The sequence below is a fragment of the Psychrobacter sp. bablab_jr014 genome (assembly GCF_016464015.1).
GTDB lineage: Bacteria > Pseudomonadota > Gammaproteobacteria > Pseudomonadales > Moraxellaceae > Psychrobacter.
Genome location: NZ_JACDXT010000017.1, coordinates 1 through 57,671, shown reverse-complemented (window position 1 = coordinate 57,671; position 57,671 = coordinate 1). Strand labels below are relative to the sequence as shown.

53 protein-coding genes (1 of these 53 running past the window's edge) are annotated in these 57,671 nt (G+C 48.9%); 25 read left to right on the top strand and 28 right to left on the bottom strand.

Annotation, left to right across the window (positions count from 1 at the left end; genetic code table 11):
• A protein-coding gene (gene uvrC / locus JIE71_RS04430) for an excinuclease ABC subunit UvrC (RefSeq protein ID WP_199507521.1) crosses the window boundary here: on the top strand, positions 1-450 show its 3' end. 1,395 nt of this gene lie to the left of the window's left edge; only the last 450 of its 1,845 coding nucleotides appear in the window; its start codon lies off the left edge, out of view; its stop codon occupies positions 448-450.
• Between the two features lie 42 nt (positions 451-492).
• On the opposite strand, the gene JIE71_RS04425 is transcribed toward uvrC, so the two are convergent.
• From JIE71_RS04425 to lgt, 3 genes are all read right to left on the bottom strand, one after another.
• Complete coding sequence (locus tag JIE71_RS04425; RefSeq protein ID WP_199507520.1) at positions 493-1,071, bottom strand: dihydrofolate reductase; 579 nt, start codon at positions 1,069-1,071, stop codon at positions 493-495.
• 75 nt (positions 1,072-1,146) lie between these two features.
• The gene (locus JIE71_RS04420; protein WP_199507519.1) at positions 1,147-2,007 is read right to left on the bottom strand and encodes a thymidylate synthase; all 861 of its coding nucleotides are present in this window, start codon (positions 2,005-2,007) and stop codon (positions 1,147-1,149) included.
• Positions 2,008-2,085: 78 nt separating this feature from the next.
• Positions 2,086-2,976, bottom strand: coding sequence for a prolipoprotein diacylglyceryl transferase (gene lgt, locus JIE71_RS04415; protein ID WP_199507518.1), 891 nt, complete (start codon positions 2,974-2,976; stop codon positions 2,086-2,088).
• 300 nt (positions 2,977-3,276) lie between these two features.
• On the opposite strand from lgt, the gene JIE71_RS04410 reads away from it, so the two are divergent.
• On the top strand, positions 3,277-4,137 hold the full coding sequence (locus JIE71_RS04410; protein ID WP_199507517.1) for an NRDE family protein: 861 nt from the start codon (positions 3,277-3,279) through the stop codon (positions 4,135-4,137).
• Positions 4,138-4,396: 259 nt separating this feature from the next.
• Here JIE71_RS04410 and JIE71_RS04405 read toward each other — a convergent pair whose 3' ends face one another.
• Positions 4,397-4,915 (bottom strand): RNA pyrophosphohydrolase, encoded by a 519-nt coding sequence (locus JIE71_RS04405; RefSeq protein WP_199507516.1) that lies wholly within the window; start codon positions 4,913-4,915, stop codon positions 4,397-4,399.
• Positions 4,916-5,316: 401 nt separating this feature from the next.
• On the opposite strand from JIE71_RS04405, the gene JIE71_RS04400 reads away from it, so the two are divergent.
• Entirely contained in the window at positions 5,317-5,730 is a 414-nt protein-coding gene (locus JIE71_RS04400; protein ID WP_199507515.1) for an OsmC family protein, read from the top strand.
• 14 nt (positions 5,731-5,744) lie between these two features.
• On the top strand, positions 5,745-6,173 hold the full coding sequence (locus JIE71_RS04395) for an MAPEG family protein (RefSeq protein WP_199507514.1): 429 nt from the start codon (positions 5,745-5,747) through the stop codon (positions 6,171-6,173).
• Here JIE71_RS04395 and JIE71_RS04390 read toward each other — a convergent pair.
• On the bottom strand, positions 6,170-7,177 hold the full coding sequence (locus JIE71_RS04390) for a tRNA dihydrouridine synthase (RefSeq protein ID WP_199507513.1): 1,008 nt from the start codon (positions 7,175-7,177) through the stop codon (positions 6,170-6,172). The genes JIE71_RS04395 and JIE71_RS04390 overlap by 4 nt on opposite strands.
• 78 nt (positions 7,178-7,255) lie before the next feature.
• On the opposite strand from JIE71_RS04390, the gene JIE71_RS04385 reads away from it, so the two are divergent.
• Entirely contained in the window at positions 7,256-7,849 is a 594-nt protein-coding gene (locus JIE71_RS04385) for a hypothetical protein (protein WP_199507512.1), read from the top strand.
• A 60-nt stretch (positions 7,850-7,909) separates the two neighbouring features.
• Here the strand turns inward: JIE71_RS04385 and JIE71_RS04380 are convergent, their stop codons facing one another.
• The 6 genes from JIE71_RS04380 to JIE71_RS04355 form a co-directional block, all read right to left on the bottom strand.
• Positions 7,910-9,406, bottom strand: coding sequence for a UvrD-helicase domain-containing protein (locus JIE71_RS04380; RefSeq protein ID WP_199507511.1), 1,497 nt, complete (start codon positions 9,404-9,406; stop codon positions 7,910-7,912).
• A 120-nt stretch (positions 9,407-9,526) separates the two neighbouring features.
• Entirely contained in the window at positions 9,527-10,267 is a 741-nt protein-coding gene (gene tatC / locus JIE71_RS04375) for a twin-arginine translocase subunit TatC (protein ID WP_323126909.1), read from the bottom strand.
• A gap of 89 nt (positions 10,268-10,356) precedes the next feature.
• Entirely contained in the window at positions 10,357-10,947 is a 591-nt protein-coding gene (tatB, locus tag JIE71_RS04370; protein ID WP_199507509.1) for a Sec-independent protein translocase protein TatB, read from the bottom strand.
• Between the two features lie 71 nt (positions 10,948-11,018).
• Positions 11,019-11,267: a Sec-independent protein translocase subunit TatA gene (tatA, locus tag JIE71_RS04365; protein WP_199507508.1), complete on the bottom strand. Its 249-nt coding sequence runs from the start codon at positions 11,265-11,267 to the stop codon at positions 11,019-11,021.
• 241 nt (positions 11,268-11,508) lie between these two features.
• Positions 11,509-12,333 (bottom strand): bifunctional phosphoribosyl-AMP cyclohydrolase/phosphoribosyl-ATP diphosphatase HisIE, encoded by an 825-nt coding sequence (gene hisIE / locus JIE71_RS04360; protein WP_199507534.1) that lies wholly within the window; start codon positions 12,331-12,333, stop codon positions 11,509-11,511.
• A gap of 92 nt (positions 12,334-12,425) precedes the next feature.
• On the bottom strand, positions 12,426-12,869 hold the full coding sequence (locus tag JIE71_RS04355; RefSeq protein ID WP_228284543.1) for an acyl-CoA thioesterase: 444 nt from the start codon (positions 12,867-12,869) through the stop codon (positions 12,426-12,428).
• A 685-nt stretch (positions 12,870-13,554) separates the two neighbouring features.
• Between JIE71_RS04355 and rpmI the strand changes: the two genes are divergently transcribed.
• The 5 genes from rpmI (at position 13,555) to JIE71_RS04330 (ending at position 18,415) form a co-directional block, all read left to right on the top strand.
• Positions 13,555-13,752, top strand: coding sequence for a 50S ribosomal protein L35 (gene rpmI / locus JIE71_RS04350; protein ID WP_199507532.1), 198 nt, complete (start codon positions 13,555-13,557; stop codon positions 13,750-13,752).
• Between the two features lie 47 nt (positions 13,753-13,799).
• Positions 13,800-14,156, top strand: a complete 357-nt coding sequence (gene rplT, locus JIE71_RS04345; RefSeq protein WP_199507507.1) for a 50S ribosomal protein L20 — start codon at positions 13,800-13,802, stop codon at positions 14,154-14,156.
• Positions 14,157-14,390: 234 nt separating this feature from the next.
• Complete coding sequence (gene pheS / locus JIE71_RS04340; RefSeq protein ID WP_199507506.1) at positions 14,391-15,446, top strand: phenylalanine--tRNA ligase subunit alpha; 1,056 nt, start codon at positions 14,391-14,393, stop codon at positions 15,444-15,446.
• Positions 15,447-15,531: 85 nt separating this feature from the next.
• Complete coding sequence (gene pheT, locus JIE71_RS04335) at positions 15,532-17,952, top strand: phenylalanine--tRNA ligase subunit beta (RefSeq protein WP_199507505.1); 2,421 nt, start codon at positions 15,532-15,534, stop codon at positions 17,950-17,952.
• 169 nt (positions 17,953-18,121) lie between these two features.
• Positions 18,122-18,415, top strand: coding sequence for an integration host factor subunit alpha (locus JIE71_RS04330; protein ID WP_199507504.1), 294 nt, complete (start codon positions 18,122-18,124; stop codon positions 18,413-18,415).
• A gap of 279 nt (positions 18,416-18,694) precedes the next feature.
• On the opposite strand, the gene JIE71_RS04325 is transcribed toward JIE71_RS04330, so the two are convergent.
• Entirely contained in the window at positions 18,695-19,072 is a 378-nt protein-coding gene (locus JIE71_RS04325; RefSeq protein WP_228284542.1) for a hypothetical protein, read from the bottom strand.
• Between the two features lie 539 nt (positions 19,073-19,611).
• Between JIE71_RS04325 and JIE71_RS04320 the strand changes: the two genes are divergently transcribed.
• On the top strand, positions 19,612-20,499 hold the full coding sequence (locus JIE71_RS04320) for a neutral zinc metallopeptidase (protein WP_199507503.1): 888 nt from the start codon (positions 19,612-19,614) through the stop codon (positions 20,497-20,499).
• A 281-nt stretch (positions 20,500-20,780) separates the two neighbouring features.
• Here JIE71_RS04320 and JIE71_RS04315 read toward each other — a convergent pair whose 3' ends face one another.
• The 3 genes from JIE71_RS04315 to trxA all read right to left on the bottom strand — a co-directional run bounded on the left by JIE71_RS04315 (position 20,781) and on the right by trxA (position 23,779).
• On the bottom strand, positions 20,781-21,023 hold the full coding sequence (locus JIE71_RS04315) for a hypothetical protein (protein ID WP_199507502.1): 243 nt from the start codon (positions 21,021-21,023) through the stop codon (positions 20,781-20,783).
• A gap of 677 nt (positions 21,024-21,700) precedes the next feature.
• Positions 21,701-22,969, bottom strand: coding sequence for a transcription termination factor Rho (gene rho / locus JIE71_RS04310; protein WP_199507501.1), 1,269 nt, complete (start codon positions 22,967-22,969; stop codon positions 21,701-21,703).
• Between the two features lie 483 nt (positions 22,970-23,452).
• The gene (trxA, locus tag JIE71_RS04305; RefSeq protein WP_199507500.1) at positions 23,453-23,779 is read right to left on the bottom strand and encodes a thioredoxin; all 327 of its coding nucleotides are present in this window, start codon (positions 23,777-23,779) and stop codon (positions 23,453-23,455) included.
• 296 nt (positions 23,780-24,075) lie between these two features.
• On the opposite strand from trxA, the gene JIE71_RS04300 reads away from it, so the two are divergent.
• Entirely contained in the window at positions 24,076-24,789 is a 714-nt protein-coding gene (locus JIE71_RS04300; protein WP_199507499.1) for an RluA family pseudouridine synthase, read from the top strand.
• 43 nt (positions 24,790-24,832) lie between these two features.
• Here JIE71_RS04300 and JIE71_RS04295 read toward each other — a convergent pair whose 3' ends face one another.
• The gene (locus JIE71_RS04295) at positions 24,833-25,774 is read right to left on the bottom strand and encodes a D-2-hydroxyacid dehydrogenase (RefSeq protein WP_199507498.1); all 942 of its coding nucleotides are present in this window, start codon (positions 25,772-25,774) and stop codon (positions 24,833-24,835) included.
• Positions 25,775-26,225: 451 nt separating this feature from the next.
• Here JIE71_RS04295 and rapA point away from each other — a divergent pair, with 451 nt between their 5' ends.
• From rapA to JIE71_RS04280, 3 genes are all read left to right on the top strand, one after another.
• Positions 26,226-29,111 carry an RNA polymerase-associated protein RapA gene (rapA, locus tag JIE71_RS04290; protein WP_199507497.1) on the top strand — a complete coding sequence of 962 codons (2,886 nt, stop codon included), beginning with the start codon at positions 26,226-26,228 and terminating at the stop codon, positions 29,109-29,111.
• 222 nt (positions 29,112-29,333) lie between these two features.
• A complete protein-coding gene (locus JIE71_RS04285) occupies positions 29,334-29,486 on the top strand; it encodes a hypothetical protein (protein ID WP_199507496.1) in 153 nt (50 codons plus the stop codon).
• Complete coding sequence (locus JIE71_RS04280; RefSeq protein ID WP_199507495.1) at positions 29,453-30,373, top strand: acyl-CoA thioesterase; 921 nt, start codon at positions 29,453-29,455, stop codon at positions 30,371-30,373. Before JIE71_RS04285 ends, JIE71_RS04280 begins: the two co-directional genes overlap by 34 nt.
• Before the next feature lie 41 nt (positions 30,374-30,414).
• On the opposite strand, the gene mutY is transcribed toward JIE71_RS04280, so the two are convergent.
• The 5 genes from mutY to JIE71_RS04255 all read right to left on the bottom strand — a co-directional run bounded on the left by mutY (position 30,415) and on the right by JIE71_RS04255 (position 38,181).
• Positions 30,415-31,629, bottom strand: coding sequence for an A/G-specific adenine glycosylase (gene mutY, locus JIE71_RS04275; protein WP_199507494.1), 1,215 nt, complete (start codon positions 31,627-31,629; stop codon positions 30,415-30,417).
• A gap of 95 nt (positions 31,630-31,724) precedes the next feature.
• A complete protein-coding gene (locus JIE71_RS04270; protein ID WP_199507493.1) occupies positions 31,725-33,137 on the bottom strand; it encodes a KAP family P-loop NTPase fold protein in 1,413 nt (470 codons plus the stop codon).
• Positions 33,138-33,179: 42 nt separating this feature from the next.
• Positions 33,180-34,142: a ribosome biogenesis GTPase YlqF gene (ylqF, locus tag JIE71_RS04265; protein WP_199507492.1), complete on the bottom strand. Its 963-nt coding sequence runs from the start codon at positions 34,140-34,142 to the stop codon at positions 33,180-33,182.
• Positions 34,143-34,235: 93 nt separating this feature from the next.
• Entirely contained in the window at positions 34,236-37,214 is a 2,979-nt protein-coding gene (locus JIE71_RS04260; RefSeq protein WP_199507491.1) for a DUF2339 domain-containing protein, read from the bottom strand.
• A 226-nt stretch (positions 37,215-37,440) separates the two neighbouring features.
• The gene (locus JIE71_RS04255) at positions 37,441-38,181 is read right to left on the bottom strand and encodes a dienelactone hydrolase family protein (protein ID WP_199507490.1); all 741 of its coding nucleotides are present in this window, start codon (positions 38,179-38,181) and stop codon (positions 37,441-37,443) included.
• A gap of 274 nt (positions 38,182-38,455) precedes the next feature.
• On the opposite strand from JIE71_RS04255, the gene JIE71_RS04250 reads away from it, so the two are divergent.
• Positions 38,456-38,935 (top strand): YcgN family cysteine cluster protein, encoded by a 480-nt coding sequence (locus JIE71_RS04250; RefSeq protein ID WP_199507531.1) that lies wholly within the window; start codon positions 38,456-38,458, stop codon positions 38,933-38,935.
• Positions 38,936-38,971: 36 nt separating this feature from the next.
• Here JIE71_RS04250 and JIE71_RS04245 read toward each other — a convergent pair whose 3' ends face one another.
• On the bottom strand, positions 38,972-40,147 hold the full coding sequence (locus JIE71_RS04245; protein ID WP_199507489.1) for a DUF4105 domain-containing protein: 1,176 nt from the start codon (positions 40,145-40,147) through the stop codon (positions 38,972-38,974).
• 287 nt (positions 40,148-40,434) lie between these two features.
• Here JIE71_RS04245 and JIE71_RS04240 point away from each other — a divergent pair, with 287 nt between their 5' ends.
• The 5 genes from JIE71_RS04240 to JIE71_RS04220 all read left to right on the top strand — a co-directional run bounded on the left by JIE71_RS04240 (position 40,435) and on the right by JIE71_RS04220 (position 47,603).
• On the top strand, positions 40,435-41,337 hold the full coding sequence (locus JIE71_RS04240; protein ID WP_199507488.1) for an HlyC/CorC family transporter: 903 nt from the start codon (positions 40,435-40,437) through the stop codon (positions 41,335-41,337).
• 312 nt (positions 41,338-41,649) lie between these two features.
• A complete protein-coding gene (lnt, locus tag JIE71_RS04235) occupies positions 41,650-43,224 on the top strand; it encodes an apolipoprotein N-acyltransferase (protein ID WP_199507487.1) in 1,575 nt (524 codons plus the stop codon).
• Positions 43,225-43,362: 138 nt separating this feature from the next.
• A complete protein-coding gene (locus tag JIE71_RS04230) occupies positions 43,363-43,830 on the top strand; it encodes a hypothetical protein (protein WP_199507486.1) in 468 nt (155 codons plus the stop codon).
• A gap of 215 nt (positions 43,831-44,045) precedes the next feature.
• Entirely contained in the window at positions 44,046-45,602 is a 1,557-nt protein-coding gene (locus JIE71_RS04225) for a peptide MFS transporter (RefSeq protein WP_199507485.1), read from the top strand.
• 177 nt (positions 45,603-45,779) lie between these two features.
• The gene (locus JIE71_RS04220) at positions 45,780-47,603 is read left to right on the top strand and encodes an aminopeptidase P family protein (protein WP_199507484.1); all 1,824 of its coding nucleotides are present in this window, start codon (positions 45,780-45,782) and stop codon (positions 47,601-47,603) included.
• A 47-nt stretch (positions 47,604-47,650) separates the two neighbouring features.
• Here the strand turns inward: JIE71_RS04220 and JIE71_RS04215 are convergent, their stop codons facing one another.
• The 3 genes from JIE71_RS04215 to JIE71_RS04205 all read right to left on the bottom strand — a co-directional run bounded on the left by JIE71_RS04215 (position 47,651) and on the right by JIE71_RS04205 (position 51,131).
• Positions 47,651-48,226 (bottom strand): hypothetical protein, encoded by a 576-nt coding sequence (locus JIE71_RS04215; protein ID WP_199507483.1) that lies wholly within the window; start codon positions 48,224-48,226, stop codon positions 47,651-47,653.
• A gap of 119 nt (positions 48,227-48,345) precedes the next feature.
• Positions 48,346-49,608, bottom strand: coding sequence for a beta-ketoacyl-ACP synthase II (fabF, locus tag JIE71_RS04210; RefSeq protein ID WP_416232006.1), 1,263 nt, complete (start codon positions 49,606-49,608; stop codon positions 48,346-48,348).
• A gap of 242 nt (positions 49,609-49,850) precedes the next feature.
• Positions 49,851-51,131: an anhydro-N-acetylmuramic acid kinase gene (locus JIE71_RS04205; RefSeq protein WP_199507481.1), complete on the bottom strand. Its 1,281-nt coding sequence runs from the start codon at positions 51,129-51,131 to the stop codon at positions 49,851-49,853.
• A 123-nt stretch (positions 51,132-51,254) separates the two neighbouring features.
• Between JIE71_RS04205 and tyrS the strand changes: the two genes are divergently transcribed.
• Together tyrS and JIE71_RS04195 are read left to right on the top strand one after the other, a co-directional pair.
• Entirely contained in the window at positions 51,255-52,466 is a 1,212-nt protein-coding gene (gene tyrS / locus JIE71_RS04200) for a tyrosine--tRNA ligase (RefSeq protein ID WP_199507480.1), read from the top strand.
• A gap of 30 nt (positions 52,467-52,496) precedes the next feature.
• Positions 52,497-52,721 carry a DUF1653 domain-containing protein gene (locus JIE71_RS04195; protein ID WP_199507479.1) on the top strand — a complete coding sequence of 75 codons (225 nt, stop codon included), beginning with the start codon at positions 52,497-52,499 and terminating at the stop codon, positions 52,719-52,721.
• Between the two features lie 95 nt (positions 52,722-52,816).
• Here JIE71_RS04195 and JIE71_RS04190 read toward each other — a convergent pair whose 3' ends face one another.
• Complete coding sequence (locus JIE71_RS04190) at positions 52,817-53,656, bottom strand: alpha/beta fold hydrolase (protein ID WP_199507478.1); 840 nt, start codon at positions 53,654-53,656, stop codon at positions 52,817-52,819.
• Between the two features lie 207 nt (positions 53,657-53,863).
• On the bottom strand, positions 53,864-54,814 hold the full coding sequence (locus JIE71_RS04185; protein ID WP_199507477.1) for an alpha/beta fold hydrolase: 951 nt from the start codon (positions 54,812-54,814) through the stop codon (positions 53,864-53,866).
• 111 nt (positions 54,815-54,925) lie between these two features.
• On the opposite strand from JIE71_RS04185, the gene JIE71_RS04180 reads away from it, so the two are divergent.
• Positions 54,926-55,645, top strand: a complete 720-nt coding sequence (locus tag JIE71_RS04180) for a hypothetical protein (RefSeq protein WP_199507476.1) — start codon at positions 54,926-54,928, stop codon at positions 55,643-55,645.
• Between the two features lie 130 nt (positions 55,646-55,775).
• Here the strand turns inward: JIE71_RS04180 and upp are convergent, their stop codons facing one another.
• On the bottom strand, positions 55,776-56,411 hold the full coding sequence (gene upp / locus JIE71_RS04175; RefSeq protein WP_199507530.1) for a uracil phosphoribosyltransferase: 636 nt from the start codon (positions 56,409-56,411) through the stop codon (positions 55,776-55,778).
• A gap of 86 nt (positions 56,412-56,497) precedes the next feature.
• Here upp and JIE71_RS04170 point away from each other — a divergent pair, with 86 nt between their 5' ends.
• Entirely contained in the window at positions 56,498-57,145 is a 648-nt protein-coding gene (locus tag JIE71_RS04170) for a DNA glycosylase (protein ID WP_199507475.1), read from the top strand.
• Positions 57,146-57,671: the final 526 nt, after the last annotated feature.

Below are 57,671 nucleotides of genomic sequence, written 5' to 3'. Positions count from 1 at the left end.
CCGTTGCCTGATTTGCTATTGATTGATGGCGGTAAAGGTCAGTTGAATATGGCAAAAGAAGTACTGATAGAGCTGGGTATCTTGGACGAGACGCTACTGATTGGTGTGGCAAAAGGCGAGGGGCGTAAGGCGGGACTGGAAGTGCTACACTTTTTGCAGCACCCGCCCATGGACTTACCGATGGACAGCAAGGCGCTGCATTTGCTGATGCATATCCGTGATGAAGCGCACCGCTTTGCCATTACCGCGCACCGTAAAAAGCGCGACAAGCGACGTTCATCCTCAGTGCTTGAGGTCATTCCAGGACTGGGGGAGAAGCGCCGCCGTGATTTGCTCAACCACTTTGGTGGTATTCAGCAGCTTTTGGGCGCGTCGGAAACCGAACTAGCAGGTGTGCCAGGTATTGGAAAAGTGCTGGCACGTACGGTGTATAAAGTCTTGCACGAGTAAAGCGCGCAAGACTTTGGCTGACATAGGGCGTGTCTTTACTGTTTAAGCAGAGGTGCGGCGCTCGTAGCGTACAAATTGATAGTCGAGGTCGCTTTTGTCATCGTGTTGGGTTTCGCCTTGTTCTGCTGCCACAAAGTCTTTAGGCAGTTCAGGATAAAACGCATCGCCGTCCTCAACTTCGGTATCGACCAGCGTCAGCTCAACGCGATCGGTATAGCGCAGCGCATCACGGAACACGCGCTCACCGCCAATCACCCAAATAGTATCTAAGTGCATACCATGCGCTAAGCTGGCGGCTGATGTGATGGCGTCATCCAAATTGTGGCGCACATGTACATTGTCATATTTGTCCAGACCGTGTGTCTTGGCGTAGTCCATATCACGCGTGATAATAAAACACACACGGTGCGGCAAGGGCTTTCTGTTCATGGATTCAAAGGTTTTGCGGCCCATAATCACAATGCCGCGCAAGCCGTTATTATTTTCAATATCACTGGTGGTCAGCTGTTTAAAATGCTGCAAATCGGCTGAGATGTGCCAAGGCAGCGCATTGTCTTTACCGATGCAGCGGTTGCGGCTGATGGCAGCGATTTGCGCGACTTGTGTACCCGCGTAGCTCATAATTCATCCTTATCGTTCGTTATTCTTTATGTGTATATCGTCACTCATGGCAGTCAGCTGCCCTTGAGCGTCCCCTTATACTGCGACGGGCGCTTTGATGGTGGGGTGCGACTCATAATTATGAACGTGGATATCGTTATAAGTAAAGGCGAAAATATCATCGACTTTTGGGTTTAACTGTAACGAAGGCAAAGGCATAAGCTCACGACCAAGCTGGGTTGCCACTTGCTCAAGGTGGTTTTGATAAATGTGACAGTCGCCGCCCGTCCAAACAAATTCGCCCACTTTAAGCCCGCAAACTTGGGCAATCATGTGCGTCAGTAGCGCGTAGCTGGCGATATTAAACGGCACACCTAAGAACAAGTCTGCCGAGCGTTGATACAGCTGGCACGACAGTTTATTGTTCGCCACAAAGAATTGAAATAGCGTATGACATGGCGGCAGCGCCACTTGGTCAGCCTCGCTGGGGTTCCAGCCTGAGACAATCAGACGGCGCGAGTTGGGGTTATTTTTTATTTGTTCAACCAGATTGGTAATTTGGTCAACGCCATCGCGGTTATAGTCGCCATCGGCGTTTTTGCTCGCCCCATAGTTGCGCCACTGATGCCCATAAATCGGACCCAAATCGCCTTCGCGGCGGTTAAAGCGCGCGGTTTGCGCGGCGGTCGCCCACTCATTCCAGATGCGCACGCCATGTTCTTGTAGATAGCCCACGTGCGTATCGCCGCTTAAAAACCACAGCAGCTCATACACGATGGATTTAAAATGCACTTTTTTGGTGGTCAATAGCGGAAAGCCATCGCTTAAATCAAAGCGTAATTGCGCGCCAAAATGACTGAGCGTGCCTGTGCCTGTGCGGTCGCCTTTGACCGTGCCATGCTCGCGCACATAATCTAGCAGCTCAAGATAAGCGCGCTCATTTTTACTGTGTATCATAACTGTCGTACCTAAAGCTTAAAAATGTAGCTTAAAAAATGCAGCTTAAAAAAATGCGTCCGTATTGATCAGCAGTCGTTATGCTGAATAAGTAGCCTGCTTGCCCCAATCATAGATGCCGCGCTTATATGCGTATGCCAGCATAAACAGCCCCAAGACAATCATGGGCGCGGTTAGGATTTGCCCTTTGGTCATCCAGCCAAAAAGGATAAAGCCTTGGTCAGCATCGGGCTGACGGAAAAATTCGATAATAAAACGGCTCAGACCATAGCCCAATAAGAACAGCGCAGAGACCGCCATGCGTGGGCGCGGTTTGCTAGAGAACCACCACAAGATGATGAATAATAGCAAACCTTCGGCAAAGGCTTCGTACAGCTGCGATGGATGGCGCGGCAAGATATATTGCCCATTAACCTCAATCGCCAAGCGCTGCAAGCTTGGGTCTTGTTGCAGCAGCTCGGCATCAAACAGCGCAGCTTGCGGAAAATAGGTCAGCCAGTTGTAGCCGCCATCAGAGATGCGTCCCCACAGCTCGCCATTGATATAGTTGCCGAGGCGTCCAAAGAGTAAGCCTGTCGGCACACACGGCGCGATAAAATCCAGCACCTGAAAGGCTGTCTTTTTATACTTACGTGCAAAGAACCACATGCCCAGCACTACGCCGATAAAGCCGCCGTGGAATGACATACCGCCTTCCCACACACGCAGCAAATAGGCGGGATTTTGTAACAGCTCACCGAATTGATAAAACAGTACATAACCGATACGCCCGCCCAAAATCACACCCAGCGCCCCATAAAACACCAAGTCCGATACCATATCCGCTGACCACGCATCACGCTTGGTACTGCGATACCATGCCAAGCCATAAGCCGCGGCAAACGCGAGCAAATACATCAGCCCATACCAATGCACTTGCACAGGTCCAAGAGAAAGGGCAACAGGGTCAAACTGAGGATGAATCATCATAATGAATACTTAGTGACGCGCGTCGGCGTGTGTAGTGAGACAGTTGAAAACCAAACCATAAGGCGACACATCGCGATGGCGCAGGTTTGTAGCGGTCGTATATCAGGGTGACAACAGCAATCAGTTGCCCAAAATTGACCAGCGTATCATAGCAAAAAACGACATAAATAATAAGTCATGTCTGAGTGAGATGCGTAACCAGACCTTGCATCATCGCAGTTATGCAAACTCATCAGCGTGATAGAGGCTGTGCTATAGTGGCGTGTAACGTCATGGTCACCATTTAGGTTAGGAGCGCTTATGTGTATTGTCGCCATTGCTTGGCAGTTGTTTGATGAGTTGCCATTGGTGCTATTGTCCAATCGCGATGAGTTTTTACAGCGTCCAACCAAGCCGCTGCATCAGTGGTCTGATCAGCCGATTTATGCAGGGCGTGACGAAAAAAGCGGCGGTACATGGCTGGGCATTCAGCAGCAGCCATTATCAGGTAAAAAGTCAGAGACAAAGCCAGAGGCGAAAGACGAGCGTAACGCCCTGTATCAACAAAACGGACGTTGGGCGGCGGTACTCAACTTTCGAGATGGGGTACAGGCGAGCAGTCAAGAGCGCTCACGCGGTGAACTGGTGACGCATTTTTTGACCAGTGCGCTCAGTCCGATGGCGTTTGCACGGCAGATTGATTTGCAAGATTATGCAGGGTTTAATCTGATTGTCGGTGATGCTCGGCAAGCGGTCATTGTCAATAATCGCGGTCATGCGCCTACGCCGCTTTATGCAGGGCTGCATGTGATTTCAAATGGTCAGCCAGAGGAGCGTTGGTTTAAGACTGAGCGCTTACGCGCGCGCCTGCGTCAAGAGGTGCTGCCGCTGATTGCTGAAGACCCTACGCCAGAGTATTGGCAGCCTGCTGCTTTTTCGGTGTTGTCCGACAGTACCTTGGCCGCTGTTACTGAGCTGCCCGACACAGGTGTTGATAAGGCGATTGAACACGCGCTGTCGTCTATTTATATTCGTACAAATAAGCTGCGCGCAGCGGATAGCAAAAATCTGCTGTCCAATTATGGTACCCGCACACAAAGTATTTTGACATTACAGCGCGTCCCCGATGCCAAGCCATCGACAGATAATATACGCGCCTGTCTTATCAGCCGTGAGACCTAGGGCATGTCATCAGTGAGTCCATTCAAGAATTCAGCGGTCTTAAACTGGCTAAATCTTGCCAAACAGCGTCAAAAATTTTGTGAATATACCGATATTCCCTGCAATTTTTTCCTTGTTTGACTGCGATTTATCTCATTTTAAGCCTTGCTATCCCAATGATGACACGCCCAAAACATTTAAATATCAATCGTTTCTTTTACCCATAAAAAAACCTGCCGCTTCACCTTATAAATGAGACAAAGCGGCAGGTATGGCAGCATCACACAATCAAGTGATTGTCTTGCTTGGGCAATATCAGCTCTGGCTTGAGTGGCAGCTCGCGCGCCAGTTCTTGCAATGCCCGACGGTAGACGCCGCGTTTAAAGTGAATGACTTGACCGAGTGGATACCAGTAGCTGACCCACTGCCAGTGGTCAAACTCAGGCTTACTCGCATCAAAGCGAATGTGCTGGGTGTTTGGCTCATCTAAGCGTAGCAAAAACCATTTTTGTTTTTGCCCAATACATAAAGGTTGCTGCCCATGACGCACATAACGTTTGGGTAGCCGATAGCGCAGCCAGTCTTGGGTGACTGCCAGCAGCTCGACATGGCGGGGATATAGCCCCACCTCTTCCCAAAGCTCGCGATACATCGCATCCATAGGCGTCTCCCCGCGGTCGATCCCGCCTTGAGGAAACTGCCAAGCGTTGTGACCAATTCGTTTTGCCCACAGAACTTGCCCTTGTGTATTTGCCAAGATGATGCCGACATTGGCTCGAAAGCCATCTGCATCTATCATGACGTAACCTTATAAAAAATTAAAATGACTCATTTTATGGCCTTTAGGCATCAACCATAGTTATTATTGGGTGGTTGATATAAATGTGTGACCATAAAACCAGTGTGATTACCGTTATTAAACCAAGAATCGAGGCAAATGTGTAACAATATTTTGCTATAAAATGTTTCACAAGATTAAATGAGTAAAATCATACATTTAAGCGAAAAGGTGCACGGGCATATTTTTGGACAAACTCAGCGACAAATAAATGCCTTTTGCCTACTTTTTAGCGCCAATTTACGCATGGGTACCAAAGTAAGCTATGACAGATAAGAATGTTGGTTTTTGCTTGTGCTACACTAATGCCCTTTGGTAACGATTTTTAAAACCACCGTAAAAGATGATTATAAGGAAAGGTTATGGCAGAACTTAAAGCAAGCGTGACGTGGCAAGAAGATAAAGCCTTTTTGGGCGTGGCACCCTCAGGGCACGAAGTACAGATCGATGCTAATAAAGAAAAAGGCGCAAGCCCGATGGAATTGGTACTGCTCGGTTTGGGCGGCTGCGCAAGCTATGATGTGGTGTCTATTTTGCAAAAATCGCGTCAAGAAGTCACCGATGTGCGCTGCGAGTTGACCGCAAAGCGTGCCGACACCGTACCTGCGGTCTATACCGACATTCACTTGCATTTTATTGTCACAGGTAAAGACGTTAAAGAAAAGCAAATCGAGCGCGCGATTCATCTGTCTGCCGATAAATATTGCTCAGCCAGCCGTATGCTGGTCGATGGCGGCGTCAACATCACGCACGATTACGCATATATCGCAGAATAAAGGCAGTAGAGATTATGAGTGCATGGCTAGAGATGCTGTCGGACAGTCGAGCAGCGAGCGCCATTTGGGCAATGGTGGTAGCGAGCCTGTTGCCCTTTATCATGGCAATGATCGCCAAGCTGGTAGGCGGGTTTCGTTTTTCGGACAATGCCAATCCGCGCGATTTTTTGGCACGTACTTCAGGCATGGCTGCTCGCGCTAATGCCGCACAGAAAAACAGTTACGAATCACTGCCGATATTTTTGGTAGCGGTCGTGGTCGCCATGCTGTTCTTTGTACCGCAAGGAGTGATTAACAAACTGGCGTGGCTGTATGTGCTGATTCGCATTGGTTACTGCGCCGCTTATATTACCAATTTGGCGCTGTTTCGCTCGATTTTGTGGCTACTGTCGCTGGCGTGCTCATTCATGCTGTTTTATTTGGCGATACGTATCAGCGGCTAAGCGGTCGTTAACGCCTCAAATTGACGCAATGTATTTTGTAAGGCAGCAATAATGGCTGCCTTATTTTTTTCGCGTTTAATATCATTCCATATCGTTTGCGCCTCAGGATAGCCTTTACTCAGCATCCCCAGCCACTGCTTATAGCGCCCGACCAGCACGGTGTCGTTCTTTGCTTCACCTTCTAAAAAAGCAATTTGATGCGGTACGAGCGCCTGCCAAGACAGCGTGCGCGTAGCGTCTGTATCAGGCGTATCAATACGCGCTACCAAATCAGGGCGCGTCACCGCCCCGCGTCCGAGCATCAAATGCTGTGTGCCCGCCTGCGCCATACACTGCGCGGCGTGACTGTGCTGCCAAATCTCACCATTGGCAATCACAGGTATCGGCAAGCTATTAAACGCCAAGATTTTGTCCCAGTACGCGGGCGGCTTGTAGCCTTGGGTTTTGGTACGCGCATGTATGGTCAACCAATCCGCGCCGCTGGCGTCAATCGCTCCGCGAATGTCGTCCATGCGCGAGGTGTCGGTATAGCCCAAGCGAATCTTTGCCGATACAGGAATGTCGTCAGGGACAGCGCGGCGCACGGCATGGATAATCTCGTACATCACTTCAGGCTCATCGAGCAGCACCGAGCCGCCGCGGTGGCTATTGACCGTTTTTGCGGGACAACCAAAATTAATATCAATGGCAGGCGCGCCAAGCTCAGAGGCGTAGGCGGCGTTTTCTGCCATCAGCTGCGCGTCACTGCCGAGCAGCTGCACATGAATCGGTGTGTTTGATGTGGTCTTAGATGCCGTGAGTAGCTCAGGCACGTATTTGTAAAACACGTGCGCGGGCAAGACGTGCTGCGTCACCCGAATAAACTCACTGACCGACCAGTCATAAGGACGCCCTAAATCGGTTGCTATCTGCGTCAAGATTTGGCGCATCAATGGGTCAGTTAATCCTTCCATGGGCGCGAGGAGGCGGACGGGGTGGGGGAAGAGTTTATTTGAAAAATTCATTAGGCTTATACAAACATAAATAAATGAGGCATATGATAACGTATCTGTATTTTAATAGTAGACCAAAAGGAAACAGTCATGGGTATAGATGTAGAAAGTGCTTGCTCGACTTGTAAAGAAATATTTTGGCTAGGATCTGCTAAAGAATATAAATGGTCGGGGTTTCAGTTTGGTAATAGGCAGGTTTTTTCTTGGTTTGCCAGACATGCGAACCCTAACTGTAAGGTGTTTATAGGTAATGACCATGGGTCATTGTATTTATGGGAGGCTGATTTAACAGAGTATCAAAGGAAGCTTTTTAAGTATATGGCTTACGATACAGAAAATAGTCAATGGTACTGTGTTTATACTGAAGAAAGTCAAGATGATGCTGACTCACTAAATTATTTCCCTAATCTATATGGTAGAGATCATGAAGTGAGTCAACCTACGACTTTAGAAGGTGAAACTGTACAGGCATTATCCTTTGCTTTCAACATGTCTGATATAAATGCAGTAGATGCGAACGAAGATGACCTTAGAGAAATTAAACGCTTTAAAAATCCTTTAATCGTACGCTATGAGGACTTGGCAATAGAAGAAGCTACTACTGAGTGGTCACATCAAATCTTTTATCTTTCATCTTATTCTGTTTTTTTGTCTGTTAGCTTAGCCAGTAATTTAAATTGCTAGTACAAAACATGATGAGTATCGAATGAGCAACAAGCTTATGTTAAGCGCTTCAAGCCAGACTTAAGACCCGTAAATCACCTTTTTCCCTGCCTGCAATCCTGAAATTAAGCCTTGGATGTTTTGAATATCGAGCGTGCCTTGAGCACGGGTGCAGGCAACGTACAACAAGCGCAGCTCTTCGGGACTGATTTTAATGCCATGCGTGGTGAGGTCGTAATAAAAATCATCATCGAGCTGTACGCGTCCCCATTCCAGACCCTTTGCCTTGTGCGCGGTCGAGATAATGTAATCGGCATTATTGACCTCAGTCAGGCTGTTGACCGCTTGGCTGAGCACCTGTGTGCCGTGGTCATCGACCAGCTTGACCAGCGTTTTTAAATCGCTGCCCTCACTGGTTTCGGCGTACTCTTGCACGTCTGACCAATTATAAAAATACGCCAGCTCAGGCACACCATACGCGGACTTGCCATGTTTTAGATTTTCAGCGGCTTGGCAAAATTTCAGCATACGCTCAGTGTCGGCTTGCAATGCCACACGGTGTCCGAGTTTCAGTCCTGTCAGCAGTTGCACCATCGCAGCAGCATTGGTACGGCACAAGATGGCGTCTTTACTGCCATGCGCAGAGATGCGCTCAGTGCTGGAGGTGCGCGCAGGATTGCCTTTTAAGGGAATATCTTCTTGCAAGGCGGTCAGTAGCGTATTGGCAACCTCAGCAATCGGCTCACCAAAGCGGAACGACTGCGTCAATAATGTTTGCGGTAAAGGCAGCTTTTTCATGGCATTGACCGCGCCGCGCCATTCATAAATCTGTTGGTGCGCGTCACCCACATAGATGACCTGCTTGGACTGCTGGGTCAAAATACCCATCATCAGCGGGTCGGCATCTTGCGCCTCATCAAACAAAATAAAATCAGCAGGAATGCTCGGTTTTGAGAGCGCCCACAGCTTAAGATAAATATCGTGCCCAATGCCTGCAGGATGGCGCGGGTCAATCGACTGCAGCCAGCGCTTTTCAACCGCAGGGTATAGCGTCTCACGCAGTTGCTCTTGGTCGGCGTCCATCATCCAGTTGGGAAACTGCAAATGACGCGGCGCAGGGTAGCTGGCATGCGTGCTACAAAAATAACTGATGGCATCACTGACAAAGCGCGCCAGCTTGGCAGGGGTGAGGTTGACGTATTTATACACGCCATCCATCTGCCGCCGCACTTGTACGGTCTGTAAGCCCAAATCATCGCCCAAGCGCTTGGGTGAAAAGCGCGGCAAGGACAGCTTGGCAGTAATATCACGCGGGACGTGCCGATAGGCGAGCGAGTGAAAGGTACGGCAGTCCACGTGCTCAGGGAACTTGCCTCGTGCTTCGGTAGCAATAGCTTTGTTAAATGCCAAGTACAGCCCGCGTCCGCGCAGCCGTTCGCCAATCAGCTTGAGCGTCGTCGTCTTACCTGCGCCTGCGTATGCCACCACCTTAAACGACTGCTTGTCCATTGCCATATTGAGCGCATTTAACTGCTCGTCGGTGGGATGGCTCATATACGTGGGCATCGATGAAGACATAGTCAGAACCTAACAGCAAAAGACCCGCAGGCGACTGTCCGCAGCACACAAATATAGGCGTATGGCCCATACTCGTACCGTCATGACAAGCGCAAGGAGGTGAGTAAGAAAAGAAGAGAATCAGCGGTCGGTCTGTGCTGGCAGGGCGTCGCTGTCAGTGCGCTTGGTAATCAAAAGCGCTGCCAATATCAGCCCCAGCTCAAACAGCAGCCACATCGGAATGGCGAGCATCAGCATCGATACGCCATCGGGTGGTGTCACCACCGCTGCGACCGCAAAGCAGCCAACGATGATATAGCGCCGCTTGTCCTTGAGACTCTCAATGGAGACGATGCCGACCAATATCAACAGCAACGTAACGACAGGGATTTCGAAGGTTAAGCCAAAGACCATAAACAGCTTCATGGCAAAGCTCAGATAGCTGTCGATATCGGTCATCGGAATCACATTTTGCGGGGCAAAGGTGATAAAAAACTTCAGCACGCCTTTTAATACCACAAAATAGGCAAACGCCACGCCTGCATAAAACAGCCCAATGGACGATATCAACACAGGGATGGCAATGCGTTTTTCTTTACGATACAGCCCTGGTGCGACAAACGACCAAATCTGATACAAAATATACGGCATCGCTATAAACGCCGCCACAAATACGGTCAAGCGAATGGGCGCCATAAAGTTGGACGTGATATCTGTCGCAATCATGGTGGCATTGGCAGGCAGCTGTGCTACCAATGGCTCGGACAAAATATCATACAGCTTGCGCGAAAAGCCCACCAGTCCCAAAAACACCACCAATATCGCCACGCAAATCTTAATCAAATGCGCACGCAGCTCAATCAAATGCTCAGTGATGGGCATGTCGCCAAGCGCTTCAGAAATAGCGTCTGTCGCCGCTGGCTGGTCTTTTTCAGTATTGAGTTTATCGTCAGGTTTACGCTTGAGTAGGCTCATGATGCCTCCTGAGGCGTGGTGCTGGCAGCAGGCTGCTGGTGGGTGTATAGCAGGGTATCGGCTTGATAGTTGGGCATGCGCGGGGCAGGAGGTAGGCGGCGCGCTTTGTCATAAGCGCCTAAATAAAACCACATATTTTCCCATGGGCGGGTCATAATCGGTACATCGACAACAGTATTGTCTTTTGCTAAGTCATCTGCTGAAGTGTCATCATCGATAGCGGTATTTATATCGGCAGCCGCGGCAGCGGTGTTTGCTTGTGATGTGCTTTGGTTAGCAGTCGTTGCGCCCGTGGTGGTATGAGCCGACTGTTTTAATTCTTGCATATTACTGCGCATGGCGGCGATTTCTTGCTGCATTTGTGCTTCGGTTTGGCGAATCTTTGCCAGCTCGTCTTGCATTTGCTTGCGCGTCTCTGCCAAGTCCAGCTCGGCTTCAATCTCAGATTGCAGCGTGGTGACCGTACGGCGAATCTTGGCGTACCACTGACCTGCGGTGCGCGCTGCTTGTGGCAGCTTTTCTGGACCCAGCACAATAAGCGCAATCACGCCGAACAGCAACAGCTCAGAGAATCCAATATCAAACATAAGCGTCCAATACCGCTATTAACGATAAAAAAAGATCAGCCATCAAAAATATCCGCCTGCGCTCTCGTCAACTATACGCTATGCTTGTCTTTATCTGTGCTGATTTCGGCATCATCAATAGACGACTTAGTGGCGCGCTGCTCATGATCAAGCACACGTTGCTTGTTGGCATGCTCGGTTTGCTCGTCTTTTACCGCATCTTTAAAGCCTTTGACCGCACCGCCCAAATCTTTGCCTGCATTCTTGAGTTTGGAAGTACCAAATACCACCACCACGACAACCAATAGAATCAGCCAATGCGTAATAGAAAAACTGCCCATAATGGGTATCCTTATGTCTTGAGGAGACGTGCTGTCTATTTTAGCACCTTTTGCTTATCCGCCGCATCTTAACCTGTAAATGTGAAGGTTTTATGTATTGCAGAAAATATAGGCGATTATTCGTAAAAATAATCGCCTGTGCCATGCTATAAACAATTTGGGGTATTATAACGTGCTTGAGGGGTAAATAGGAATGGATAAGTTGAACCATTTCGCCATAAAAAGCTAAGAAGTCAAACACTTAACCTTTGCTGCGTGCTGCCTTTTCCTCAATACCTGACAAACCAAAGCGGCGTGCCAGCTCATTTAAGACCGCATCTGATGGGATATCAAACCAAGATATGGCAACCAGACTATGAAACCACACATCCGCCGTTTCATAAATCAGCTCATGGCGGGCATCGCTATCGTCTTTATTGGCAGCGAGGTCTTTGGCAGCAATGATGCTCTCGACACTCTCTTCACCGACTTTTTCGAGTATTTTATTTAACCCTTTAGCATAGAGGCTTGCAACATACGAGCTATCAGGGTCGGCGGCTTTACGCTCGGCAAGTACGGCGTCCAGCTCGGTTAATATCGCGGTATGGTCGCTAGAATGCGTGTCAGAATGGGCTTTTGCGTGTGTTGTTTCAGGCGTGGCGGTGTGCGTCTCTGTAGCGGTAGAAGTATTATAAATATCGTTTGGGTCTTTTAAGACAGGATCGACACTTTCCCACGTAGGCGTGTCGCTATCGGTATCTAGGCGGCGATAAAAGCAAGACTCGCGCCCTGTGTGACAGGCAATACCGCCAATCTGCGTGACGGTTAAAATAATGACATCGGCATCACAATCAAGATAAATGTCATGCACCTGCTGCGTATGCCCTGAGGTTTCGCCTTTATGCCACAAGCGACTGCGTGAGCGCGAAAAATAAATGGCCTCTTTGCGCTCAGCGGTGAGCGTCAGCGCTTCTGCATTCATCCAAGCCATCATTAAAACACGTCCTGACTGCTTATCTTGAGCAATCGCAGGAATCAGGCCATCAGCATTAAAACTTACGTTATCGAGCCAAGCAGGTGCTGTCATCATCAGTATGCCATCTTATATAAAGTCGAAGAACCGTACAGCGCGCTATAGCACCTGCACGAAAAACAGCTTTAAAGATAGCATGTAGTTTATTACAGCTCAAACGGTTGCGGCTCAAGCGCTTCTTTTATGAGCTCATTCATTGAAACCGTGCGATTCAAGCGATAATCGTAATTAATAAAGTGCATACGCGCCTGAGCGACCAATGAGCCGTCATACATCCGTGTCACTTTGATCGCAATTTGTCCGCCGTTGTCATCAAGAGACTCTACGCCCACTTCAAAGAGCAGCTCCTCGCGCGCGCGCACGCGGCTACTAACGGCCAACTGAATATTGTCTGTCAAAAGACCTTGGTACTCAGCGTTCATCTCCTTTATGCCTTTAGAGTATAAAAAACGGGCGCGCGCCTCAGAAAGCTGTGCGGTCAATGCCTCAAGGGTGAGATACTGAGTGCTGTCAATCTCAGTATTGCGCACACGCATGACGGTCTCAAAGACAAACACCCTGCTATCAAACGTCAGATCTTGATGTATCAACGTTGTCTCCTGCAATGATATGTGGTGGCTCAAGCGAATGTGGCAGCATAATAGGACATACCAAAAAGTACAACTGCCATTTCATAAAAACTGTCAACTAAAATAAAGATATTAGCGATGATGATTCTTACTGTCTTGTGATTAACATATTAGCGCTAAACTCAGTTTTAGCATCATACTTACTAAAGCATAGCTTGTATTTGGTTTCAATCAATTTTGGGACAAATGGTAATATTCTATTATCCATTTTATGTCAACGCATTGCTTTCTAGGAAAAAAGCGATTGCAAATCGTGTCTAGAGACATCCATACCTAGGCATCTTATAAAGATTGTTTTTATGATAAGGGTAAAAACAAATAATTAAAAAATGTCGATGATTAGCATGAGCGGCTTTTTCTAATAGTCACAATAAATGTAAGGAAATAGGCGGGCGTTGTTATGGCGCAAACCGTCCAAAACACGGCGATGAGCAAGTTACGCTTTTATAGCGATGTTTTATTGCCTATCGAGCAAACGCCGCTTGGCAAATGACAAAGACTTCTGCTAAAATAGCGCCTCCCACCTCAAGGCAGAGTGTCTGGTGATTATCCAGATAAGGCTCTGACGAACAGGTTCTTACTTTATCTGTCTGGTTTGATGGGCGTCAGCCGATCAAACGACAACAAAGACAAAGAGGCAACTCACATGAAAGTGAAGATGAAAACCAAGCGTGGCGCTGCCAAACGCTTCAAAAAAACAGCGACTGGCTTTAAGCACAAGCAAGCATTCAAGAGCCATATCTTGACCAAGAAATCAGCTAAGCGTATTCGCCAATTGCGCGGTCTGAAGATGGTACACAAGTCTGACGAAGCAGCTATTCGTCGTATGTGCCCATACATCTAATCGACACGCATTTTTCTGAATCTTAACTATTTATCTTGGAGTAAATTATGGCCCGTGTAAAACGTGGTGTACAGGCAAATCGCCGTCACAAAAACATCCTAAAACGTGCTAAAGGCTACTACGGCGCTCGTTCACGCGTCTACCGCGTAGCAGTACAAGCGGTAACCAAAGCTGGTCAGTACGCCTACCGCGACCGTCGCAACAAAAAACGTACTTTCCGTCGTCTATGGATTGCACGTATCAATGCTGGCGCACGTGTTAACGGTCTAAGCTACAGCCGCTTTATTAACGGTCTTAAAAAAGCAAACATCGAAATCGATCGTCGCGTTCTTGCTGACATCGCTATGCACGATGCTGCTGCTTTTGGCGCGTTGGTTGAAAAAGCAAAAGCTCAGCTGGCCTAAGACAATAACGCTCAGGCGTGTTTTAGCTACTGATTAAAAAAGGCTACCGCTCGTCGGTGGCTTTTTTTATGTGGTTGCAAACCGTGTACCGAAAACCGATTGATGATAGACTGAGCGTTTGCTCATCATCACGGTATCTTCAAGCCGCGCTAACAAGGGCATGGTAAATGGTTTGCAATATCCCATTAAATCCTTACAATAAATAGTCTGTTCAAATCAGGAATACTGCGTCTTATGACTACCCCTGCTGCCACTAGCGATTTGTCGGCGTTACCGACCCTATCTGAGACTCTAAGTGACCTTCGCCAAAACGAATTTACGAGTTTTACTGACGCGGCGATTGCTCACATTGAGCACGCCCAAAGCGCTGCCGATTTGCAGCAGCTGCGCGTCACACTGACAGGTAAAAAGAGCGCGTTAACAGGTTGGTCAAAGCAGCTTGGTAAGCTCGATGCGGACGCCAAAAAAACATACGGTGGTATGCTGCACGAAGTGCGCAGCCGTATTCAAGCGGCACTGACCGAGCAGCAACAAGTCCTTGACGCCAAAGCATTAAATACCAAGTTAGAAGCTGAACGTGTTGATATCACTTTGCCAGCACGCGGCGCACAAAAAGGGCACCTGCACCCTGTGACCATGATTACCCAGCGTATGCAGCAGTTTTTTGTGCAGGCGGGCTTTAATGTGGCGACAGGTCCAGAAGTTGAGAGTGACTACTACAACTTTGAAGCGCTAAATATCCCCTCGCATCATCCAGCGCGTGCAATGCACGACACCTTCTATTTTGATGCGCACTATCTGTTGCGTACGCATACCAGCCCTGTACAGATTCGTACGATGGAAGACAAAGCGCCGCCGATTCGCGTGATTTGCCCAGGCCGTGTGTACCGCTGTGACTCAGACCAGACGCATTCACCGATGTTCCATCAGTTAGAGGGTTTGATGGTCACTGAGTCGAGCACCTTTGCTGAACTCAAAGGCTTAATCAGCGAATTCTTAGAAGCGTTCTTTGGCAAATCATTGACCGTCCGTTTCCGCCCGTCGTTCTTTCCATTTACTGAGCCATCAGCCGAAGTCGATATCTTGACCGACAGTGGCAAATGGCTTGAAGTCATGGGCTGCGGTATGGTGCATCCTCAAGTACTAACCAACTGTGGTATTGATAGCGAAAAATACACAGGCTTTGCCTTTGGTATGGGCATCGAGCGCTTTGCCATGTTGTATTACGGCATTGATGATTTGCGTCTGTTTTTCCAAAATGACGTGCGCTTTTTAAAGCAGTTCGGCTAAATTGAAAAGTCCTCAGTATTTTGATTCGTAGATAAGGCTATCCCGTCTTATCACCTCTATTTTGATATTTTGATTCGAGACAGTTATGAAAATCAGCGAACAGTGGCTACGTCAATGGGTAAATCCTGCTATCAGCAGTGCAGCACTTGCTGAGCAGCTGACCATGGCGGGTCTTGAGATTGACGATCGCTATAGTGTGGCGCGTGCGTTTAGTGGTGTGGTCGTCGGTGAAGTGATTGACGTTGAGCCGCATCCTGACGCCGACAAATTGCGCGTGACCAAAGTTAATATCGGCAGTGATGAGCCGTTACAAATCGTCTGCGGCGCGCCCAATGTCCATGTGGGCATAAAAGCGCCCGTAGCGACCATCGGCGCGGTATTACCAAGCGATGACGCCAGTAATGGTAAAGCGGGTTTTAAGATTAAAAAAGGTAAGCTACGCGGTGTGGCATCGCACGGTATGCTGTGCGGTGCTTCAGAGATTGACTTGGTTGATGAGGTTGACGGTCTGCTTGAGCTGCCTGCGGACGCGCCTGTTGGTGTGGACATTCGCGAGTATTTGGGTCTAGACAATCAAATCCTAGATATTTCTATCACGCCAAACCGTGGCGACTGTTTTAGTGTGCGCGGTATTGCGCGCGAGCTTGCGGTGATTAATGCCCTGGACACACAAGCACCAAGAATTCCTGATGCGCTAGAAGCACATAGCGATGCTATCAGTGCGCCAAGTGTTAGTTTAAGCGCAGATGAGGCGTGTCCACGTTATTTGTTACAGCGTATTAACGGCATTGATCGCAGTATCCCAACACCAAAATGGCTACAAGATGCCTTGTTGCATTCAGGTCTGCGTAGCCATAACTTTTTGGTCGATGTGACCAACTATGTGCTGCTTGAGCTGGGTCAACCGCTGCATGCCTTTGATGCCGATTGCATCGAGGGTGATATCAAAGTGCGCTTGGCAACAGCGGGCGAGCAAGTCACTTTATTAAATGACCAAAGCGTGACCCTAACGGGCGATGAGCTGGTGATTGCGGATGACAAAGGTATTTTAGCGCTGGCAGGCATTATGGGTGCTAAGCGTGGCAGTATTTCAGACAGTACCACCAACATCGTACTTGAGAGTGCCTTTTTTGCACCACTCGCGATTGCAGGCCGTGCGCGCCGCTTTGGTTTACATACCGATGCGTCACAGCGCTTTGAGCGTGGGGTGGATTTTGAATTGCCCGCATTGGCGCTTGCGCGTGCCGCAGACATTATTACCCGTGTGGCAGGTGGTCAGGTCAGCAGCCCTGTGGTCACTGAGCAGCTTGGCTACTTGCCAACGCGTGCGCCAATCACGCTACCGATTACCAAAGTCAAAGACGTCTTGGGCATTGAGATTGCTACTGATGACATGCAGCGTATCTTAACCCAATTGGGCTTTGCGGTTGAAACACAAGCAGACGCGCTGGTATGCACACCGCCATCTTATCGCTTTGATATGAGCATCAAAGAAGACTTGATTGAAGAGATTGCGCGTATCTATGGCTACGATAATATTCCAAGTGCCTTGCCTGCGCTAAAGGTGAGCATGGACTATGACGACACTGCTGATTTGACGTATTATATGAAGCGTGCGCTGGTGGACATCGGCTATATGGAAGCCATCAGCTTTAGCTTTAGTGATGCCAAGCTTGAAAGTATTATTGATGATGCGGCGTTGGGTGAGGTGCTGGCCTTGGCAAATCCGATTTCTAGTGATTTGGCAGTCATGCGCCGTACTTTGCTATCGAGCTTATTGCCTTGTGTGCAATACAACCTTAATCGTCAGCAGTCGCGTATTCGCTTCTTTGAAACCGGTCTAAGCTTTGTTGGACAAAAAATCAGTGAGCTGGTACAAACGCCAAGCCTTGCGCTGGTATCTGTCGGTGATGTGTGGGATGAGCAAGCCTACCAAAACCGCAGCAGTGACTTTTTTGATTTAAAGCACGATGTCGAGCAACTGCTGCCTGTACATATTAATGCATCTCGCGTACGTTACGAGCGTGCTGACTTGGACTTTTTGCATCCTGGTCAAAGCGCCAAGCTATATGTGGATGATGTTTATATCGGCTGGCTCGGTCAACTGCACCCAAGCACCAGCAAAGCGCTTGATTTACCCACCACGTGGGTCGCTCAGTTGGCATTGGCACCGCTACTCGACTTGGCACGCGAAATGCACGCCATCACTACGCCAAGCAAGTTCCCGCAAGTACGCCGTGACATTGCTGTGCTTGTCGATAAGCAAATCAGTGTGCAAACGCTGCAAGCTACCATCCGTCAGGCGGCGGGCGCATTGTTGAGCGATGTGTTCTTGTTTGACGTGTATCAAGGTGAACACGTGCCTCAAGGGCAGCGCTCGCTAGCATTTGCGCTGATTTGGCAAGACAAAACCCAGACCTTGTCTGATGACACCATCAAACAAGCCACCGACGCTGTGATCAAAGCGCTGACAACAGCGCACCAAGTGCAACTGCGCGACAGTTGATGCTGCCACAACCATAACCATCATGTTATAATGGCTATCATGCCATAAATATCGCTGATACCAAGTCGTCTATGCGGTTGGGTATCGGCTGTTTTTTGTGGTATGACCCACTTATCATACCGCCACATCATGTGACCGTGAATTACCCGCCTAGGCTAGGAGATGTACTGTGAGTACTTTGACCAAATCTGATATGATTGAGCATTTGATGAGCCATCTAAACTTGACCCGTCAAGAAGGACGCTGTCTGGTTGAAGGCTTTTTTGATGAGCTATCAGAAAGTCTGATTGACGGTAGGGAAGTGAAGCTTTCAGGATTTGGTAACTTTGAATTAAAAGACAAAGACAGCCGTCCCGGTCGCAACCCGAAGACAGGTGAAGCAGTTGCTGTATCAGCGCGCCGTGTTGTCACTTTTAAGACAGGACAAAAGTTCCGTCAAAAAGTGGATGAGCACTTGTCTTAATGGGTCTTAAGCAACTTCATTGTAACCGTTAAACCTCTCTGTATTTTTAATGCCCTGTTGCTGCCTTCAGCGTATGCAATGGGGCTTTGTCGTGTCTGCTTACCTATAGATTGATGAATGGCGTTACTCTTGTAGTGAGTATCATGACTTTTGTAGCTCAAATATGGATACTATAGCTCGGCTGTCAAATATCCGCTTACAACAGTTTTTTTAAAATACAGACATAAAAAAAGAGAGCCAATAGGCTCCCTTCTTTCTATCAGATACCGACTGTCAGAATTACTGAGCAGTAGTGGTCTCTGTAGTAGCATCAGCTGGTGCGTCAGCAGCGTCAGCAGCTTCTGCGTCCATAGCGTCAGTGCCAGCGTCGATGTCAGCAGTAGCGCCGCCGTCAGCTGGAACTTCTGCGTCTACTTCAGTAGTAGCAGTAGCGTCTTGAGCGTCAGCGATGTTTGCTTCAGCGTCAGCTACAGCCGCGTCAGCGCCAGCAGTTGCTTCGCCGTCAGCAGCAGCTTCATCAAGCTCTTGTTGTGCGTCTTGCACTTCTTCTTGCGCGTCAGATAGGTCTTCAGCAGCGTTTTCGGTGTTGCTGTCACAGGCAGTTAGGCCCATAGTTGCAGTCATGATACCAGCTAGAGCAAGTAATTTAAGTTTCATATCTAATCTCCAAAAATGAAATGAGCAGAAGCGATAACAAAAAACAGAGTACTTGGAAACTTTAAGTATCCAAATGTCCTCAGTCACAGCTCCTCAGCTTTCACGCATTCTATAGTCTTTTTTATGAAATGAAAAGAGGCTGTACAATTAAGTAACAATAAAAATTGTAAAAAATTTGCAATATTTCATTTTAATATTGTTTTTAATACAACAACGATTCTTACTTTCCGTATAATCGATTGCATTAGTAATATAGATACAAATAATTTTTATGTTTTATCCAGATAAATAAAGCATGTTTCTTTATTTATCATAGTGATAGCCTGTTTGCGATACAAAATAACGATTTAATGACACAATCTATCCAAGACGTATCTAAGTATGCATAGAAGTATACTTTAAGCGACATTATAGTAGGATAGACGGCAAGCATGGATAGAAAGGATAAATGAATAGAATCAAGCACAGCGATTATCTATACGTACGGTAAATCGTCATAAGCACAATGACTACGATAACAACAAATAATGGAGAGACGTATGAAATGGCAAGGCAGACGAGGTAGCGACAACGTACGTAGCAGTACAGGCGGCGGTAAGCTTTTGGGTGGAGGTATCGGTGGTATCATTATCGCAGGCATACTGTGGCTGGTCTTTGGTGTGAATCCCATGACAGCCTTGCAGACAGGTCAGGTGATTGCTGGCGGTGGTAATAGCAGCGAGACAGAGGTCGCAACGGCGAATGATAGAGACACGCAGTTTGTTAAAGTGGTGCTGGCAGATACCGAAGAGGTTTGGCATCAAATATTTCAACAAAACAATCTGACTTATGAAGAGCCACAGCTGGTACTTTTTAACAATCGTATTAACTCTGCATGTGGGTCGGCATCTTCAGCGACAGGGCCATTTTATTGTCCAGGGGATAAAACGGTCTATTTAGACACCAGTTTTTTTGCAGAAATGCGTCAACAGCTGGGTATCACAGGCGACCAGCAAGGTTCGGGAGATGCTGAAAACCAAGGTAAAGCAGGCGACTTTGCACAAGCCTATGTCATTGCTCATGAAGTTGGTCATCATGTACAGACGCTGCTCGGTATCTCGCAACAGGTCAATCAAGTACGCCAAACGGCAAGCCGCGCAAAAGGCAACCACCTGTCTGTACTTCAAGAGCTACAGGCCGATTGCTTTGCAGGCGTATGGGCGAACCGTAATCAAGCCCGTGTCCAGTTTTTGGAAGCAGGTGATATTGATGAGGCCATTAATGCCGCTAGCCAAATCGGCGATGATCGCCTTGCGCAAGCCAGCGGCGCGTCGGTTTCACCAGATAACTTTACGCATGGAACGAGCCAGCAGCGCGTAGAGTGGTTCACTCGTGGCTTACAAAGTGGCGATGTACAATCATGCGATACTTTTGGTAACGCCCTATAACTTATGCTTAAGCTTAAAAAGAACAGATGCGCTGCCGTTCGCGGCGTATTTTTGTGTGTACTGCTCTTAAGGATAAGGGAGTTAAAAAATAGGTAAAAGGTAGTACAAGTAAGATATGATTTGCCAAAAGCGAAATACAATACGCATTAAAAAGCCTACAATAAACTGTAGGCTTTTCAGTAGCGCATAAGAAATCTGGTTTAATAGAACTTTACGGTTATAGACGGTCGCTACTAACGATAACGTCCGTGGTTACGAATAGCGCTATACATACCACGTTATTAATTAGAATGGTCAATCACATAACCACCAGCACCACCAAGCGCTGCACCAGCAAGTGCGCCACGTGCGATGTCCTTACTGTCGCCGCCACTACGGATAAGTGCGCCTGCAGCAGCACCTGCAGCAGCGCCCTTAGTGGTATTGCTCAGGCCGCTATTATAAGTGCCTGTCGAGCTACAACCCGTCATGGCTACTGCTGCACTGGTAATGGCCGTCATCGCGATAGTCTTTGCAAATTTCATAATGTCACCTATATGTGTCGTTGATATAAAAAGTCACGATGAATAATGGCAGATGTTTTTATACTAAAACTTTGATATAAAATAATAAAGATAAAGAATGGTTTTCTACTGTCGTTAACGTTGCCGTTTTTGACTAAAAAAAGATACAAAAATATATATGATTTTATATTTTTTTATCTGCGTTTATTTAAGCAATAGTAACTAGAAACGCAAACCCTCTTTATCCTTATCCTCAAAAAGCAAATGGTCTAAATAAGCATTATCATCTTGTTCCTATCATAGGACAGGGGACATCGGTAAGTCGTAGTAAAAACGCTAAGCTTTGCAAACGCTGTGTAATCGATGTTTCCACTATGTATCCTAGGTAACTTTTCCTATCCACACGCACAGAACTGCTTATTGTTGCAGATATAACTGCTATCTGCTTGAGTAAAATTCTTATGAAGACACGCCCTACAACAATAAAAAAAGACTGCCTATGGGCAGCCTTTTATGGGTATAAAGTGAACAATGATTGGGATAATTACGGTATTTGTAATCACCTAGCGACATATTAGCGCATGGGGTTTTTAACAATTAGGCCATGCTGGGTAACAATAAACAAGCTGTCGCCAAAACATTAATTATCCGTATTTAAAACAATGACCATTAAAATACATGTACTCGTTATTAATGGTTTAGTTCTGTGATTTGCGCTTCATTTGCTCAAAGAAGTCGTCATTGGTCTTGGCTTCTTTTAGGCGATCCAGCAAGAATTCAGTGGCCTGCACGCCATCCATCGGCTGCAATAGCTTGCGTAGAATCCAGACTTTACGCAAGGTATCTTCATCGAGCAGACGCTCTTCGCGGCGCGTGCCTGACTTCTTAATATTAATCGATGGGAAGACGCGTTTTTCGGCCAAGTCACGCTCAAGGGTAATCTCTTGGTTACCTGTGCCTTTAAATTCTTCAAAAATCACGCTGTCCATCTTGCTGCCTGTGTCGATAAGCGCGGTTGAGATGATGGTCAAGCTGCCACCTTCTTCGACATTACGCGCCGCACCGAAAAAGCGCTTAGGACGCTCTAGGGCATTGGCATCAAGACCACCTGTCAGTACCTTACCTGAGGATGGAATCACTGTGTTGTAGGCGCGTGCAAGGCGGGTAATGGAGTCGAGCAAAATCACCACGTCTTGCTTGTGCTCAACCAAGCGCTTGGCTTTTTCAATCACCATCTCGGCAACTTGGACGTGACGCTGGGGCGGCTCATCAAAGGTTGAGGCGACCACTTCACCGCGCACGGTACGCACCATCTCAGTCACTTCTTCAGGACGCTCATCGATGAGCAGCACGATAAGGTAACATTCTGGATTGTTGCGGGTGATGGACTGGGCGATAGACTGTAGAAGAACGGTCTTACCCGCTTTAGGCGGCGCGACGATGATAGAGCGCTGACCTTTACCGATAGGGGCAATCAGGTCAATGATACGTCCTGTCAAGTCTTCGGTCGTGCCGTTACCCACTTCTAGCTTGAGCTGTTCGGTCGGAAATAGCGGCGTTAAGTTCTCAAAAATCAGCTTATGACGTGAGCGGTCTGGGGTATCAAAGTTAATCTCACCGACTTTGAGTAGCGCAAAATAACGCTCAGAATCTTTGGGTGGACGAATCGTCCCCGCGATACTGTCGCCTGTCTTTAGGTTAAAGCGGCGGATTTGACTGGGACTGACATAAATGTCGTCAGGGCCTGCCAAATAAGAGCCTTCTGATGAGCGCAAAAAGCCAAAACCGTCTGGCAGCACCTCAAGCACCCCGTCACCATAGATGGCTTCACCGTTACGGGCATGGGTTTTTAAGATGGCAAAGATGATGTCCTGCTTACGGCTGCGCGCCATGTTATCAAGACCCATTTCTTTGGCGATTGCCAATAGCTCTGCGATTGATTTTTTCTTTAATTCAGTTAAATTCATAGATAAGTCATTAGCGGTTGATCAGGTGAGGACTGCCGTTAGCAGCACAACCTATGCCATAGATAAATGCAGCGATACGATCGCGATAGGGTGTGTGCACAGAGTTGATGACTATGTAGCATCTGTCACCAGCAGCAATGGTCATGCGGCGGGGGCGACAAAATAATGATGAGGGGCTACATAAGAGTTTTTGAAAAACTCAGCATCAGTAATTGTTTAATAAAATAACTGTGTTTTGTGTTGATAAACACGAGGAGAATGGCGCTCAGACGCCTAAGAACGTCTTATGCTGTTCTTGTGAGCAGACTATACGGTTTTAGAGCTTCTATTGTCAATTATTTTCACTAAAAAATGCGCATAATTGCTATTTTGCAGATAAAAAAACAAAAAAGGCCACTATCTTGTGCAGATAATGACCTGTTTGCGCAGCAGTAGGATGCTGCCTGACACGTCATTTTAGATAAACGACGCGTGCCGCTAAGCTTAGAGATGCTTATCGAGTACTTTTGCCAATTCAGCTTTTGACTGTAGGCCAACCACTGAGTCAACCTTTTCGCCATCTTTAAAAACAAACAGAGTTGGGATGTTGCGGATACCAAAACGGCTGGCTGATTGTGGGTGGTTGTCAACGTCGACTTTAACGATTTTGACTTTGCCTTGGTACTCATCGGCCAAATCTTCTAAAATAGGCGCGATGGCTTTACATGGGCCACACCATGCTGCCCAGAAGTCTACCAATACAGGGACATCAGATTGCAATACATCGGCATCAAAATCGGTGTCTGTGGTGTTTACAATAAGGTCTGACATAATTGTTCTCTCTTGTTGTGCCATTTAAGTACGCGCGGCCAAACGGCAGTAGAGCGCGGTCAAATACCCTTAAATGGGTAAAAAATGTGTCATCATAGTAGCACGTTTCTGCACCGATGGCAGAGGCTTGCGTGTTAAAATCCTTAAACCATTACTATGAGTAAAACCAATGGTTGCCTTATGGCGGCTTTTATTAGGGTGTGTCATCACTTAGCCCATTGACTCCTTTTAAGCCTCGCTATCTAAATGATGACACGCCCTGATTTTCTAAAAACCTAATGATAAGTAGCTGTTTTATGCCAATTACCGATGAAAATGTGGCCTTGATGAACGCGGCCGAAGCGGGCTATAGCGTTGACTTTTTTAAACAATTTGCCCAGTCGATTACCGTCTATGAAGATGACGATATTTGGGTCGTAGACAAGCCAGCAGGCTTGCTTAGCGTCGATGGCAAATCGCTTAAGGTCAGTTTGCTCTCCCGCTTAGAGCGTGCCAATCCTGCAGTCAAACTGATACATCGGCTGGATATGGACACCTCGGGCCTTATGATTTTTGCCAAAAATGCCGCCGCGCAAACGCACATCAGCAAGCAGTTTATTGAGCGCTTGCCACAAAAGCAGTACGCGGCGCGTGTGATGGGCAAATGGCTATCGGTCGGCGATAAGGGCGAGATTAATGTGCCTGTGCGCTATGAGCCTACGACCAAGCCGCGCCATGTTGTCGATAAGGATTGGAAAAAACACGCGCTCACCTTGTATGAAGTGCTGGGGCATGAAGAATGCGCGGGCGAGTGGGTAACGCGTGTGGCGCTCAAGCCTGTGACAGGGCGTAGCCATCAGCTGCGCGTGCATATGGTGCATGTGGGGCATGTGATGATTGGCGACCCCATTTACGCGACCGATACCGCGCTTGCGATAGCACCGCGCCTCAACCTGCACGCGCACCAGTTACGCCTCAAGCATCCTGTCTTGGGCGCGTGGATGGACTGGGAAAGCCCTGTACCGTTTTAAATAACTGTAAATAGCCAGAGCCGTCCCGTTTTTAGTACACGCCCTAGGTTTTATGAATAAAGTCCTTAACCTGCGCGCATAAAGTGTCCCATAGATTCAACTGCGCTGCCTTGCTGCCCCACGCATTGTGCGGGCTAAAGATGACGCGCGGATGCTGGGCTAGGGTGTGGAGTGGGTCGTCGCTGGCGATGGGCTCTTGGGCAAAGACGTCGCTGGCGTAGCCTAAGAGTTTATTATCATTAATTGCCTCGACCACCGCTTGCGCGTCCACCACGCCGCCACGTGCCACATTGACGATAAGCGGGCGCTGTTGCATCTTCGCGATGGTTGCTGAATTAATCAGCTGCTCAGTGGCATCGGTCAGCGGACAGTGCAGGCTAATGACATCCGACTGCGCCAGCACAGTATCGAAGTCGGTATAGTCGCTGCTGCGTGGCTCGCGTCCCTCATGCTCTGCCCACAGCACGGTCATGCCAAAGGCGCGAGCAATCTCAGTGACGCGCTTGCCAATCGTGCCGACGCCGATAATGCCCAGCGTACGGTCTTCCAAATCGAGCAGCGGCACGTCCAATAAACAAAAATTACCATCGTTCGCCCAGCTGCCGTCCGTGACTTTATTGTGATAATGCAAGGTTGCGCGCATGGCAGAGAGCATCAGCATAAAGGTATGCTCAGGCACGCTTTTGACCGCGTAGCCTGCGACATTATAAAGCGCCACGTCATTTGCCTCGCAGGCGGCACTATCGACATTGTTCATTCCTGTCGCGGTCAGTTGAATCAGCTTAAGCGTGGGCAAGCTGTCGATAAGATCTTTATTTAATTTAACCTTATTGGTGATGATGATGTCCGCGTCTTGGCAGCGCTCACGTAGCGTATCAATGTCTTGCGGAGTGTCATCAAACACTTGGTAATCGGTGATGCCCTCAGGAGTGGGTAAATCAATGTCGTCTGAAAATGTGCCTCTGTCTAAAAATACCGCGCGCATAGAGTGACCTTTTATGATAGATAGGGTGTATAAATGAAAGAATAATCGGTAAAAATAATGTAGCACGATTTTTGTTGCGCAGGCAGGCACTGACAAAAAGTAAACAGCGCAAAGGACGGGCAATAGAGTTTTACCAAGCGACGACACCATGACTTGAAAAATGCACTTAGCATACATATTTAGAGCGTATCCTCAAATAAGGCTTGCGCTAATGGCGATAAATTTTCGCCGCGCTGCTCGATTTGTCTAAAATTGGGGACGCGCAACAGGCGCGAACATTATATAATGACGCCTTTGGTCAACGTCTGCTACAAACAGCGGACTGCTAAAGCTGACGAATCCGCCGTTCTGCAAGAGGAAGGGACGCTCTATCGGACAAGGTACGTATCGGACAACGACTGTGCTACCATGAGCCGCTTATTTTTCACCTAAGTACAAAAGACATCGCCTTATGACTATCTCTGCCGCTGCATTGCACAGCTCCCCATTCGCTGTTGGTCAACGCTACCTCTCTGACACTGAGTCTGAACTGGGCTTGGGCGTGGTCATTGATGTGGATGACCGCTGCGTACATATTCTATTTCCGCAAAGTGAAGAGACTCGCGTCTATGCGCAAAATTCCGCGCCACTATCGCGCGTGGTGTTCAAGGTTGGTGACAGTATCAGTGACCAGTCTGGCAACAGCTACACCGTGACAGGCGTCGAAGAAGTCATGGGCGTCTTAAAATACAGCGTTGATGGCAATGACAGAGGCATTATGGAGACGCGCCTTGCTGCGAACATTACCCTTGCCAAACCCCTTGAGCGCCTGCTGGCAGGACGTATTGAGCGCGGCGACTGGTACGAGCTGCGCCAAGACATGCTGCGTATGCAAGCGGCACTGGCAGGGCATCCGCTAAAAGGCTTGATGGGCGCGCGTGTTGACATCATCGAGCATCAGCTGTATATCGCGCATGAGGTGGGCAAACGTATCGCGCCGCGTGTGTTGCTGGCGGACGAAGTGGGCTTGGGCAAAACCATCGAAGCGGGCATGATTATCCATCAGCAGCTGCTTACGGGCAAAGCCAAGCGCGTCTTAATCCTTGTACCTGACAGCTTGCAGTACCAGTGGATGATTGAGCTGCGCCGCCGCTTTAACCTAAACTTTGCGCTTTTTGATTTGGTGCGTACGGCAGCGATTAAAGAACACGACCCTGAGCAAAATGTCTTTTTGACCGAGCAATGTATCATTGCGGGCATGGACTTGCTGCTTGACCATCACGACTTGTACGAGCAAGCGATGGACGCAGGCTTTGATTTGTTGGTCGTTGATGAAGCGCACCATTTGCATTGGGACGAGGCGCAAGGCGGCAACGACAAGTATGACTTGGTCGCTGACTTTGCTGAAGAGACCGCAGGTGTATTACTACTGACCGCAACGCCCGAGCAGCTCGGCGCACAAAGCCACTTTGCGCGTTTACGTTTACTGGATGCCAATCGCTTTGATGATTTGGATGACTTTATTGCCGCCCAAGATGCCTTTGCCGAAACGGCGGCAGTCGCTGGCGTGCTGATTGAAGACAAGCCATTGAGTGCAGGACAAATCGGTGCGTTAAGTCATTTGCTGGGTATGGATGACAGCGAGCTTGCCAATATCAATGACGATGACAAGCTGCGCACCTATGCGCTCAATGAATTGCTTGACCGTCATGGCACAGGACGTGTGCTGTATCGCAACACCCGTGAGAGTGTGCAGGGCTTTTATGGTCGCCGCAGCCAGCCGCATCCGCTGCCATTGCCTGAGGCGTGGATTGGCAATTATCAAACCACAGGCAAACTGCGCGAGCAGTTGTGGGGCGAAGAAAACCAGCCCGATGGCGGCTGGCTAGAGGATGACCCACGCGTAGCATGGCTCATTGACATTTTAAAAGGCGAGCTAAAGCACGAAAAAGTGCTCTTGATTGCGCGTAGTGGTGCGACGGTAGAGAGCCTAGAAGCCGTCTTGCGTCTGCACGCAGGTATCAAGACCGCCATCTTTACTGAGCAAATGAGCCTGCTAGAGCGTGACCAAGCGGCAGCATTCTTTGCCGATAATGAAGGCGCGCAGATTCTTCTGTGTTCAGAGATTGGCTCAGAAGGGCGCAATTTCCAGTTTGCCAGCCAGCTGATACTCTGGGATTTGCCTGCCAACCCTGACACGCTAGAGCAGCGCATCGGTCGTCTTGACCGTATCGGACAAACGCAAAAAATCACACTACATGTGCCCTATGTCGAAGGCACGGCGCAAGAGCGTCTGTACCTCTGGTACGCCGATGCGCTCAATATCTTTAACCAAATCTCGCCCACCGCACAAACGGTGCAAGAACAATTTATTGTGGATTTAAAGCCACTGCTCGAAGGTTCGGACACGCCTGAGAATCGCATGGCGCTTGAGCAATTGATTGAAGACGCGCAAGCGACTCGCTTGGGGCTGGAGGCGCAGTTGCAGGCAGGGCGCGACCGTCTGCTGGAGTACAACTCGTGCCGTCCGCGTGTGGCGTCGCGTATTGCGGCAGCGATGCATGACTTTGATGACAATAACTTGTTGCCACAATTTATGGAGCGTTTTTTGGCGTCTGCCAATATCGACCACAGCGTACAGCGCGATGGCTCGTGGATACTGGCACCCGTGGACAGCACGCAAGTCAATGAATATATCGAAGGCTTGCCGCTGGATGAAGAAGGCATGACCTTAACCTTTGAGCGTCAGCAAGCGCTACAACGCGAAGAGATTGACTTTATTACGCATGAGCATCCGTTGGTGCGCGCTATTTATGAGCTATCGAGTACCAGCACCTTTGGTAATACCGCTGTGGCGATGTTAAAAAGTGCCGCCGTGCCACAAGGCATGGTGCTGCTCGAAGTCAATTTCCGCGTCGAAGCCATCGCGCCGAAGATGCTGAACTTGCCTGCAACCTTGCCCAAGCAGCACATTCGCATATTTATTAGCGAGCAAGGCAATGACTTGTCTGAGCGCATTAGCAGCGAGATGATCATGCCGCACATTGAGCGTTTGGATAAAAACCGCGCGCGCCAAGTCATTAAAGTGCGCGGCGAAGTGATTGAAAGCCGCTATCAAGATGCCGAGCGTCTGGCACAAGCGCAGCTTGCGGACATCAGCCATACTGCCAATGAGCGCTTTAGCCAGCAGTGGTCGCGTGAGATTAAACGCTTGCAGCACTTGCAAAGCATCAATCCCAACGTGCGTCCTGAAGAGATTGAACGCCTACAGCAGTTGCAAGCGCAAGGCGAGCAAGCACTCGGTCAATTGTCGCTCGTGCCTGACTCGATTCGCGTCTTAGTCGCGGTTAAGCCATAGTTTGCCGCACACTGAGAGCCAAACGGTTTTAAAAAATGAGATGCCTGCGGGTGTCTCATTTTTTTATAGTGCTGGTGTCCGTGTTTGCATCAGCGCGCAATAGGCGCGGCAGTCAGATTAATATGCGTCAATATGAAGCGCTCGACTGGTCAAAAGGGTCAATATTCGTTACTATAAATTCCTTTTTAGAACACATTTATCATTTTGTAGATAAGATTAATGATGAATGAAACAGCGCTACGCTTGCGCTGCTGTTTTTCCTCTTATGCGACCCAACGCCCCGTGATATGGACGTTTTCAGGCACAGTGGTCATCACCATCACCCAAGGAGACTCGCTATCATGTCTGATGATGCTACCCTTATCGACCAGTTAATACGCACCGTAACCTTGAATGAAACCGCGCCCGACGTCTTTGAAGGTCAAAGCTATGATTACGTTGGCGCGCGTATCTTTGGTGGGCAAGTCCTCGCGCAAGCGGTTATGGCAGCCGCGCACACCCTTGAGACTGACAAGCCCTGTCACTCATTACATGGCTACTTTTTGCGCGGTGGCGATATTCGCCAGCCTGTTATCTACCAAGTGCGCCGCCTACGTGATGGGCGCAGCTTATCAGCGCGTGAAGTGACGGCCACTCAGTATAAGACAGACAAGGATGGTGAGCAGGTCGAGCAGGTGATATTTTCGATGATTGCCTCATTTTCACCGATGGAAGAGGGTTTGGATTATCAAGAGCGCATGCCTGTTTATCCACCGCCAGAGGATTTACTCAGCGAGCAAGAGCTCAAGCAAGGCTATGTTGAGGGCGTGCCCGAGAGCTTAAAGTCTCGCTTTATGCGCCGCCGCCATGTGGAGATTAAGCCTGTCCAGCCGCGCGATCCGATTAGTCCTGAGCCGATGAAACCCAAGCAAGCCAACTGGGTACGTATCCGTAAATTGGGCGCACAGCCGATTGCCATTCAGCAAGCGCTACTGGCGTTTTCGTCTGACTTTTATTTGGTAGGTACAGGTCTTATGTCGCACGGCATCAGCTTTATGACCAACGGTTTGCAAGCAGCGAGCATCGACCACTCCATGCACTTTCACCGGGCATTTGATTTAAATGAGTGGCTGCTGTACGACATGTGGAGTGACACGACTTCCAATGCGAAGGGGCTCAATCACGGGCAGTTTTGGCAAGATGGCAAGCTGGTCGCTACCGTGCAGCAAGAAGGGCTAATGCGCCTGCGTATGCCGCAGCCATCACTAACCACGTTCGCTTAACTTTCTAATTCCTATTTTCTACAGCACCAATTTCTATCCCACTATCCTGCCGCGCCGCTGTCTAAAATCTTCACCATCGCGCGCGGTAGGCTAAGTGCGGTTGCAGCGTCCGTCGTCTGCCATACAAAGCGCACGTCCGCTGCCTTGAGTGTGTCACTCAATGCTTGAGCGTCTTTGGCATCCATGCGCTGTATATGCGGCGTCAAAAACCAATGAAAATGGGTCAATGAATGCTTAATGGCGGCTGGCGCGTCTGTTGGCTGCTTTGCATCAGCCATTTTGTTTTTCTTTAACCACGTATCAATGATTTGCTCGGCGGTTGAGTATTCTGTCTCAAACGCCTTGTCCTCAGTGGCCACGCTTAGCACTTTTTTGCCTTGGGTCTTTTGTTCAAAGGCTAAGGGCAAGCTCCACAACCCACCCCAAATGCCATTGTCAGGGCGCTGTAACCACAGCAGCTCGCCCGCTGGATTTTGCAGCAGTAATGCTTTGCTAAATTTGCTGGGCTTGGCTTGTTTTTTTGCTTTGACAGGGTAGTCGGTCTCGCGTCCTTGCGCGTGCGCAATGCAGTCGGCTTGCAATGGGCACAGCAGGCAAGCAGGCTTGCGGCGGATACAGAGTGTCGCGCCCATATCCATCATGCCTTGGGCAAAGCGTCCTGAGTGCGCGCGCGGGGTCAGGCGTGTGGCTAGTGCCCACAATACCTTGTCGGTGGCGCTCTTGGTAATGTCGCCATCAATGCCCGCCCAGCGCGTCAGTACCCGCTTGACGTTGCCATCACAGATGACGCCATAACCGTGCAAGCCCATCGCCACAATCGCGCCTGCGGTTGACGGACCGACACCTGCAATGGCTTGCCAGCCATCAACCGTCTGCGGAAAGTCGCCTGTCTCATTGATGACCGTCACCAGTTGCTTTGCGCCTTTGTGCAAATTGCGGGCACGCGCATAGTAGCCCAGCCCCGCCCAATGCTCCGCGACCGCATCCCAATCCGCCGCCGCCAAATCCTGCACGGTGGGGAAGCTCTCCATAAAGCGCGCAAAGTACGGCAAAACGGTCGTCACCTGCGTTTGCTGGAGCATGACCTCAGAGAGCCATACCATGTAAGGATTGGGCGTGTCGGTCTGGTGCTGCTGCCACGGTAAGTCGTGACGACCGTGCGTCTCGAACCACTCGAGAATACGCGGCGCGAAGCTGTCAAGCGACTCGGTAGGCTGGGTAAATGCGGTATCAGGTAGGGCGGTCGGTTGGGTCATAGGCTCGATAATCTATACGTTGCAAAAGGCAATAGTATACCTGATACAGCGTAGGACAACGACCCAACAGAAAGGAAATAAGTGAATGAAAATAATTAGTTATGAATGTCGAACAGCAGTAGGTTATTGATTGTGTGGTTAATATATTCAGATAGATAACGGTCAGGACTAATATGGTTACTACGGATCAATAGTCCCTTTAAATTCAATTTATCATCAAAAGTCTGTACTAACATACTAAAGGCATGGAGTTTATCTGTATAGTTCGTTCTGATAAGGTTGCTTCTAACTCGACTACTAAAACTAGCTAGTATGAAAAATTCTGCCGAATAATCTTCTATATTATTGCTACTACCATTAATCATAAGTGTAAGACTATAGTTATTTATACACTCATCAAAATTAGAAGAAGTTATCTTTTTATTTGATAGGTTGATAAATTTTTTATAGTTACTTATATATAAAAAGCATAAGAAAGTGATTAGTATCTGCTCGGATTTTCGGCTTTTACTTTTTTCTGTATCCTCAAAAATAATCAAAGTTTCAATACAGCGTACGACTTGTTCTATTTTTCTGAGTGATAGTTGGTCTACTTTTACAAATTTAGAAACATCGTAAATAAGGTCATTATCTTTAAAACCTTGTGGAATCACACTGCTTTCTTGTACAACTTGTCTAAAGTAAGTCACATTATTATCAACTGAACGGTTTTCTTCATCTTTACTCGTGGTTGGTAAGTTGATTTGATATTTAAAAAACTTATAAAGATAACTATTTGGGTCTGTTTCGCTACCGTAGCTGTGCTTGATGGTTGCTTTTAGCTGCTCGGCGTTAGTCACAAGGATGATTTGCACATTTTCAACATCAAAGACGTGCTTGATGGTCTCCAGCATCGCCACCGCAAAATCTGGTCGGCAGCGGTCTAGCTCGTCAATGAGCAAAATGACGGGGTTTTCCTTAGTAATTTCAAGAAGGGTTGCCTGTAAAGCATTGAGATTTTCTTCAGCCTTTACTTGGTCTTTAATAATAGACTTTAAAGACTGGTCTACAAGCTCTTTTGAACCCTCTTTTATAGCTTCCACCCCCTCTGTATAGTCACTAGAAATTTCTGAACCATACTTTCCAAATACGAGACTCAATCCTGACTTTAAACCAATACCCGTTACGAGCCGCAAATAAGGAATAGCTTTATTAATAAACTTTTCTTTATTTTCGCTTTCGTATAGACCTGCGACTGATGCAATAAGTGTTAAAAGTGGTTCATTAGCATGGTCGGCTTGAAAAGCATTTACATAGCTGGTTTTATAATTATTAGGATTATTGGCTTCTATTAGGTTTTTTAGTTTAAAACAAAACTCTGTTTTTCCTGTACCCCATTTGCCATCAATAATCATCGGGGAGACATTAATTTTAGAGTCTAACAGCTTAATAATTTTTTCAGCAATGGGTTTACGTTTAAACTCATCTCTATCAGAAAATCTGTAATTTTTCATATTGCTGTTGCTCATGCTTCTCCCTTATTGATGTTTAAACGTTATTCCATTTATAACCTACTTCCGATTCTGACGCGCACGCTTTTTACGTAAGCGCTTTTCTTCCTCTCTGGCTTTTTTCTTTTCTTCAGCAGCGAGGCGCTGTTCAGCGACGACGATTTCTTCAGCATCACGCATGGCGGGCGTCTCAAGCGTAATGCGCCCAATCGTACCGCTACGCAATTCATTAATCAAAATCTCCGACATGCGGTAAGTATCGACCTGATTGCCCGCGCGCACGCAGCCACGGCGTCTGCCCGCCACTTCCATAAACTCCCAATCGGTCTTGGGCAGCTCGTCGATTTTGTAGCGTTCTTTGAGCAGTTCAGGATAGGCACTGAGCAAGTATTCGGTGGTGTAGCTGGCGACATCGGCAAAGTCAAAGGCCGTGTCACGGATGCCGCCCGTTGCCGCGAGGCGATAGCCTGAGTTGGCATTTTCAACCTTGGGCCACAGCATGCCGGGGGTGTCATAAAGCATGATGTCGTCGTCGAGTTTGATGAGCTGCTGCGACTTGGTGACGGCGGGTTCATCGCCTGTCTTGGCGACCGAGCGCCCTGCGAGGGTGTTGATAAGGGTCGATTTGCCGACGTTGGGAATGCCCATAATCATGGCTTTGATTTGGCGTCCGGTGCCGACTTTATTAGGCACAAGGTTTTTGCACAGTTGCAAGATGCGCTGCACGTCTGACGCTTTGTTGGTGTCGCAGGCGATGGCTTTGACTTGGCTTTGCTGCTCAAGGTCATCAATCCATGCAGCGGTCAGCTCAGGATCGGCGAGGTCGGCTTTGTTTAAGATTTTGATGACAGGTTTGTGTCCGCGTAGGGCGGCGACCATCGGGTTTTCGCTGCTGTATGGGATGCGCGCATCAATGACTTCGATGACCACGTCCATTTGCGGCATGATTTCTTTGATTTCATTGCGCGCTTTGTTCATGTGTCCAGGAAACCACTGGATGCTTTGATTGTTTAGATTGTTCATAACAAAACCTTGATACCTAAAAATGCGCGGCGCTGACAAATCGCGCCAAATGCGTCCAGTTTACTATAAATGCCGCATGCCAGCGCGGACTATCTACGCATCTGCCTTGTGCTCATCGGCAGCGGGCGGCAAGGGCGCAAGATAACCGATTAACAAAATCAGGCTGCCCGCGACAATAAACGACGCCACACGAAGTAAAGCCTTAGTCTGTGATAAGTCAATAAACATCAGCTTGAGCAGCACCATACCGAGTAGCCCAATACCGCCGAACCACAACAAGCGTTGGCGGTAGCGGTTGGCAATAAAGGTAGCAACAAGGGCAATCAGCGTCCATAAGATGGTCAGTCCCGTTTGTACTTGCTCGCTTTGCCACACGGTTGGATAGGTATCGAACCAAAGCGGCGTGCCAATAAAGGCGTGTAGCGTGCGTACCAAGATGCTTGATAGCCAGAAAAAACCAATCATTGCTAATACCAAAAACGCAAGGCGATGATACTCAATCAGGCTGGCGTGCGGGGCGCGGATGCGCTTGATCACCATTAATAACAGCAGCGAGCAGCCCATGATTGCCGCCATCGTGATGTCTACAATACTCAGCACAGGAAAGTAGGGTAAGTTCCATACTTTGCCATCACTAAAGAGGTTGCTAAACATAACCCACACAAAGGCAAGAGGCAACAGCGCATTGCCCGCACCAATGAGCGCATGTGGCAGACCCATCCAAGCAGGCACATGCGATATCAATGAGGGCGTGCGTGCATTGGCAGGCGCGTTTAGCTGGCGATAGTAGCCGTATAGCGGGATGCCGTAGAGTAGAGTCACCAGCAACATCGGCGGCGCGATGTGATTGCTGCTGGAATACAAAACCAAGCTATAAAACACCACAACCAGCACGGTGATGAGTAAGCCTGTCGCGTCCCATGTGCGCTGCTCGCCTGTCTGATACCAGCGTTTAAGCCACAATAGCGCTGTGATGATAGCTGCCAGCATGCTCACAATAAACAGCAACCAATTGCTATCCGACCATGCATAATCAAACGAAATATTGACAGGATGCAAGGTCAATAGCAGCGCGTATAAGGCAAGGAATAATACATGCGTAATCTTGCGCGCGTAGTGCCACGGGGCTTTGCTGTCAATCAGCCAATATGCCGCGCTGTGCAGAATAAGGACAAAGGCAAATAAGGTGGTCTCCTCAGCAGACCACCACAAATCAAAGGTAGAATAAGTCGCCCACACGCTCCAGCCTGTCGCTACAAGCGTAAAGGCATAGAGCGGCACTTGACTTACCCAGTGCGTCGATATTGTTTTGCTGCGTATATTGTCTTTGGGCGCTTGATACTGCGCATGCTCGCGTAATATAAAGGCGCTGATGAGCGGCAGCCACGCGGTGATAAGCCATACCAGTACCAGCGAGCTGTCACCTGCATACAGCCGATTCGGAATGTTCCAAAACCACAGCCAAAAGACGCTCAAGACATGCAGCGCCAAACCAAAATACACCGCCCATTTACGCTGGCTACGCTGCCCGAGCCACACGAGCGCCAGCGCTTGAATCGACCAGCCGCCCGTCGTCCAGTCGGCATCTAGCGCCAGCACCAACATCAGCGCCAAAAATCCTGTACCCAGCGCCAGCATACTTTCGGTAATCAATAAGTAGCGCGGGCTTTTCTTAGCAAAGGCATAGCCGACGCCCAGATACATCAGCGCTAATATCCCCGCGGTCATGGTCAAGCCATCATCGATAGGCTTAAGCAATACCGCAAAAATGCCAAAGGCTAAGACAGGCACCGAAAACAGCAAGCTGGTATCGATGGGAAAGATGCTGCGCGAGCCATCTACATTGGGCGTGCTGGCTGGCGAAATAGCGGTTTTGCTGTTATAAACAATGATATGCTGCGCATAGCGAATCGCCACGAAAAGATACAGCAATACATGCAGCGCCGTCAGCAGTACCAATATCCAGCGCTGTTCATTAATTTGCGCGGCCACATTGATAGATTGGATTAAGCCCAAATAATACGCCACACCAAAGCTCGCCAGCACGCTGACCAAGTTCAGCACTTTCCATGCGCGGTAATGCGCCATCAGCGCAACGGCGGTATTGAGCAGCAAATAATAGCCAAACAATAAGCTTAAACTGCCACTGTCTGTCCCCGTTAATAACGGCGCAAAAAAGCCGCCTGACAATGCCAACACTGCCAAAGGAAAGGCATTTTGCCGCACTGCAAGCAGTGTCGTACCAATTGCGAGCAATGCCAGTAAAGTAAAGCTGGTAGTATTACCCAGCACCTGATACACCCAATAGGCAAAAAATACTGTCAAATACGTGATGGCAAGCCCCGCGCCTTGTAGCGTGATGCCGTAGGTAAAGCGTTTGTCGGTCAAACGATAACCCAGCCCCGCCAGTCCCAAACCTGCCAGCGCAATACCGCCAAGCTTGAGGCTAATCGGAACCTCGACATAGTCGCTGATCAAGCGCAGCAGCAGCACCACGCCCACGAGCAGAACAATAACGCCGACACGCACCACCAAATTACCACCAAAGAACCAATTCTTTATTGACGATACTAACGAGGTGACCATCGGTAGCGAGCGTTCATCAGGCTCGCTTGCGTTGCTGGGCGGCGTATTTGTGCTGTCGTATTGCGGGGTAGCATGCGGGCTTTGCTGATTATCAATAGGCGATTGGGCGTTGCTACTGGTATGAATGTGCCCGTAAAGCGTTTGATAAAAAGGGGCTACCGAGACAAACGGCACGGTAATAGCAACAGGCGCTATAATCATAAACTGCGGATAGCGGTTCGACTGCCGCGCCATTGTATGCTCAGCAGGTGCATTAGAGGTATCGTTGGGCAATGGCGGCGGGGTTTGAGCTGGCGCTTGCGTTTGGGGAGCAGGCGAGGGCGCTACTGGCTGTCGTTGCTGGGCTTTTTGCGCTGTCGTTAAGGCGCGGACTTGCTGCTCAAGTGCGGTGATACGCCGACTGGCACGCGCATACAGCACGATGGTCACAATCAGCAAAGCGACAAATACCCACCAGCCAAGTACGTTTAGCAAAACATCCAGCATAACAACCTTTACTTATTGCCTGTAATCTTAAGCACGATGATGCCGCGATTTTGACCCAAGTACAAGATAAGATACGTATAAGTACAGACATTTGATGATAAAAATAACAGCTTGAGACTTTTTGACAGTCATAAAAAAAGGTCGCCAAAAGATTTGGCGACCTATCACAGCGGTTTTATCTGGGCTTTATCGATTTTTTTATCCATAAAGCCGCTTGTCTGATGGCTTACGCTAGGTTTTCTTTCATAAAGTCCATCATGTTTTCCCAGCTTTGCTTGGCGGCATTTTCGTTGTAGCCGAGGTCGACATTATTTTTAGCCGCGCGCTCATCAGCGTTCGGGTTGGTAAAGCCGTGCTTGGCATTGTCATACACATCGATGGTGTAATCGACGTCCGCCGCGTCCAATTCTTTTTTCAAATCTTCAATCGCGTCCATGCTAACCATCGAGTCATCACGACCGTGCGCGACCAAAACTTTAGCATGGAAATTGTCTTTATCAGCAGGTTGTTTTGGTGCTGGGTTGCCATGGAAAGTAGCAACCGCTTTTAATGGCATGCCTTCGCGCGCCATATCTAAGACGATTTTGCCGCCGAAACAAAAGCCAATCGCGCCCAGTTTTTGCTCATCGACCAGCGTCTGGTCACGGAAATCATCTAAAATCAGACGGCAGCGCGCCATCAGCATGTCTTGGTCTTCTAAGACTTGCTCCATCCACATGTTGGCTTGCGCCGCATCGGTGGTCAATTTGCCTTCGCCATAGACGTCCATCGCTACCGCCGCATAGCCTGCTTCTGCTAGGCGCTCGGTGACGGCTTTTGGATGCTCAACCACGCCCCACCATTCTGGTGCGACCAAGATACCTGGGGCAGGCTTATCTTCAGAGGCCGTCTCTGGTACGGCAACATAACTGATAAGCTGCACGCCATTTTCCGTAGTGCTGATAAGCTCAAATGTTTTAATGGACATAAATAATTTCCTTTATTTTATCGTTTATAAGTATATATAAATATGAGTGTATATTAATAATGAAGCACGCCTCCCGCAGCGCTTGTCTTTAAAAGCAGCGCGCAGTAAAAGCGGCAAACACACGTATTACCTTAACGCCGCTGGCAAGCGAAAACAGCTATAATACTGTAACGCCTGTTAAAAAAATGCTAATACGCTTACGAGGTCTATTTTGTCTGACATCTCCCGCACCCTTGATACAAAACACACAGCGCGTGCCACCGCACCGCAGCCGATTGCGCATGATGAGCGCGCCATCCGACCCCAGTTTTGGCAGCATTATGCGCTGAACGAACTCAATGACGAGGAATGGGAAGCGCTGTGTGATGGCTGCGGCACGTGCTGTTTGGTCAAGTTTTTGGATGACGATGAGGATGATATCGTTGAGTACACCGATGTGGCGTGCAAGCTGATGAATTGCAGCACAGGGCATTGCCAGCATTATGAGACGCGCCAAGATTATGTGCCTGAATGTATTCAGCTGACGATGGATAATCTGCCAGAGATGATGTGGCTGCCCGCGCATTGCGCTTATAAGCGCCTGTATCAAGGGCAATCGCTGCCCGACTGGCATTTACTTATCACTGAGGACGCCGCAAAAACCCGCGCTGGCATGCAAGCGGCGAATGTCGGTATTGCAGGGCGCTGTATCTCAGAGCAAAGTATTGATGAGGACGCAATGGAGATGCGTATTGTCAATTGGGTAACGACATAACCGACAATACAAGCCGTTAATGATAAAAATCGGTGGCTAGTTATCGGTTTCGGCTTTAGTTACGGACATCAACTTGGGCGCGGGCAAGTCTTTGCGAATACGCTTGGAGAACAGTGCCGCGTCCATATTGGCTTGATAGGTGAGGGCGCTTACTTTGGGGTTGATATGCGCGCGCTCATACCAAGTGTCCATCGACCATTTTTGCGGCGTCGGCGTTAATAGCTGCTGTTCATACAGATAATCAGGCAGCCAGCCCGACACCCAAATGCGATAATCATAAGGCAAGCGATTGCCGCTAACCATGCGCGCCATTTCAAAGACAATATTGGTGCAATTGCTGGTCAAAGTGTTGTACCACTCAGGCGCACGATTTAGGCTGTCCGCCTTTTGCAAATACGCCTCAAACAAACCGCGCACCTCCGCTTGACTCAAATGACTGAGCGGAAACAAGTACACCTGCTCACCGCGTACATTGCTGCGCGTATAGATGATGTCGCGCTCTTCGGCGGCAATCAGACTCAGCTCATACAGCTTAAAAAACCCACCCAATGCCGAAAACGACTCGCCTTGCTCTTTACGAATCTCTAGCGAAAAGGTGAGTGGACGCGCATCGGTAAAGCGAAAGCTCACCAGCGTATGCGCAATCGCTGGCCCCATCCAGTAGGAGTTGATAATATCGATACCTGCCAGCTTGGACAAATCGACGGTGCGCGTCTGCCAACGTGTCTCTGCCAGTGACTCGGTGCGCCAATCAAAGTTACGCACATTGTGTAAGGTCACGATATCAGGATTGTCCGCCTCGCGAGTGTAGCTTAAACGCTCTGCCACCTCAGGTTGCCAGTCGCGCTGCTGCTTGGGCGCAATGGACACAAACCAACCGACCCCAAGTAGCCATAATGCGCTATAAGCAGCAAATACGCGCCGTGTCGAAAAGCGTGGGCGTACCACTTGGTCTTTCGTACCAATGCGTTTAATCAGCACAGCAACCAAGAATGCAGGCACACTGCCAAGCGCGTAAGTCATAAGACCTAAGCCGAGCTGAAACCACAGCAGCATGAGCAGCCACGCTAAGGACAACAACAGCGTGATAACCATTAAAAAGCGTAGTAATAGTCGCCGCCAAGGCAGCAAACGTACAGACACCCGTTGACGGTAGGTGGCGAGCGTACGGCGCAAGCGGCTGGCGGCGGGGCGTAGAGCAGGTGGCAACATAAGGCATCATGGCAAACAGATAGGGCTTGACGATAGCAAAGTTCTTGGCACACTGACAATACAATTTGGCAAAAATTGTCGTTGAATGTCAGGGGGGCTTACGCTAAAGTGAGAGCCAGAAGCGCGATTTTTAGTCGGTACGATAAGCCCCGTCATACGCGGTTTTATCATTAAAATCATCCCGCACATGCGCTTTATTTTTTGTATCGGCATCCCCATCTAAGCTGCTCCTTGCAGTAGTAAGCGATACTTTTTTTTACCAACCAACGAGGTTAATGCACATCACCATGTCTGATGACACGCCAAGCCCGAGTAGTTGGTCGATGCGCGGCTTAAAACGCTGGCTATCGACCGCCCCTGAAACCCGAGATGAATTGGTACGTCTGGTACACGATTCGCGCCAATTTTTAGAGCCCGACACCGTCGATATGCTCGAAGGTGTGCTGGATTTGCCCGCCACCCAAGTGCGCGAAATCATGACCCCGCGCCCGCAGGTCATTGGTCTGCACGAGAGCACCAGTGTGGACGATGTCATGGACATCATTTTGGAGGCGACCCATTCGCGCTATCCTGTGTTTGACAGCGAAGATGACGATGCGGTCATTGGGATTTTGCTGGCAAAAGATTTAATCCCCATTTTGGTGCACATGGTGCGCGAAGAAGAAGACAAAATCGACAGCAAGCGCTTGCGTGATTTGGTGCGTCAGCCCTTATATATCAGCGAGACCGCGCGCTCGGACACCTTGCTGCGCTCGCTACAAAGCACCCAAGTACACATGGCGATTGTGGTCGATGAGTTTGGCAACTTTGCAGGCGTGGTCACGATGGAAGACTTGTTAGAGGAGATTGTCGGCGACATCGTTGATGAGCATGACGACTTTGAAGAAGACAGCGATATGAACAATATCGTGGTGCACCCGACCAAGCCTGACACGTGGCAAGTCCAAGCCTCTACGGTGATTGAAGACTGTAACGATGAGCTGGGCAGTCATTTTGATGATACCGAAGTCGATACGATGGGCGGTCTGGTCATGCAAGCGCTGGGCTACGTCAGTGATTTAGAAGGTGAGAGCGTACAGATTGATGATTGGCAAATTACGGTGACCGATGTCGAAGGGCGCTTTATTCATACCCTTGAGCTGACCAAAACCTCGCCTGAAGTGCCCGTTGAGACCAGCACTTATGCTTAATCTTGGTTTTTGCTTTTCTTAATAACATCTCCCGTCTTTAATAAGTAATAAAAAACACGATACGCCATCGTGTTTTTTTGTGCGCGTCAATTTGCCCATTTTCTCCCCTTTTGTTGATACAGACTGGTATCATGTGACGCAGAAAAAAGAGCGCTCGCGACAGGTCATTTTGCCGTTTATAAACCCATGCTGGTCTGTTGTTTCATAACGGTTTATTGGCTTATTGTCTTTGCTAGCGCTCAAAATTGCAGGTTTTGGTTTTTGCTGACCAGTTTTTAGTTCCCCATTTTTAGTTATTTCGGGTCGTATGATATGCGCATGTCCACGGTTGATGTTTCTCGGCGTTTAAACGCCAAAAAGTCCAAAAGCATACCCCTTGGGGTCAGTGTGCTTATCGCGTGGCTGGCAGGCGCGATGTTTGTTTTGGCGCTCGCGCCGTATAAAATCTGGGCGCTCGCGGTGGTGTCACCTGCGATTTTGTATGCCTTGTTATTACCAGAGATGAGTGGCAAGCGCGCTTTTGTTATCGGTGAAGCATACGGTATGGGGCTGTGGTGCGTGGGTGCTTTTTGGTTGTATACCTCGATTCATACCTATGGCAACACCCCGATGTGGCTCGCGCTGATTTTGATTGCGCTTATGGGTTTGGGCATGGGGCTGTTTCATGGCTTTATGGCGCTTATTTTTCAGCGCGTGGTAGGCAAACAGCCGTTGTCGTTCGCTGCCCTTTGGGTGCTCCAAGAGTGGCTAAAAACGTGGTTGTTGACAGGCTTTCCGTGGTTGTTCGTTGGCTATGCCTTTACTGAGCAGCACTGGCTGTCCTCGCTTGCGCCTGTGTTTGGGGTGTTTGCTATCTCCTTTGTGGCGGTGTTGTTTGCAGGGGCGGTGGTTGAGATATTGCGCCGTCGTGCAGGGTATATGCTGGCGTCAATTATTGCTGTACTGGCGAGCAGCGCGCTGTGGCTGATGCAGCCGCAATGGACCAAGCCCAAAGGCACGCCTGATGTGTCAGTATCCTTAATTCAGGGCAACATCCCACAAGACTTAAAGTGGCTAACTGAATACCAAGTCGAGACGCTAAAGATTTATGCCAATCTGACGCGCACGGAATGGGGACAAGAGCTCATCGTTTGGCCTGAGTCGTCGATTCCGATGTTTCAGACCGAAGCCATGCCGTTTATTACTGAAATGGTCAAAGAGTCTAAGGCCACGGGCAGTACGTGGATTACAGGTATTCCTTATAAAGACGAAGCAGCCTTTGACCCAGAGACGCAGCCGTATCCACCTTTTTATAACAGTGTGATTGCGCTCGGTACCGATGCTAAAGGCTTGTATAAGAAACAGCGCCTTGTGCCTTTTGGCGAGTATATTCCGTTTCAAGGGATGCTCGATATTTTGCCTGATTTGGCGGGCAGCAAGGACATCATGAGCTACAGTCGTGGCAGCGATCATCAAGCGCCGCTCGAAGTGCGCGGGCACAAACTGGGCGCGGCGATTTGCTACGAGGTGGCCTATCCTGACACCACGCGCAAAAACGCGATTGGCACGGACTTTTTATTGACCATTTCTAACGATGCGTGGTTCGGCACTTCAGCAGGGCCGCTACAGCATTTACAGATGGTGCAGATGCGCGCGCTAGAAAATGGTCGCTGGTTTATACGCGCTACCAACACAGGCGTGACCGCGATTATCGACCACGAAGGCAATATCGTGAAGCGTGCGCCGCAGTTTGAGCGTACGGTATTACGCGGTGAGGTACAGGCGCGCACAGGCAGCACACCCTTTATGAAGATGGGCAATTACCCTATTTTGGCGCTTATCTTAGTGCTATTATTGCTTAGCTATTTGGGTCGCCGTGCACGTATGCGGGCAAGTGTCGGCAGATAATATCAAAACGGATCGCTCAGACATATCACTTTTTAGCAGAATAATTCCTTTAAATGGTTAAGGGTTTTAACATATTGGTATAAATTGCGATATAATGGGCAAATATTTTAAATATTTTTTGTGCAAGGTGAATTGGATATGTCAGAGGATATCAGCAACAACAAGCCTATGAAAGAGTTGGTTTTTACATTGGGCGGCATTGTTCTATTTTTGGCGATAGTATTGCTTATTGGCGTGTCAGGATATCTGCGTCCAGCGGGCGAGCGCATTGAGCCAGCACCCGCTGCTGCTGAAAATGCAGAAGCCACAGCTGATACCGCGACTGCAAGTACCGAAGCGGCATCTGACGCTGACACCACTACTGAGGCGAGCGAAGCAGACGCCGAAGCAACTGTTGGCGCAGGTGAAACGCCCGCTGCGGATGGTACGGTTGCTGCTGATGCGACCGCCACACCGCCTTCTGATTCGGGCGATGCAGTTGTGAGCGCAACGGCAGGTACGGCAACGGCAGAAGGTACCGTACGTCAAGCAGCGACGGCCGACGCTGATCTCACCGCGGAGCAAGCGGACGCGGATACTGACGGTCAAACCCCAGCGGCACAGTAAGCGCGTTATTATTTATTGACTGAGCGTATACGCTATAAACCCCACTGCTATATTGGCATGTGGGGTTTTTTTGTTACAAAGGTTTGCCCTTAATAGTCATTCTCTATGCCTTTACTTCCTGTTTTAGCAATGAAACAATGTTGAGCATAGATGACTATTGGTCGCAATGAAGCGCCTTTAGTCATTATTTTTTTGCAATATGAAGGAAGAGTACGATGAACAAGGACGCTCAAACACCTTTGAGTACCGCTGAAGTGGCGGCGCTTGATAATAATTTTATGGGTCATCCAAAACCACTGCGTTCGTTATTTTTTACAGAGATGTGGGAACGGTTTTCTTACTATAGCATTCGACCGCTATTGGTCTTGTTTATGGTAGCTGCGGTGGGTAGCGGTGGCTTTGGCTTTGATGAAACCACGGCGTCTGCCATATATGGTATTTTTGCAGGGTCGCTCTATTTAGCAGCGGTACCTGGGGGGTGGCTGGCAGACAACTGGTTGGGACAAGAACGCGCGCTGTGGTGGGGCAGTATCGTCATTGCGCTCGGTCATTTAAGCATTGCGCTATCAGCCGTGTTTGGCATGAGCCTGTTTTTTGTCGGTTTGATGTTTATTGTTGTAGGTTCAGGACTGTTTAAAACCTGTATTTCAGTGATGGTCGGTGCGCTTTATACTAAAGGTGACAGCCGCCGTGACGCTGGTTTTACCTTGTTTTATATGGGTATTAACATTGGGGCGCTACTCGCTGCGCTTATTGTTGGCGTGTTTAAAGAAAAAGCCATGTGGCATGTTGGTTTTGGTGTCGGCGGTATAGGCATGCTGATTTCGCTGCTGGTGTATCGATTTGCCGCACGAAAAAACTTACAACGTTACGCACGTGCCAAAAATATTGGCGCAGAATGGGAGCGCTCTAATGAGGGCTACCGTCATGTTGGACGCTGGGTTACAGGCATTGTGATTGCGGTTGCACTGATGGCGCTTGCTATTGGTTTTGAGATATTGCCGTTCAATGCAGTCTTGGTCGCTGAGTATATGACGTATACGATTGCTGCGGTCGTGATACTGTATTTCTTGGTCATGTTTGTCTCACCGCGCTTGGATGCCGCGGACAAAAAACGCTTGCTCGTTTGCTTTTTATTAATCATTGGCTCAGTACTGTTTTGGTCAAGCTTTGAGCAGCAGCCCACCTCGTTTAACTTATTTGCTGATAATTATACCGACCTTGATGTGATGGGTTTTAGTATTCCAAGCATTTGGTTTCAGTCATTAAACCCGCTTTTTATTTTATTGCTCGCGCCGATAGTCAGTATTATTTGGGTTAAATTGGCAGACCGAAACCTTGAGCCAAACAGTATGGTCAAATTTGCTATCGGGATGTTGCTCGCAGCCGCAGGCTTTGGCTTGATGATTATGGCGTCAAAAAGTATTTTGGTCACCCCAGGCGCGCTGGCTTCCCCATTATGGCTGGTAGGTAGCTTATTTTTATTGACACTCGGTGAGCTTTCACTCAGTCCAGTCGGTCTGTCTGCGATGACCAAACTTGCACCAACAGGTATGCAAGGTCAGATGATGGGGCTGTTTTTTGCCTCCATCGCGCTTGGTAACTTAGTCGCAGCGTTCTTTGGCGGTCATGTGTCCGCAGACAAGATTGAAGGGCTGCCCAGTCTGTTTACCACCATGATGATCTTTTTGATTGTGACTGCGGTGATTTTATTGTTACTGTCAAAACCGATTAATAATATGCTGAACAAGAACACAGATACCGCACTCTAGCCAAACGCATTATTGCTATAAAGTCACAGCTACAAGGACACTGGTTGTCATTTTTGGCAGCATGTTACTATAGGATGTATTAAGCGACTGTGCTAAGCCGTCTGCTGAGCTTAGTGGCTCACAGACGGTTATTTACTGTTATTTTAAAATAGGGACATACCCTAAAAAAGAGGTCTTATGACAATATCAAAAACAACAATACAGCAGCGCCTAAAAACCGTACGCGCTGAAATGGCCGCGCAGGATGTGACCGCACTTATTGTGCCTACTGCTGACCCACATTTATCTGAATATCTACCAGAATATTGGCAAGCGCGTGAATGGCTCACAGGCTTTACAGGCTCGGTCGGAACTTTGGTCGTGACCGCTGACTTTGCGGGACTGTGGACAGACAGTCGCTATTGGGTGCAGGCCGCCGATGAGCTGGCTGAAACAGGCATTCATTTACAAAAGCTTGCACCATCCGAGCCTACGCATGTCGATTGGTTGGTGACACATTTGTCTGCGGGCGATAATGTGGCGGTAGATGGGCAGGTATTGTCGATTACTGAGCAAGACCGCTTGTTAGAAGCGCTTGATGCCAAAGACATTACGCTTATCACAGAGCGCGATTTGCTTAGCAGCGTGTGGCTGGAGCGTCCGTCGTTGCCAACGGCGGCGCTGTATCCACATGACGGTCAGTTTGTGGCCCAGTCCTCAGCAGACAAGCTCACTGCGGTACGGGCACAAATGATAGAGGCGGGTGCAACGCATCATCTGTTGTCTAGCCTTGATGATATTGCATGGCTCACCAACCTACGCGGTGCCGATGTGGATTACAACCCTGTTTTCTTAGCGCATGTGCTCATCAGTAGTGATAGCGCGGTACTGTTTGTTGATCAAAACAAGGTCAGTGACGAGATTGCGACCACGTTGGCAGAAAGTGGTATCACGCTGGCAGACTATGCAGAGGTGCAAGCAGCACTTGGTCAGTTAAGCGCTGATGACATTTTATTGTTAGACCCCAACAAAGTCGCTGTCGGAACACTGGCGCACGTGGTTGATGATTTGGGCTTTATTGAACAAATCGCGCCCAGCACGTATTTAAAATCGATTAAATCGCCCAGCGAGATTGCGCATATTCGTGAGGCGATGCGCCAAGATGGCGCGGCATTGTGTGCGTTTTTCGCTGAGCTAGAAGCTAAGCTGGATGCTGGCGAGCAAGTAACCGAGCTGGACGTGGATGCCATGCTGATTGAGGTACGTAGCCAGCAGCCGCATTATGTATCACCCAGTTTTCCGACCATTGCAGGCTTTGCTGCTAATGGTGCATTGCCGCATTACCGTGCGACTGAGGCGGCCTTTAGCACGTTTTCTGCGACAGAAGAGAAAGGCAATTTATTGCTGATTGATTCAGGCGCACAGTATCAAAACGGTACGACCGATATCACGCGCGTGGTGGGTATTGGCAACGTCAGTGCCGAGCAGCGCCGCGACTTTACGTATGTATTAAAGGCGCATATTGCTTTGGCAGTTGCTCATTTTCCTGAGGGCATCTCTTCGCCATTGATTGACGCCATATGCCGTGCGCCCTTGTGGCAAGCGCAAATGGACTACGGTCATGGTACAGGGCATGGTGTGGGCTATTTCTTAAACGTGCACGAAGGGCCGCAAGTCATCTCATACAGTGGACAGCCGACCAAAGCGCGTGCGATGCGTGCAGGGATGTTTACTAGCAACGAGCCTGGACTGTATCGTGAAGGCAAGTGGGGCATCCGTATCGAAAACTTGGTCATCTGTCATGCTGTTGAGACACCAAATGAGACGGAATTTGGTCAATTCTTGCATTTTGAGACCGTGACGTATTGCCCGATTGATACACGTCTCATGGATAAGTCGCTATTGACCACGCAAGAACTTGACTGGGTAAATAGCTATCACCGTATGGTCTATGATGCGCTGCACACTCGTGTTTCAGGCGATGCCCTAACTTGGTTACGCGAGCGCACCCAGCCTATCTAATACGCTCGCTGATACTTTTTAATATAAGAGGTTTTTAAGATAGACCGTTATGAGTTTTTGGGCGAGAGGTTACTTAACTGACGCCCAATCTCATCGCGCAGCCATGATTTTAAATCCTCAGAGATTTGCGCCATTTGATCGCTTAAATAATCATCAATATGCGTGCCCAGCTCTTGTACCAACGCATCGGCAAAGGCGGTATTGATGGGTGCGCTATTATCAACTGTAGACGCCGTATCTGTGCGCTCAGTGGTTGCCGCATCAGTGCGCGTTTCGGTTGGGAGACCCTCAGTCGGCTCGGTAGCTTCAGGCGAAACAGGTGCGCTTACGGTTTGCGCTGGCGGTGTGGTTTGTGCCGCTTGTTTTGCTGGATTGATTTGTGTTTGCTGTGCTTTTGCCAACTCGGCGTAATGCTCGGCATATAGACTGTCAATATGAGCATCTAAATCAGGCTGAGTAAAACGAAACTCCGCTAAAGCAGTATTGGGATGCAGCAGGTCGATAATGTCGGACAGCTCGTCAACGATGGCCTCGCGCACACTGGTTGGGGTATGCGTCCAGTGCCGATAAAACTGATGCGAAAAAGAATAGCCTGGCATGATGTTATCCATTATTTTATCCATAAAAGTACCCCTTATCATACGAAGTACGATAAGGGGCTGCAAGGGGACAAACGTAGCGAATGTGAGACCAAAGAGCGCAGCGTGATGAATAGCAATGCGCGCTTAATGGTCGTTAAGGCTTACGTCCAACGTGAAAAGATTAGCGTACCATTGGTACCACCAAAACCAAAGCTGTTTGACACCGCATAATTCAAATTGTTGACCTGACGCGACTGATGCGCCACATAGTCTAGATTGCAGTTGTCTTCGATATTGTCGAGGTTAATGGTTGGAGGTACGTGCTGATTCTGTAGCGCCATAACGGTAAAGATGGCTTCGATACCGCCCGCTGCGCCCAGCAAGTGACCCGTCATAGATTTGGTCGAGCTGACCAAAATACTGTCTTTTACTGGCGCAAAAACACTTTCAATCGCTAGCGACTCGGCAACATCACCCGCAGGCGTGCTGGTACCGTGCGCATTGACATAGCCGACTTGTTCAGGACTGATACCTGCGTCATGTAGCGCATTTTTCATAGCTCGTGCTGCGCCGCGTCCGTCTTCTGGTGGCGCGGTAATGTGGCTGGCATCATCACTCATACCAAAACCTGCAACCTCTGCCAAAATGGTGGCGCCGCGTGCTTTTGCATGGGCAAGGCTTTCAAGCACCACCACACCTGCACCATCACCCAATACAAAACCATCACGGTCTTTATCAAATGGGCGTGATGCTTTGGTCGGCTCATCATTACGTGTTGATAGCGCGTGCATCGCGGCAAAGCCTGCCATACCAAGCGGGCTTGAGCCTTTTTCGCTACCGCCTGCGACCATCACATCGGCATCGCCGTACGCAATCAGACGCGCTGCCAAACCGATGGCGTGTGTTGCGGTAGTACAGGCGGTGGCGGTAGCAAGGTTAGGGCCTTTTAGATTGTGCTTAATCGCAACCAGACCTGCTGCCATATTGACGATAGAGCCTGGGATGATAAATGGCGAGACTCTTTTAGCGCCTTTATCAGTCAATGTCGCGCAGCTGTCTTCGATGGTCTGAATGCCGCCAATACCCGAACCCAAAATCACCCCAAAGCGTTCAGGATCCGCGTTTTGAATGGGTGTGCTGTCGGCGGTAACAGCATCAATAAAGCCTGCTTGCTCCAGCGCCATACCAGTCGCAGCCATACCATAATGCATAAATTCATCATAGCGGCGGGTGTCTTTGGCATTCATATATAGCTTGGCGTCAAAGCCTTTGACCGTACCAGCAATACGCGCACGAAAATCTTCAGTATCAAAGTGGCTAATCTCTGAAATGCCACTTTCACCGTTTAACAAGCGTGTCCATGTACTCTCAACATCCAAGCCAAGTGGCGTAATGGCGCCCATGCCTGTGACCACCACGCGCATCTCGTCGGGACGCTGATGGTGCGGTGTCTTAGCACGCGGCGCACTGCTCGTGCTGGCTTGAGGCGTAGAGGGACTGCTTTGCTGGCTCATTGGATAGGTCCTTTATTAACGTCGTAAAGGTGTATGGACGAATGGTGAACGATTGCTAGGTTATTTATAGCGTTATCTCATCATTATAGCAACCACATTATAAAACACATAAGTGCACGTCTGTAAACTTAAATGCTTATCACAACCAGTCATCAAAAACACACTTGCCCAAGCACCACTTTTTTATCCGCGCCTGTGACCGCTGGCAGGTTGCCCGTCTCGCTCATTAATGTTTGTCGTGCCAGCCACGCAAAGGCAGCGGCCTCGACCCACAAAGGGTCAAGCCCCAAATCTTGAGTCGTGCTGATCGTCCATTCGGGCAGATGCGCGCGCAAACGGCCTAATAAATGGGTATTTAACGCGCCGCCCCCACAAACGTACACCTGTGCCGCGTGCGCATTATTAAAGCGCGCAATCTGGTCAGCCGCAGCGATGGCGCTCAGTTCCGCCAAGGTCGCTTGCACATCAGCAGGCGTATAGTCCGAGGCATCGGTGCTATCAGCAAACTGTTCTAAGGATTCATTCAGCCAAGCCAAATGAAAATCCTCGCGCCCCGTACTCTTTGGGTAGTCTTTGGCAAAAAATGGGTGCGTTAGTAGCTGCTTTAATAATGGGGCAATCACTTGCCCTGAAGCTGCCCATTGCCCATCGGCATCGAAGCTTTGCTGCAGATGGCGCATCGTCCATGCATCCAGCAACAAATTAGCAGGCCCTGTATCGTAACCGACCACCGTTTGCGCATTATTTAGCGCAGGCAATACGGTAATATTGGCAATGCCGCCCAAGTTCAGCAGCACCCGCGCCTCGGTTGCGTGCGAAAACAACGCCGCATGAAAGGCAGGCACAAGGGGCGCACCTTGACCACCGACTGCCATATCCCGACGACGAAAATCATGCACCACGCTGATGCCTGTACGCTCGGCGATGATATTGGCATCCACAAGTTGTAAGCTAAAACCCCACTCAGGGCGATGGCGTATCGTCTGTCCATGACAGCCAATCGCAAGCACGTCATCAGCTGACGTATCCGCCTGCTGCAACAGACTATTGACCACGCTACTGGCAAACTCGCCATAAGCGCGACTTGCCCAGCCGAACCAGTCGATTTCGTTATTGGGCTCATCGGCGGTAGGATTGAGCGTCTGTACGCCATTGGGCTGACACAAGGCAAGTAGCACCTCGCGCAGACGCGGCGGAAATGCTTGGCTGTAGGTGGCGACAATGTGTAATGGCGCACGAATATCATCGGTAAATCGGCACAATACCGCATCCAGCCCATCCAAACTTGTGCCCGACATCATGCCGATATACAAACCGTCGTCAAAATGCTCAAAGAACATCTCGGCGTCGTGGTCAGTCAGTTGCGACGTTTCAAGCTCACTATTTAAGTCAGCGTGAGTATTGTGATTGAGGTCGAAGGCGGGCTTACTCATGGCAATTTACCTTAAAAAACGCTAGTATATCTGGCAAATTCTAACACTTTTTTGCCCGCCTTCGATGGTCTATCCCGCCATCAGGCCCTTATCATTAAGCAATAATCATAAGTTGAGATCCCTATGACTGAGCACGCACTGACTTTAGATGAACAACTGGCGCTGATTGAGCGTGGTACGCAAGAGATTTTGTCACGAGAAGACTTGATTGCTAAACTCAAGCAAAACCGCCCGCTACGCATCAAAGCAGGCTTTGACCCCACCGCCCCAGATTTGCATTTGGGTCACACGGTGCTTATTAACAAGCTCAAGCATTTTCAAGATTTGGGGCACGAGATTTATTTCTTGATTGGTGATTACACTGCAAAAATCGGTGACCCTTCTGGAAAGAACACCACCCGCCCGCCACTTAATGATGAGCAAATCCGCGAAAACGCGCGCACCTACGCCGAGCAGGTCTTTAAAATCTTGGACAAAGAAAAGACCAAAGTGGTGTTTAACTCCGCGTGGTTTAATGACATGTCCGCAGGCGACATGATTGCCCTTGCCAGTCAACAGACCGTCTCGCGTATGCTTGAGCGCGATGACTTCTCTAAGCGCTACGCGTCGCAAACGCCAATCTCTATCCACGAGTTTTTGTACCCACTGGTGCAGGGCTATGACTCGGTCGCGTTAGAAGCGGACGTGGAGCTTGGTGGTACCGATCAAACTTTTAACTTATTGATGGGACGCACATTGCAAGGGCGCTACGGTCAAGAAGCGCAAGTCTGTATCACCGTGCCGATTTTGGAAGGGTTGGACGGCGTTAATAAAATGTCTAAGTCGCTTGGCAACTATGTCGCCATTTATGATGCGCCAGGCACCATGTACCAAAAAATCCTATCGATGCCTGACACCCTGATTCGCCGTTACTTTGAGTTCTTAAGCTTTAAGCCGATGGATGATGTCGAAGCGCTTATGGCAGAGATGGAAGCAGGGCGCAACCCACAAGAAATTAAACGCATCTTGGCAGAAGAGTTGATTGAGCGTTTCCATGACGCAGACGCGGCGGCGAACGCGCACAAATCAGCGGGCAATGTCTTAGCTGATGGTGAGCTGCCTGTGGATTTGCCAGAAGTCACGCTTGAGCTTGACGGCCAAGACGCCTTGTTTATCGCGCAAATCTTGAACCAAGCCGAGCTTGCCAAAAATGGCGCGGCAGCAAAAGACATGGTCAAGCGCGGCGCGGTCAAGGTTGATGGCGAAGTGGTCAATGCAGGCTTTAGCCTGACTTCAGGTCAGACCGTCGTCATTCAAGCGGGCAAAAAAGCGTATGCAAGAGTGACGGTTGCATAATCCTTTTCATTAACAAAAAAGAAGACAATCATGACCAACGTCCCTCAAGGCATCTACCGCCATTACAAAGGCAGTCTGTACCAAGTACTGCATACCGCGCAGCATTCAGAAACCGCAGAGGCGCTGGTCATCTATCGTTGTCTGTACGGTGACTACAGCGTGTGGGCGCGTCCGCTCACCATGTTTACCGAATCGGTGACCGTTGATGGTGAGACCCAGCCGCGCTTTGCTTTGGTGCAAGCGCTATCTGACTAAAATCTCAATTCAAAATAATTGATAGTCAAAAACACCGTACAAAAAAAGCGACCACCACGGTCGCTTTTTTTATACTTCACTTCAAGTTTATCCTTTTATTGCCCGTTTAAAAAGGCAATCAACGCGCGGTTAAACTCATCAGCATGCGTGCCATTGATACCGTGCGGACCGCCTGCAACCACATGCAACGTGCTGTCCGCAATCATCTCGTGCGAGCGCTGACCGCTGGCTTCAAAGGGCACAACTTGATCCGAATCACCATGAATCACTAAGGTCGGTATATCAAAGGCTTTTAAATCTTCACGGAAATCATCGTAACTGAATGACTTGACGCAATCGTAGGTCGCTTTTGGTGAGGCAAGTGCCGCGATATCGCGATGGTACAGACGCATAGGCTTGCTCACGAGCAGCTTGCCGCCTGCTGGGGTAAAGAAATTCTTAGTAAAATCATTTAAAAAGGCAATACGGTCATCACGCACGCCATTCAAAAACTCTTGAATATCCGCTTCTTCCAGACCACCATCTGGGTTGTCATCCGCTTTAAACAGATACGGCGGTACGGCAGAGGCAAGCACTGCTTTGCTTACGCGCTCCGAGCCATAGTTGCCAATATAGCGTGCCACTTCGCCGCCACCCATCGAAAAGCCCACGATGGTCGCATCTTGCACATCCAAGGCTTCCATCAATGCTTTTAAGTCATCAGCCAGTGTGTCGTAGTCGTAGCCTTCCCACGGTTTTGACGATTGACCAAAGCCGCGGCGGTCATAGGTAATTACTTGATAGCCTGCATCGACGAGGGCAGGCACTTGCGCTTCCCACGCTCGCCCGCTGAGCGGCCAGCCATGAATCAAGATGACAGGCTTACCTGTACCTTGGATTTCGTAATAAATATCGATGTCATTGTTATTTTCTTGTCCCACGGTCACGTAAGGCATTGTTATTATCCTTGTATTGTTTTAAATAAATGTTTTTTAAAGTTTTATTGGTTTGGAGATACTATTAAATCGTAAATCTGTATCAGTATAAAAAACGGCGCATCTGCTTGTGGTACAAGGTTGTACAGCCCACGTATCCAGCGTGACTTTTTATACGCCCTTTGTAAGTTTTTATTGAAAAATCATTAGGTTAATAGAGCTTTTGGCTTAGTTTTGGGCCAGAAACGCTTTGAGACTTTGATAAAAGGCAATCGGCGCATCCATCGGAATGGCGTGCCCTGCGTTTGATAAGGTTTTAATGTCTACCTGTGGTAGTAGCGCAGCAAGGTTACGTTGTTCATTGGCAGGGTAGAGCTTTGAGCGCGCGCCAATCAGCCATGTCACAGGAATATCAACTGTCGGTAGCACTGTGCGATAGTCGTAGGGCAGGGTGGTATAAGCGTGCAAGGCGCGGATTTTGTGTTGCCATGTCGGATGTTTATAAAACGCCCGTCGATAGCTGGGGCGCATACTAGATAACTGCGTCACCCCAAAAGCGGCACGGCTGCCCACCGACAATAACGAAAAGTCGCGCTCAGTATCCAAAAGTGCTTTTTTAACGCCATCAGGCACATGGCGAAAGTCAGATAACGCCATATACGGTTGGCTTGCGGCAATCAGTTTCCGAAAGCGGTCAAACATCTGTGCTTGTGCATCGCCAAACACCCCGCCTTTAGCATCAGGCTGATGATGAATCATCGGCGCTTGGTCAATGTTTAAAAACCGACTGATCTTATCGGTGCCAAAGCGCCCAAAATACGCCCACATTACCAGCGCCCCCATAGAAATCCCCGCCACAGGCACGCGCTCGGTTTGCGTCGTCGCGGTGATATAATTTAGAACAGCGTGGGTATCGGTGGCATATTGCTCAATAAAATCAAATTGCGGTAAGCTGACATCGGCTGCCATACCAAACCCGCGATAATGCGGTAAATAAAAGCGATAGCGCGACAGTAAGGGCACAGTAAACGGGATGAACTGCCGCGCATCCATTCCAAAGGCATGTAGCAACAACACAGGCTTGCCCGTGCCGATGACCGACATAGGCAGGCGCGTACCATCATCAGCGTGTATATAGTCACACGTCAGCCGATAGCGTGCCTTGATATCCTTATACATAAACGCTCCTTATATCCAAAAACCACACCTGCTATAGTGAGGGCACATTCTTTTTTATGACCTATTTTTTGCGCCTGTCTTTTGCGACAGCTACCAGCCACCGAGGTGACGATGAGTCAAGAGCCGCTTGCATTATTAGACGCCAGCTTTTACCCGCAGTGTTGGGGTGAGGACTGCGCGACCGATGCTTTGGCATTGTTGCATGCCTTGCTGCAAGGGGACGTCAGTGCCAGCGCCGAAGATATTGCCACAAGATTATTAGAAGACAGCGCCTACCGTGAGTGGATTTACTTTAGCGTGTTTGGACGCTACTTGCAGCGCAGCTTTGACGCATTTTATCGGCAAAGTGAAGACAGCTTTAATAGCGAGATGCCCGATTTATTCCGCGCCGAGCTGATGCGTCACGCGCGTCCGTTAGCGATGCAGCAGCAGCTTTTTATGGCAGGCGCGTTGCCCGAGCAGACACGCAGCGAAAAACTACTGACCGTCACCGTCAATCCTGCGACCGCCATCCGCCGCGCACAAATGAGTGTCCAGCCTGTGATTAACCATATCACCATTACGGGCAAAAATGTGGCGGCGTTTCCGATTCGACACAATCGGCGCACCTCTGAGCGCATCCGTAACGAAGTGCTGATTTTGGACTTTCACAGTCTGCGTTTGGTCAGTGAGGACATGATGACCCAAGCGCCAGTGACTGTTGGCAATAAGCCAGCAAGCGCAGGTTTTTGGCAACGCTGGCTAACGCCAAAATCAAAATTCGATGAGCCAAAAACAAGCAGTAGCGCGCCGCCATTAAACTACTGCATCCGCCATTACGAATTGCGTTAAATGAAGACGCTTATAAGTGCATCATTAAAAATAGCAGTTTGGGAAAGTTAAAGACAAAAAAATACCCAGCACATTCGGCACTGGGTATTTTTCAATATTAACGGCTTAAATATTGGTAAAGCGAACGTCTTTAGCGTGACGCGTAGCTACCAAAGATTTTATCGCCCGCATCGCCAAGACCAGGGATAATATAGCCTTGCTCATCCAAATGACTATCAAGCGCTGCGGTGAAAATCTGCACATCAGGATGCGCGTCATTGACCAAGCGCACACCTTCAGGCGCGGCGACCAAAACCAAAGCCTTAATGTTTTTACAGCCGTGCTTTTTAAGCATATCAATGGTCGCCACCATCGAACCGCCCGTGGCCAGCATTGGGTCAACGATAAGGGCAGGGCGCTTGTCCATGTGGTTCACGAACTTTTCAAAAAACGGTACAGGCTGCAAGGTCTCTTCATCACGCTGCAAGCCAACGACTGAAATCTTCGCGGTCGGTATCAAATCGAGCACACCATCAAGCATACCCAAACCTGCACGCAAAATCGGCACGACTGTCACTGTTTTGCCCATGATTTGCTCGCCTTCAATCTCGCCGCACCAACCCTGCATCGGGAAAGTCTCAATACCAAAATCACGGCTCGCCTCGTACGCCATTAAGCGCGCAAGTTCTTTGGTGAGCGTACGAAATTTATACGTACTGGTGTCTTTTTCACGCATTAAGCTTAGCTTGTGGCGCACCAAAGGATGGTCGATAACCGTGATGTTCAAATCCGTCATAAGCGGGTCTCTTTCAAATAGCTGGATAATTTGCGTGTGCTATTATAACAAAAAACCAACTTTCTGATGGATTAATCATGACTGACTCGCCATTTGATACGCACACCGCCACTGAATCAGACACGCGCTCGATTGAAGACCACCCATTTGCGCCCGTCTTGCCGCCTGATGCCGACATCATGATGATGGGCACATTTCCGCCCACCGAAGACAAATGGGCAATGCCGTTTCATTATCCTAACTTCTATAATGACATGTGGCGCATCTACGGCGCGGTGTTCTTTGATGACCCCGACCACTTTCGTATTGGTAAAGAAAAGCGCTTTGACCATCAGCAAATACGTGACTTTTTCTTTGAGCGCCGCATCGCTTCTTGCCCCACGGTCAAACAAGCCATTCGTGAGACAGGCAATGCTTCTGATAAAAACCTCACCGTCGTCACCTCTGTCAACCTAACCGAAGTGCTCCAGCAAGTACCGCAAGTCAAAACGCTCTTTACCACAGGCGGCAAAGCGACCGAAGTCTTGTGCTCCTTACTCGACCCTGTGCCCCCAAAGTCAAAGCAGCCCAAGACCAATCAATCGGTCAGCTATCCGTACCCGCACCCACAAGGATATGAGCTTGAGCTGTACCGTCTGCCATCCACCTCGCGTGCATACCCGCTGGCACTCGATAAAAAAGTCGCGGCTTACCGAGCGTTCTTTGAAAAGATGGGCAAGCTTTAATAAGTATAGTCAATCAAATATAGAATGAATGTAGTGATAGGCGTAAATTTTGCGAAGCCTGTGGAACGCATAGCGCACAGCAAGCGAGTAAAATTTATGTCAGTAGTACATCATCATGTTGTGCTACTTTTATTTATGACTCACCATAGAGTAGAGAGCGTTAGAGGCAAAGCATATAATAATAAATATAAGCGCTACAAAATCAACGCCTTACTTACCATTACGATGTGCGCATCAAAAAAAAGATAAAATAATTTCAACAAAGAGTTGACACTCAGTCAAAACTCTCTATAATACGCCCCACTGACGAGGCAAAGCGGCTGTTAAAGAGCTGGTTTGCGAAGTTAGTAAAAAAAGAGTTTGACAGTTTGTGATTTTATGATAGACTAGTCGGCTCACCCATACGGCGAAGCGTATTAGCTTAGTTATAATGGGTAATAAATATTTACTGGACGACAGTGATATTACTTTTTAAAAGCATACTAAAGAACAACTTGTGTGGATTTTTGCTGACACAGAATGTTAG

Coding starts and splice junctions, on each gene's coding strand:
- JIE71_RS04425 (WP_199507520.1), bottom strand. CDS start 1,071: ATGAGCTACGCGGGTACACAAGTCGCGCAAATCGCTGCCATCAGCCGC.
- JIE71_RS04420 (WP_199507519.1), bottom strand. CDS start 2,007: ATGATACACAGTAAAAATGAGCGCGCTTATCTTGAGCTGCTAGATTAT.
- lgt (WP_199507518.1), bottom strand. CDS start 2,976: ATGATGATTCATCCTCAGTTTGACCCTGTTGCCCTTTCTCTTGGACCT.
- JIE71_RS04410 (WP_199507517.1), top strand. CDS start 3,277: ATGTGTATTGTCGCCATTGCTTGGCAGTTGTTTGATGAGTTGCCATTG.
- JIE71_RS04405 (WP_199507516.1), bottom strand. CDS start 4,915: ATGATAGATGCAGATGGCTTTCGAGCCAATGTCGGCATCATCTTGGCA.
- JIE71_RS04400 (WP_199507515.1), top strand. CDS start 5,317: ATGGCAGAACTTAAAGCAAGCGTGACGTGGCAAGAAGATAAAGCCTTT.
- JIE71_RS04395 (WP_199507514.1), top strand. CDS start 5,745: ATGAGTGCATGGCTAGAGATGCTGTCGGACAGTCGAGCAGCGAGCGCC.
- JIE71_RS04390 (WP_199507513.1), bottom strand. CDS start 7,177: ATGAATTTTTCAAATAAACTCTTCCCCCACCCCGTCCGCCTCCTCGCG.
- JIE71_RS04385 (WP_199507512.1), top strand. CDS start 7,256: ATGGGTATAGATGTAGAAAGTGCTTGCTCGACTTGTAAAGAAATATTT.
- JIE71_RS04380 (WP_199507511.1), bottom strand. CDS start 9,406: ATGTCTTCATCGATGCCCACGTATATGAGCCATCCCACCGACGAGCAG.
- tatC (WP_323126909.1), bottom strand. CDS start 10,267: ATGCCCATCACTGAGCATTTGATTGAGCTGCGTGCGCATTTGATTAAG.
- tatB (WP_199507509.1), bottom strand. CDS start 10,947: ATGTTTGATATTGGATTCTCTGAGCTGTTGCTGTTCGGCGTGATTGCG.
- tatA (WP_199507508.1), bottom strand. CDS start 11,267: ATGGGCAGTTTTTCTATTACGCATTGGCTGATTCTATTGGTTGTCGTG.
- hisIE (WP_199507534.1), bottom strand. CDS start 12,333: ATGACAGCACCTGCTTGGCTCGATAACGTAAGTTTTAATGCTGATGGC.
- rpmI (WP_199507532.1), top strand. CDS start 13,555: ATGAAAGTGAAGATGAAAACCAAGCGTGGCGCTGCCAAACGCTTCAAA.
- rplT (WP_199507507.1), top strand. CDS start 13,800: ATGGCCCGTGTAAAACGTGGTGTACAGGCAAATCGCCGTCACAAAAAC.
- pheS (WP_199507506.1), top strand. CDS start 14,391: ATGACTACCCCTGCTGCCACTAGCGATTTGTCGGCGTTACCGACCCTA.
- pheT (WP_199507505.1), top strand. CDS start 15,532: ATGAAAATCAGCGAACAGTGGCTACGTCAATGGGTAAATCCTGCTATC.
- JIE71_RS04325 (WP_228284542.1), bottom strand. CDS start 19,072: ATGAAACTTAAATTACTTGCTCTAGCTGGTATCATGACTGCAACTATG.
- JIE71_RS04320 (WP_199507503.1), top strand. CDS start 19,612: ATGAAATGGCAAGGCAGACGAGGTAGCGACAACGTACGTAGCAGTACA.
- JIE71_RS04315 (WP_199507502.1), bottom strand. CDS start 21,023: ATGAAATTTGCAAAGACTATCGCGATGACGGCCATTACCAGTGCAGCA.
- rho (WP_199507501.1), bottom strand. CDS start 22,969: ATGAATTTAACTGAATTAAAGAAAAAATCAATCGCAGAGCTATTGGCA.
- trxA (WP_199507500.1), bottom strand. CDS start 23,779: ATGTCAGACCTTATTGTAAACACCACAGACACCGATTTTGATGCCGAT.
- JIE71_RS04300 (WP_199507499.1), top strand. CDS start 24,076: ATGCCAATTACCGATGAAAATGTGGCCTTGATGAACGCGGCCGAAGCG.
- JIE71_RS04295 (WP_199507498.1), bottom strand. CDS start 25,774: ATGCGCGCGGTATTTTTAGACAGAGGCACATTTTCAGACGACATTGAT.
- rapA (WP_199507497.1), top strand. CDS start 26,226: ATGACTATCTCTGCCGCTGCATTGCACAGCTCCCCATTCGCTGTTGGT.
- JIE71_RS04285 (WP_199507496.1), top strand. CDS start 29,334: ATGAATGAAACAGCGCTACGCTTGCGCTGCTGTTTTTCCTCTTATGCG.
- JIE71_RS04280 (WP_199507495.1), top strand. CDS start 29,453: ATGTCTGATGATGCTACCCTTATCGACCAGTTAATACGCACCGTAACC.
- mutY (WP_199507494.1), bottom strand. CDS start 31,629: ATGACCCAACCGACCGCCCTACCTGATACCGCATTTACCCAGCCTACC.
- JIE71_RS04270 (WP_199507493.1), bottom strand. CDS start 33,137: ATGAGCAACAGCAATATGAAAAATTACAGATTTTCTGATAGAGATGAG.
- ylqF (WP_199507492.1), bottom strand. CDS start 34,142: ATGAACAATCTAAACAATCAAAGCATCCAGTGGTTTCCTGGACACATG.
- JIE71_RS04260 (WP_199507491.1), bottom strand. CDS start 37,214: ATGCTGGATGTTTTGCTAAACGTACTTGGCTGGTGGGTATTTGTCGCT.
- JIE71_RS04255 (WP_199507490.1), bottom strand. CDS start 38,181: ATGTCCATTAAAACATTTGAGCTTATCAGCACTACGGAAAATGGCGTG.
- JIE71_RS04245 (WP_199507489.1), bottom strand. CDS start 40,147: ATGTTGCCACCTGCTCTACGCCCCGCCGCCAGCCGCTTGCGCCGTACG.
- JIE71_RS04240 (WP_199507488.1), top strand. CDS start 40,435: ATGTCTGATGACACGCCAAGCCCGAGTAGTTGGTCGATGCGCGGCTTA.
- lnt (WP_199507487.1), top strand. CDS start 41,650: ATGCGCATGTCCACGGTTGATGTTTCTCGGCGTTTAAACGCCAAAAAG.
- JIE71_RS04230 (WP_199507486.1), top strand. CDS start 43,363: ATGTCAGAGGATATCAGCAACAACAAGCCTATGAAAGAGTTGGTTTTT.
- JIE71_RS04225 (WP_199507485.1), top strand. CDS start 44,046: ATGAACAAGGACGCTCAAACACCTTTGAGTACCGCTGAAGTGGCGGCG.
- JIE71_RS04220 (WP_199507484.1), top strand. CDS start 45,780: ATGACAATATCAAAAACAACAATACAGCAGCGCCTAAAAACCGTACGC.
- JIE71_RS04215 (WP_199507483.1), bottom strand. CDS start 48,226: ATGGATAAAATAATGGATAACATCATGCCAGGCTATTCTTTTTCGCAT.
- fabF (WP_416232006.1), bottom strand. CDS start 49,608: ATGCGCGTGGTGGTCACAGGCATGGGCGCCATTACGCCACTTGGCTTG.
- JIE71_RS04205 (WP_199507481.1), bottom strand. CDS start 51,131: ATGAGTAAGCCCGCCTTCGACCTCAATCACAATACTCACGCTGACTTA.
- tyrS (WP_199507480.1), top strand. CDS start 51,255: ATGACTGAGCACGCACTGACTTTAGATGAACAACTGGCGCTGATTGAG.
- JIE71_RS04195 (WP_199507479.1), top strand. CDS start 52,497: ATGACCAACGTCCCTCAAGGCATCTACCGCCATTACAAAGGCAGTCTG.
- JIE71_RS04190 (WP_199507478.1), bottom strand. CDS start 53,656: ATGCCTTACGTGACCGTGGGACAAGAAAATAACAATGACATCGATATT.
- JIE71_RS04185 (WP_199507477.1), bottom strand. CDS start 54,814: ATGTATAAGGATATCAAGGCACGCTATCGGCTGACGTGTGACTATATA.
- JIE71_RS04180 (WP_199507476.1), top strand. CDS start 54,926: ATGAGTCAAGAGCCGCTTGCATTATTAGACGCCAGCTTTTACCCGCAG.
- JIE71_RS04170 (WP_199507475.1), top strand. CDS start 56,498: ATGACTGACTCGCCATTTGATACGCACACCGCCACTGAATCAGACACG.